A 57,671-nucleotide genomic window follows, 5' to 3' on the forward strand; every position below is an offset into this window, starting at 1 on the left:
GCGCCTCATCAAACAAAATAAAATCGGCAGGAATGCTCGGTTTTGAAAGCGCCCACAGTTTGAGATAAATGTCATGCCCGATACCCGCAGGATGACGCGGGTCAATTGATTGCAGCCAGCGCTTTTCAACCGCAGGATATAGCGTCTCGCGCAGCTGCTCTTGGTCGGCATCCATCATCCAATTGGGAAACTGCAAATGACGCGGCGCAGGGTAACTGGCGTGCGTGCTACAAAAATAACTGATGGCATCACTGACAAAGCGCGCCAGCTTAGCAGGAGTAAGGTTGACGTATTTATACACGCCATCCATCTGCCGCCGTACTTGCACGGTCTGTAAGCCTAAATCGTCGCCCAAGCGCTTGGGGGAAAAGCGCGGCAAAGACAGCTTGGCAGTAATGTCACGCGGTACATGACGATAGGCGAGCGAGTGAAAGGTGCGGCAGTCCACGTGCTCAGGGAATTTGCCTCTTGCTTCGGTAGCGATGGCTTTGTTAAATGCCAAATACAGCCCACGCCCGCGCAGCCGCTCGCCAATCAACTTAAGCGTTGTCGTCTTACCCGCGCCTGCGTATGCCACTACCTTAAACGACTGCCTGTCCATTGCCATATTGAGCGCATTTAGCTGCTCATCTGTGGGATGGCTCATATACGTGGGCATCGATGAAGACATAATAGGCAACCTACAGGGCAAAAGACCACCGGACACCCCGCCGTACTGTCTGAATATGCCTAAGGGCTGACAGTGTAGCGAGGAGTGATGGTAATGATAAAAAAGAAGGTGGGGCAGATAAGTCGCGGCGCGAATGACTTATGTAGACGCGGCGTCACTACCGCGCTGGTCAGTGATGAGTAACGCTGCCAATAGCAACCCCAGCTCAAACAACAGCCACATCGGAATGGCGAGCATCAGCATAGATACCCCATCGGGTGGCGTGACCACTGCCGCGACTGCAAAGCAGCCAACGATAATGTATCGCCGCTTGTCCTTGAGACTCTCAATGGAGACGATACCGACCAATATCAACAGTAACGTAACGACAGGAATCTCAAAGGTTAAGCCAAAGACCATAAACAATTTCATGGCAAAGCTCAGATAACTGTCGATATCGGTCATCGGCATGACGTTTTGCGGCGCAAAGGTGATAAAAAACTTCAGCACCCCTTTTAAGACCACAAAATAGGCGAACGACACGCCGGCATAAAACAGCACAATCGAGGACACCAATACAGGAATGGCAATGCGCTTTTCTTTACGGTACAGCCCTGGCGCAATAAACGACCAAATCTGATACAAGATATACGGCATCGCTATAAACGCCGCCACAAATACGGTCAAGCGAATGGGCGCCATAAAGTTGGAGGTGATGTCTGTGGCAATCATAGTCGCATTGGCAGGCAACTGCGCCACCAGCGGCTCAGACAAAATATCGTACAGCTTGCGCGAAAAGCCCACCAGTCCCAAAAACACTACCAATATCGCCACGCAAATCTTAATCAAATGCGCACGCAGCTCAATCAAATGCTCAGTAATGGGCATCTCAGCCAGCGCATCGGTCACGCCATCTATACTGGGACTGTCGGTGGTAGCGTGCGCATCATTGGCTTTGTCGGCGGGTTTGCGCTTGAGTAGGCTCATGATGCCTCCTGAGGCGCGTTACGGGCAGCGGGCGGCTGGTGAGTGTAGAGCAGGGTATCGGCTTGATAGTTAGGCAGACGCGGGGCAGGCGGCAGGCGGCGCGCCTTGTCATACGCGCCTAGATAAAACCACATATTTTCCCATGGGCGGGTCATGATTGGGACATCGACAGCAGTATTGTCTTTTGCTAAGTTATCTGCTGAGGTGTCGTCATTATCGATATTCATATCAGCAGCGGCGGCACTTGCGGCAGCGGCGCTTACTTGTGACGTGCTTTGGTTGGCAGTAGTCGCGCCAGTGGTGGTATGAGCCGACTGTTTTAGTTCCTGCATATTGCTGCGCATCGCGGCGATTTCTTGCTGCATTTGCGCTTCAGTTTGGCGAATCTTTGCCAGCTCCTCTTGCATTTGCTTACGCGTCTCTGCCAAGTCCAGCTCCGCCTCAATCTCAGATTGCAGCGTGGTGACGGTGCGGCGCAGCTTGGCATACCACTGACCAGCGGTGCGCGCCGCTTGCGGTAATTTTTCTGGACCGAGCACAATCAAGGCAATCACGCCGAACAGCAACAGCTCAGAGAATCCAATATCAAACATAAGCGCTCAATACCGCCCGTAACGATAAAAAAGTATCAGCCATCAAAACCTACCTGCCTTAGCGTCAGCACGGATTATACGTGGTGCTTGTCTTTTTCTGTGCTGATGCTGGCATCATCGATGGCGTGCGCCTTTTCGTGGTCAAGCACACGCTGCTTGTTGGCGTGCTCGGTTTGCTCGTCTTTCACCGCGTCTTTAAAGCCTTTGACCGCACCGCCCAAATCTTTGCCAGCGTTTTTAAGCTTGGAGGTTCCGAACACCACCACAACCACCACCAACAAAATCAGCCAATGCGTAATAGAAAAACTGCCCATACTGGGTATCCTTATGTCTTGAAGAGACGTACTGTCTATTTTAGCACCTTTTGCTCATTCGCCGCATCTTAACCTGCAAATATGAAAGTTTGATGTATTGGCATAAATAAATGCCTGCTACAAAAGGACAGGCACAAAGGTGTCACAGTCAATACGCGCTATTATAACGCGTCTATAGGACAAATAGGAGGGTGTGCGTTGACGCATTTAGTAAAAAATACTGCCAAGTCAATCACTTACTTTGATGGCGTGCGCGCGGCTTTCTCATCGATGCCTGATAGACCAAAACGTCTGCCAAGCTCATCTAAGACCGCATCTGATGAGATATCAAACCACGATAAGGCAACCAAGCTATGAAACCACACGTCCGCCGTTTCATAAATCAGCTCACGGCGCGCCTCGCTGTCGCCTTTATTGGCATCGAGGTCTTTGGCAGCGATGATGCTCTCGACGCTCTCTTCACCGACTTTTTCTAAGATTTTATTTAAGCCTTTGGCATAGAGGCTTGCCACATACGAGCTGTCAGGGTCAGCGGCTTTGCGCTCGGCAAGTACCGCGTCCAGTTGCGCCAGTATTGCGGTCGTATCGCGCGCGTGCGCGTCAGTCTGTGTGTTTGATGTTGATTCAGGTGCAGGTGGGGTGTTTGTTGCTTGATGATAGATGTCTTTGGGGTCTTTTAAGATGGCATCGACACTCTCCCAAGTTGGCGTGTCGCTATCGGTATCTAAGCGGCGATAAAAGCACGATTCGCGCCCTGTATGGCAGGCAATACCGCCGATTTGGGTGATTTTTAGAATAATGACATCGGCATCACAGTCGAGATAGATGTCATGGACTTGCTGGGTGTGCCCTGAGGTCTCCCCTTTGTGCCACAAGCGGTTACGTGAGCGTGAAAAATAAATGGCCTCTTTGCGCTCAGCGGTCAGCGTGAGCGCTTCAGCGTTCATCCACGCCATCATCAAAACACGGCCAGATTGCTTATCTTGAGCAATTGCAGGAATCAGTCCGTCAGCATTAAAGCTGACCTTATCAAGCCAAGCGGGTGTCATCATTATCGGTACGCCATCTTATATCAAGTCAAAGAACCGCACAGTAAAGAAACCACCTGCACGACCAGAAGCGTTAAAGATAGCATAGGATTCTGTTACAGCTCAAACGGTTGCGGCTCAAGCGCCTCTTTTAACAGCTCATTCATAGCCACAGTGCGATTTAAGCGATAATCGTAGTTAATAAAGTGCATGTGCGCCCCTGCGACCAATGAGCCGTCGTACATCCGCGTCACTTTGATGGCAATCTCGCCACCTTGCTCATCCAAAGACTCAACCCCAACCTCAAAGAGCAGCTCTTCACGCGCCCGTACGCGACTGCTTACGGACAGTTGCAGATTGTCGGTCAATAGTCCTTGGTATTCGGCATTCATCTCCTTAATACCTTTAGAGTATAAAAAGCGGGCACGCGCTTCTGAAAGCTGCGCGGTCAGTGCCTCAAGGGTTAAGTACTGAGTGCTGTCTATCTCAGTATTGCGCACACGCATGACTGTCTCAAAGACAAACACCCTGCTATCAAACGTCAGATCTTGGTGTATCAACGTCGTCTCCTGCAATGATATGTGATGGCCTAATAGAATGTGGCAGCATGATGATGCGGGCTTACGCACTGCCAGTAATTAACATTCATCAACGAAAATAAAGCCGAAAATACTTATATTAAGAATAGGTTGCGGCTAAAGCACAAGTGCTAAACTTGATTTTAGCCTCATCCTTACTAAAACATAGCTTGTGTTTGGTTTCAATCAATTTAGGGATAAGCGGTAGAATTCTAAGGCTCATTTTATAATCAATACAGCCGCCTGTTGGCAAGCGCTGCGCGTATAGAGGCTTAAGATGGTACTGGACACGCATTATCGTCACGATTTTGCCCAAAAGTCTGTCACGATTGGCAAAACGGTGCTTGGCAAAACAGGATGCATTCTGCTAAAATACCGCCTCCCACCTCAAGGCAGAGTGTCTGATTTATATCAGATAAGACTCTGACGACAAGGTTCTTACTTTATCTGTCTGGTTTGATACGCCTTGGTGCATCAAACGACAACAAAGACAAAGAGGCAACTCACATGAAAGTGAAGATGAAAACCAAGCGTGGCGCTGCCAAACGCTTCAAAAAAACAGCGACTGGCTTTAAGCACAAGCAAGCGTTCAAAAGCCATATCTTGACCAAGAAATCAGCTAAGCGTATTCGCCAATTGCGCGGTCTTAAGATGGTACACAAGTCTGACGAAGCTGCTATTCGTCGTATGTGCCCATACATCTAATCGACACGCATTATCTGAATCTTAACTAATATCTTGGAGTAAATTATGGCCCGTGTAAAACGTGGTGTACAGGCGAATCGCCGTCACAAAAAAATCCTAAAACGTGCTAAAGGCTATTACGGCGCTCGTTCACGCGTCTATCGCGTAGCGGTACAAGCAGTAACCAAAGCTGGTCAGTACGCTTACCGTGACCGTCGTAACAAGAAACGTACTTTCCGTCGTCTATGGATTGCACGTATCAACGCTGGTGCACGCATCAACGGTCTAAGCTACAGCCGCTTTATCAACGGCCTTAAAAAAGCCAACATCGAAATCGATCGTCGCGTTCTAGCTGACATCGCGATGCACGACGCTGCTGCTTTTGGCGCGTTGGTTGAAAAAGCAAAAGCTCAGCTAGCCTAAGGTATCAACGCTACGGCGTATCTTAGCTACTGATTAAAAAAAGCTACCGCTGGTCGGTGGCTTTTTTTATGTGTATAGGGTCGATTGGTGATAGACTAGCTGTCCATCATTGTCCCTTATTTGCCAGTGGCGCTATTACCGCCATGGTCAAAAGGCGACCCACCGCGGCGCAGGCAATGCCCTGCGGATGGTAAATGGTTTGCAATATCCCATTAAATCTTTACAATAAATAGTCTGTTCAAATCAGGAATACTGCGTCTTATGACTACCCCTGCTGCTACCAACGATTTGTCGGCGTTACCGACCTTATCTGAGACACTAAGCGACATTGGCCAACAGGACTTCAGCACCTTTATTGATGCGGCAATCGCTCACATTGAGCACGCGGATAGTGCTGCTGACTTGCAGCAGCTGCGCGTCACGCTGACGGGTAAAAAAAGCGCCCTGACAGGCTGGTCAAAGCAGCTGGGCAAACTCGATGCCGACGCCAAAAAAAGCTATGGCGGCATGTTGCATGACGTGCGCAGTCGTATTCAAGCGGCATTGAGCGAGCAGCAGCAAGTGCTGGACGCCAAAGCATTAAATGCCAAGCTAGAAGCCGAACGTATTGACATCACCTTGCCAGCACGCGGCGCACAAAAAGGGCATCTGCATCCTGTGACCATGATTACCCAGCGTATGCAGCAGTTTTTTGTGCAGGCGGGTTTTAACGTGGCAACAGGTCCTGAGGTTGAAAGCGACTACTATAACTTTGAAGCGCTTAACATCCCCTCGCACCATCCTGCGCGTGCGATGCATGACACCTTTTATTTTGATGCGCATTATTTGCTGCGTACGCACACCAGTCCTGTACAGATTCGTACCATGGAAGACAAAGCGCCGCCGATTCGCGTGATTTGTCCTGGTCGTGTGTACCGCTGTGACTCTGACCAGACGCATTCACCGATGTTCCATCAGCTAGAGGGCTTGATGGTCACCGAGTCAAGCACCTTTGCTGAGCTTAAAGGCTTAATCAGTGAGTTCTTAGAAGCGTTCTTTGGTAAGACGTTGACCGTGCGTTTTCGTCCGTCTTTCTTCCCATTCACTGAGCCATCAGCAGAAGTCGATATCTTAACCGACAGCGGCAAGTGGCTTGAGGTGATGGGCTGCGGTATGGTACACCCGCAAGTCTTGACCAACTGCGGTATTGATAGCGAAAAATACACAGGCTTTGCCTTTGGTATGGGCATTGAGCGCTTTGCCATGCTGTATTACGGCATTGATGACTTGCGTCTGTTCTTCCAAAATGACGTGCGCTTTTTAAAGCAGTTTGGCTAACCAAACCTCCTTACTTATAGATAAGGTTATCCAACCTTATCGCCCTTATTTTGATATTTTGATTCGAGACAGTTATGAAAATCAGCGAACAGTGGCTACGTCAATGGGTAAATCCTGCTATCAGCAGTGCAGCACTTGCTGAGCAGCTGACGATGGCGGGTCTTGAGATTGACGATCGTTATAGTGTGGCGCGTGCGTTTAGTGGTGTGGTCGTGGGTGAAGTCGTTGAAGTTGCGCCGCATCCTGATGCCGACAAGCTGCGCGTGACCAAGGTCAACATTGGCAATGATGAGCCGCTACAAATCGTCTGCGGTGCGCCCAATGTGCATGTGGGTATGAAAGCCCCTGTGGCGACCATTGGCGCGGTACTGCCAAGCGATGACGCCAAAGGCTTTAAGATTAAAAAAGGCAAGCTACGCGGTGTGGCGTCACACGGTATGCTGTGCGGCGCTTCAGAGATTGACTTGGTCGATGAGATTGACGGTCTGCTTGAGCTGCCTGCGAACGCGCCTGTAGGCGTCGATATCCGTGATTATTTGGGTCTGGACAATCAAATCCTAGACATCTCCATCACGCCAAACCGTGGTGACTGCTTTAGCGTACGTGGTATCGCGCGCGAGCTTGCGGTGATTAACGCGCTCACTGCGCAAACGCCCAGCATTCCTGATGCGCTAGAGGCGCACAGTGATGCCATTCACGCGCCGACTGTACGTTTGAGCGCTGATGAGGCGTGCCCGCGTTATTTATTGCAGCGTATTGATGGCATTGACCGCAGTATCGCCACGCCAAAATGGCTACAAGATGCCTTGCTGCATTCAGGTTTGCGCAGCCATAACTTTTTGGTCGATGTGACCAACTATGTGTTGCTAGAGTTGGGTCAGCCGCTGCATGCCTTTGATGCCGATTGTATTGAAGGCGCGGTTGACGTGCGTCTGGCGCAGGCGGGCGAAACGGTAACCTTGCTTAATGACCAAAGCGTGACGCTAACAGGTGACGAGCTGGTGATTGCCGATAGCCAAGGGATTCTAGCACTGGCGGGCATCATGGGTGCCAAACGTGGCAGCGTCTCAGATGAGACGACCAACATCGTGATTGAAAGTGCGTTTTTTGCGCCGCTTGCCATTGCAGGGCGTGCACGCCGCTTTGGTCTGCATACCGATGCCTCACAGCGCTTTGAGCGCGGGGTCGATTTTGAGTTGCCAGCGATGGCACTTGCGCGCGCAGCCGACATCATCACCAGTGTTGCAGGCGGGCAGGTCAGTAGCCTTGTGGTCACTGAACAAGTCGGCTATCTGCCGACCCGTGCGCCAATCACTCTACCGATTGCCAAAGTTAAAGACGTCTTAGGCATCGAGATTGCTGCCGATGAGATGCAGCGTATCTTAACGCAGCTGGGCTTTGACGTTGAGCTGCAAGCGGACGCATTGGTGTGTACGCCGCCGTCATACCGCTTTGATATGAGTATCAAAGAAGACCTCATCGAAGAGATTGCGCGTATTTACGGCTACGACAATATTCCAAGTGCGCTGCCTGCGCTAAAAGTCAGCATGGATTATGACGATACCGCCGACTTGACCTATTACTTTAAGCGCGCGCTGGTGGATATCGGCTACATGGAAGCCATCAGCTTTAGCTTTAGCGATGCTAAGCTTGAAGCGATTTTAAATGATGATGCGCTGGGTGAAGTGCTGGCACTGGCGAATCCCATCTCAAGTGACTTGGCAGTCATGCGTCGTACCCTGTTATCGAGCTTGCTACCTTGTGTACAATACAACCTAAACCGTCAGCAGTCGCGTATCCGCTTTTTTGAGACAGGGCTTAGCTTTGTCGGTCAGCGAATCAGCGAGCTGGTACAGACCCCAAGCATTGCTTTGGTGTCGGTCGGCGACGTTTGGGACGAGCAGGCATATCAAAACCGCAGCAGCGACTTTTTTGATTTAAAGCACGATGTTGAGCAGCTGTTGCCTGTGGGTATCGATCCTGCACGCGTGCGCTATGAGCGTGCGGACTTGGACTTTTTGCATCCTGGTCAAAGCGCCAAGCTGTATATTGATGAGGTGTATGTTGGCTGGCTTGGACAGCTGCATCCGAACACCGGTAAAGCACTGGACTTGCCCAGTACTTGGGTTGCCCAATTGGCACTTGCGCCGCTGCTTGACTTGGCGCGTGAGATGCACGCCATTGCCACGCCCAGCAAGTTCCCACAAGTGCGCCGCGATATTGCGATTCTTGTCGATGAAGCCATCAGCGTGCAGACCTTACAGACCACCATTCGCCAAACGGCAGGCACACTGCTAAGCGATGTGTTCTTGTTTGATGTTTATCAAGGTGAGCACGTACCAAAAGGTCAGCGTTCACTTGCGTTTGCCCTGATTTGGCAAGACAAAGCGCAAACCTTGTCTGATGACACCGTCAAGCAAGCTACCGATGCTGTGATTGCTGCCCTAACTACCCAGCATCAAGCGCAGTTACGCGACAGTTGATGCTGCTACAAGTATAACCATCATGTTATAATGGCTATAGTCCCATAAATATTGCCAATACCAAGTAGTCCACGCTATCTTGGTATTGGCTGTTTTTGTGGTGTTGTTAGCCAATTATCATACCGCCACATCATGTGACGTGAATTACCCGCCTAGGCTAGGAGATGTACTGTGAGTACTTTGACCAAATCTGATATGATTGAGCATTTGATGAGCCACCTCAACCTGACCCGCCAAGAAGGACGCTGTCTGGTTGAAGGTTTCTTTGATGAGTTATCAGAAAGTCTGATTGAGGGCAAGGAAGTAAAACTCTCAGGTTTTGGCAACTTTGAGCTAAAAGACAAAGACAGTCGTCCTGGTCGTAATCCGAAAACAGGCGAAGCCGTCGCTGTCTCAGCACGCCGCGTGGTCACCTTTAAAACAGGACAAAAATTCCGTCAAAAAGTCGACGAGCACCTGTTAGAGGTTTAACCATCACTACCGCCAGTTTATGACCTTGCGATTGCTTTCATTAACATCAGCAAGGTCATACTGGGCACGCCTTTTATCATCACGTCTTTTTTAGCAATGATACGATGCCGACATACAGGCAATGGCATTGCTGTATCCGCAACTGTCCTTTCTTCATAAAATATCTATTGTTGCACGACTGCAAGTCTCTTTTATACCTATCGGTTTACTCTCCAAATAGCAAATTCAAGCATGCTGCGCATCTGTCTAAATCGCCCTCGTAGATTGATTTTTTAAGCAGCAAGTCTTTGTATAAACCCCATTTATGAGACGATTTTTTGGGCTGCTTATTGTCTTAGGGATGGTAGAGCTGTCAAATACAAGCAACACGGAGATAGAGACTATTGCCAAAGACGATACATCGACTGCGCTTGATCTTTCCGCCTTTAAAACAACGACTGTCTGTTATAAGGACGGTCAACCCAAAATACAGACATAAAAAAAGAGAGCGTAAGCTCTCTTTTTCGTACCACATACGTGTACTGTCAGAATTACTGAGCAGTAGTAGTAGCTGGCTCTTCAGTAACGGTAGCGTCAGCAGGAGCGTCAGCAGCTGCAGCAGCTTCTGCGTCCATAGCGTTAGTGCCGGCATCGATGTCAGCAGTAGCGCCGCCGTCAGCTGGTACTTCAGCGTCGATTTCAGTAGTAGCAGTAGCGTCTTGAGCTTCAGCGATGTTTGCTTCAGCGTCAGCTACAGCAGCGTCAGCGCCTGCAGTTGCTTCGCCTTCAGTAGCAGCTTGGTCAAGCTCTTGCTGTGCGTCTTGCACTTCTTCTTGCGCGTCAGATAGATCTTCAGCAGCGTTTTCTTTGTTGCTGTCACAGGCAGTTAGGCCCATAGTTGCAGTCATGATACCAGCTAGAGCAAGTAATTTAAGTTTCATATCTAAATCTCCAAAAAATGAAATGAGCAGAAGCCGCAAAAAAAAAGAAAACACTTGGAAACTTTAGGTATCCAAATGTGCTAGTCACAGCTCCTCAGCTTTCACGCATTCTATAGTCTTTTTTATGAAATGAAAAGAGGTTGTACAATTGAGTAACAATAAAATTTGTAAATAAATTTACACATCTTCATTTTGGTATTGTTTTTAATACAACATCGATTCTTACTTTTCGTATAATTGATTGTATCAGTCAGATAGGCCTCAATAATTTTCGTATTCTAGCATGCGTTTTCTTTAGGTAAATAAATCTTATGTCACTATTTGTCATAGGGTGCGCCGATTTACTACAGTAAAATAACGAATTGATAACAAAAGGATATTTAAAATATCGCTAATGTCGTATAAAAAGGCGCAGCACAATGCCTATGGGTTCGTTAGGCGGCTTAGTAGATAAATGAGATAAAGAATCATTTTTATTTAAGAGAAAAACAAGCGATAACTGACATTATAATAAAAAGTAAGTAGAGGAGAGAGTTATGAAATGGCAAGGCAGACGTGGCAGCGATAATGTGCGCAGCAGCACAGGGGGTGGCAAGCTTTTAGGGGGTGGTATCGGCGGGATTGTTATCGCAGGTATTCTGTGGCTGGTATTCGGTGTCAATCCGATGACGGCTCTGCAAACGGGTCAAGTGATCGCGGGTGGCGGCGGTAGCAGTGAGACAGAAGTCGCCACGGCAAACGACCGTGATACGCAGTTTGTTAGAGTGGTATTGGCGGACACAGAAGAAGTCTGGCATCAGATTTTTCAGCAAAACAATTTAACGTATGAAGAACCGCAACTGGTGCTGTTTAATAACCGTATCAACTCGGCTTGTGGGTCAGCATCCTCAGCGACAGGGCCTTTTTATTGCCCAGGGGATAAGACCGTCTATTTAGATACCAGCTTTTTTGCTGAAATGCGCCAAAAACTGGGCATCTCAGGCGATCAGCAAGGCTCAGGCGATGCCGAAAACCAAGGTAAGGCAGGCGATTTTGCACAGGCTTATGTCATCGCGCACGAAGTCGGTCACCATGTACAGACATTGCTGGGTATCTCACAGCAGGTCAACCAAGTGCGCCAGACTGCCAGTCGCGCTGAAGGCAACCGCCTGTCGGTATTGCAAGAGCTACAGGCCGACTGTTTTGCTGGCGTTTGGGCAAATCGCAACCAAGAGCGCGTGAACTTTTTGGAATCAGGTGATATTGACGAGGCAATCAATGCTGCCAGTCAAATTGGCGATGACCGTTTGGCACAGGCCAGCGGCGGCGCGGTATCTCCAGACAACTTTACGCACGGCACCAGTCAGCAGCGCGTAGAGTGGTTTACACGTGGTTTACAAAGCGGCGATGTCCAATCGTGCGACACCTTTGGCAATCGCTTGTAATTATCTGTCAGCACGCGGCTTATGGATATGACAATAAAGGTATCTATAAGCTGCGCGCCGATATGGGATAGATAGCATATATAGAAGCTTATAAATGATATATGGTGCAAGTGCAATATATCCCTCTACCAACGCAAAAAAGCCTACAGCATGCTGTAGGCTTTTTTTATAGGTCACGCAATTATGGGATTAAGCGTTATTACATGCTTTGCTTACTCAATAAACGATATAGCGATGATACACAATCATCGCTAATATTAAAGCATTCTATCATCGCTTTGCCCCATAATAGAGCGCTTTATCAGTTGCTGTGGTCAATCACATAGCCGCCAGCACCACCAATCGCTGCACCTGCCAATGCACCGCGTGCGATATCTTTGCTGTCGCCTTTGCTCTTAATCAATGCACCAGCTGCTGCGCCTGCGGCGGCGCCTTTTGTGGTGTTGCTAAGGCCGCTGTTATAGCCTGCAGAGTTACACCCTGTCATTACCAAAGCTGCACTGGTAATGGCCGTCATCGCGATAGTTTTGGCAAATTTCATAGTCTCACCTATATGTGTCATGGATGTTGAAATACACGATGTATAATGACAGATATCTTTGTACCCTAAATGGCGCACATCAAATAAAAAGATACATGACTGTTTTTAAATTTGTCGCAATAAAGTTTGTTTGCAAAAATAGATTTTAAATAAAAGAGTTTTAAAAATATTTTTGCATGAATAAAAAACAAACTTTAAAACCAAAAAGACATTAAAATAACGTCTGAAAAGAGCAAATGATCTAAATAAGCATTATCATCTTGTCCTCATCATAAAGCAGAGCGCATCAGGCAGACGTAGTAAAAACGCTAATCTTTGCAAATGCTATGTAATTGATGTTTCCGCTGTGTATCATAGGTAACGCTTTCTTACGTGATTCTTGGGTTGGCGCGTGATGTCGCTACCTAGCATCCGTGCGCTGTTCTTAGCTATTCGCGCCCAAACGTGCCGTATTTAAACATAGGTACGCAAATAAAAATAGTATAGACAAAAAAAGACCACCCATGAGGCAGTCTTTGATTATCGATAAAATGAACAATGATTGAGTCAATAGATGCGTCGTTTTGCTGTGATTGCCGTAATAAACGGATGATATGCAGAACAATGCAGAGCAGAATAAGACGATATACAAGCGAGGCTTAAAACACCAATAAACGCTGTTTTAAGCCAATAGTGGGCGCTTTAATTCTGTGATTTGCGCTTCATTTGCTCAAAGAAGTCATCATTGGTTTTCGCTTCTTTTAAGCGATCCAGCAAGAACTCGGTGGCTTGTACGCCATCCATCGGCTGCAAGAGTTTGCGCAGAATCCAAACTTTACGCAGGGTGTCTTCATCGAGCAGACGCTCTTCGCGGCGCGTGCCTGATTTTTTGATGTTGATGGCAGGGAAGACGCGCTTTTCTGCCAAATCACGCTCAAGGGTAATCTCTTGGTTACCTGTGCCTTTGAACTCTTCAAAAATCACGCTGTCCATCTTGCTGCCCGTGTCGATAAGCGCGGTCGAGATGATGGTCAAGCTGCCGCCTTCTTCAACGTTACGCGCGGCACCAAAAAAGCGCTTTGGACGCTCAAGCGCATTGGCGTCGAGACCACCCGTCAGTACTTTGCCTGAGGACGGAATGACGGTGTTGTAAGCGCGGGCAAGGCGGGTAATAGAGTCGAGCAAAATCACCACGTCTTGCTTGTGCTCGACCAGACGCTTGGCTTTTTCGATGACCATCTCAGCCACCTGAACGTGGCGCTGTGGCGGCTCATCAAAGGTTGAGGCGACCACTTCACCGCGTACAGTACGCACCATCTCGGTCACTTCTTCAGGACGCTCATCAATCAAAAGGACGATAAGGTAACATTCTGGATTGTTGCGCGTGATGGACTGGGCGATGGTCTGTAGGAGAACGGTTTTACCTGCTTTTGGCGGGGCGACGATGATAGAGCGCTGACCTTTACCGATAGGGGCGATTAAGTCAATCATACGTCCCGTTAAGTCTTCGGTGGTGCCGTTGCCGACTTCCAATTTGAGCTGCTCGGTGGGGAATAGCGGGGTTAAGTTCTCAAAAATCAGCTTGTGACGTGAGCGGTCTGGGGTATCAAAGTTAATCTCACCGACTTTTAGCAGCGCAAAATAACGCTCAGAATCTTTTGGCGGGCGAATCGTACCTGCGATACTGTCGCCCGTTTTTAGATTAAAGCGGCGGATTTGGCTTGGGCTGACATAGATGTCGTCAGGACCTGCCAAATACGAGCCTTCTGAGGAGCGCAGAAAACCAAAACCGTCTGGTAGTACCTCAAGTACCCCATCACCATAGATGGCTTCGCCGTTACGGGCATGGGTTTTTAAGATAGCAAAGATGATGTCCTGCTTACGGCTACGCGCCATGTTATCAAGACCCATTTCTTTGGCGATTGCCAATAGCTCTGCGATTGATTTTTTCTTTAATTCAGTTAAATTCATAGATAAGTCATTAGCGGTTGATCAGGTGAGGACTGCCGTTAGCAGCACAACCTATGCCATGGATAAATGCAGCGATGCTATCGCAATAGGTGTGTGCACAGAGTTGATTGCTATGTAGCACTTGTCACCAGCCGTATGGTCATGCGGCAGGGGAGACAAAATAATGATGAGGGGCTACATAAGAGTTTTTGATAAAAACTCAGTATCAGTAATTGCGTTCAATAAAGTAATTGTGTTTTGTGTTGATAAACACGAGGAGAATGGCGCTCAAACGCCTAAGAACGCAGTTATGCTGTTCTTGTGAGCAGACTATACGGTTTTAGAGCTTCTATTGTCAATTATTTTCACTAAAAAATGCACATAATCGGTGTTTTGCAGGCAAAAAAACAAAATTGGTCATTATTTTGTGCAGATAATGACCAATTCGGCACTACATGGTGGGGATAGTGAGCACAATAGAAGTGCTCAAAACCTTATTTATACATGCTTATCAAGGACTTTCGCCAATTCTGCTTTTGATTGCAGACCGACCACAGAGTCCACTTTTTCGCCATTTTTAAAGACGAATAGGGTTGGGATGTTACGGATACCAAAGCGGCTCGCTGATTGTGGGTGGTTGTCCACGTCAACTTTAACGACTTTAACTTTGCCTTGGTACTCGTCGGCTAGGTCTTCTAGTACAGGGGCGATGGCTTTACATGGGCCGCACCAAGCTGCCCAGAAATCTACCAATACAGGCACATCAGATTGCAATACGTCGGCATCAAAATCGCTGTCTGTGGTGTTTACAATAAGGTCTGACATAATTGTTCTCTCTTGTCGTGCCATTTAAGGTATCACCGAGCCCTATTTGTGGGCTTTATGGCAGTAAAATGACCTTAAACGGATAAAAATGTGCCATCATATTAGCACGTTTCTGCGCGGATGGCAGAGGCTGACGTGTTAAAATACTTAACCATGATTATGAGTAAAACCAATGACCACGCGCTTACCAGCCAAGGCGCCGTTCGCGCGTGGTCATTCTTTGATATAAGTTGCTGTGTTATGCCGATTACTGACGAGGATGTTGCCTTATTAAACGCTGCTGAGGCGCGTTATAGCATCGATTTTTTTAAGGACTTTGCCCAGTCGATTACCGTCTATGAAGACGACGACATTTGGGTGGTGGACAAACCTGCAGGGCTACTGAGCGTCAATGGCAAATCGCTCAAGGTCAGCCTGTTGTCGCGCCTTGAGCGTGCCAATCCTGAGGTCAAGCTGATACATCGGCTGGATATGGACACCTCGGGTCTGATGATTTTTGCCAAAAACCCTGCCGCGCAAACGCATATCAGCAAGCAGTTTATTGAGCGCTTGCCGCAAAAGCAGTACGCCGCGCGTGTGATGGGCAAATGGCTGTCGGTGGGAGATAAGGGCGAGATTAATGTGCCTGTACGCTATGAGCCTGCCACCAAGCCGCGCCATATCGTGGACACCGAATGGAAAAAGCACGCCTTGACCTTGTATGAGGTGCTGGGGCACGAACAGTGCGCGGGCGAGTGGGTGACGCGCGTGGCGCTCAAGCCTGTAACGGGACGTAGCCATCAGCTGCGCGTGCATATGGTGCATGTGGGGCATGTGATGATTGGCGACCCGATTTATGCAACCGATACCGCGCTTGCCATTGCACCGCGTCTCAACCTGCACGCGCACCAGCTGCGCCTCAAGCATCCTGTCTTGGGCGCGTGGATGGATTGGGAAAGCCCTGTACCGTTTTGAACAGCTTTAAACAGTCAGCGCCGTCCCGCGTTTAGGACGTGTGCTAGCGTTTATTAATAAAGTCATTAACCTGCGTACATAAGGTGTCCCATAGGTTCAGCTGCGCCGCCTTGCTGCCCCATGCGTTGTGCGGGCTAAAGATGACGCGTGGGTGCTGCGCGACGCGGTGTAGCGGGTAGTCGCTGGCAATCGGCTCTTGGGCAAAGACATCGCTTGCGTAGCCTAAGATTTTGTCATTATCAATCGCATCGACGATTGCGCCTGCGTCTACCACACCGCCGCGCGCGACATTGACGATAAGCGGGCGCTGTTGCATTTTATTAATGGTATCGGCATCAATCAGCTGTTCGGTGGCATCGGTCAATGGGCAATGCAGACTAATCACGTCCGACTGTGCCAGCACGGTATCAAAGTCGGTATAGTCGCTGCTGCGCGGCTCGCGTCCTGCATGCTCTGCCCACAGCACGGTCATGCCAAAGGCGCGGGCAATCTCGGTGACGCGCTTGCCAATCGTGCCGACACCGATGATGCCGAGCGTGCGGTCTTCTAAATCAAGCAGCGGCACGTCCAATAAGCAAAAATTGCCATCCGCTGCCCAGCTGCCGTCTGCGACTTTATTATGATAATGCAGCGCGCTGCGCATGGCGGCGAGCATCAGCATAAAGGTATGCTCAGGCACGCTTTTGACTGCGTAGCCTGCCACATTATATAGCGCCACGTCATTTGCCGCACATGCATCACTATCGACATTGTTCATCCCTGTTGCGGTCAGCTGAATCAGCTTGAGCGTGGGTAGGCTGTCGATGACGTCTTTGTCTAATTTGACCTTGTTGGTGATGATGATGTCCGCGTCTTTGCAGCGCTCAATGAGGGTATCGGTGTCTTGCGGGGTGTCCTCGAACACTTGGTAATCGGTGACGCCCTCAGGCTGCGGCAAATCGATATCGTCTGAGAACGTGCCTCTATCTAAAAATACAGCGCGCATAGTGTGACCTTTGATGATTATGATGGATAGGGGTGGGTGGCTAAGTGAATCAGTGACTCATAAAAAATAATGTAACACGATTTTTGTGTGCCGCGCACGCCCTGACAAAAAGCAAACAGCTTGCCGCTTTGATTTACCGTCTTACACAGACTTTGCGCAATGACTTGAAAAATGAACTTAGCATACGCATCTAGCCGCTAACGTTATATAATGACGGTTTTGGTGATACACATCGCTCAATCGGTGTTATCGGTCATCAACACGACAATCCTTACGTCGCCGCTGTGACGGTACGTTCTAGCGGGCGCGGTACGTGCACTCTGATGACTGTGCTACCATGACCCTCTTATTTTTCATCTAAGTACAAAAGACATCGCCTTATGACTATCTCTGCCGCTGCATTGCACAGTACCCAATTCGCTGTTGGTCAACGCTACCTCTCTGATACTGAGTCTGAACTCGGCTTGGGCGTGGTCATTGATGTGGATGACCGCTGCGTACATATCTTGTTTCCACAAAGTGAAGAAACCCGCGTCTACGCACAAAACTCCGCGCCGCTATCGCGCGTGGTCTTTAAGGTCGGTGACAGCATCAGCGACCAATCTGGTAACAGCTACACCGTGACAGGGGTTGAAGAGGTCATGGGCGTTTTAAAATACAGCGTCGATGGCAACGATAAGGGCATTATGGAGACGCGCCTTGCGGCGAACATCACCCTTGCCAAGCCCCTTGAGCGCCTGCTGGCAGGTCGCATTGAGCGTGGCGACTGGTACGAGCTGCGCCAAGACTTGCTGCGTATGCAAGCGGCACTGGCAGGTCACCCGCTCAAAGGCTTGATGGGCGCTCGTGTCGACATCATCGAGCATCAGCTGTATATCGCGCATGAGGTAGGCAAGCGTATTGCCCCGCGTGTACTGCTGGCGGACGAAGTGGGACTCGGTAAGACCATTGAGGCAGGTCTGATTATCCATCAGCAGCTGTTGACGGGTAAGGCGACCCGCGTGCTTATCTTGGTGCCAGACAGCTTGCAGTATCAGTGGATGATTGAGCTGCGTCGCCGCTTTAATTTGAACTTTGCGCTCTTTGACTTGGTGCGTACGGCAGCGATTAAAGAGCACGACCCTGAACAAAACGTGTTCTTGACCGAACAGTGCATCATCGCGGGTATGGACCTTTTACTTGACCATCATGACTTGTACGAGCAGGCGATGGATGCAGGCTTTGACTTATTGGTCGTCGATGAGGCGCATCATTTGCATTGGGATGAGGCGCAAGGCGGCAATGATAAGTATGACTTGGTCGCCGATTTTGCTGAAGAGACGCCTGGGGTCATGCTATTGACCGCAACGCCAGAGCAGCTGGGCGCGCAAAGTCACTTTGCCCGTTTGCGCTTATTGGACGCCAACCGCTTTGATGATTTGGACGACTTTATTGCATCGCAAGATGCTTTTGCCGAAACCGCTGCGGTCGCTGGCGTTTTGATTGAAGACAAGCCATTAAGCCAAGGGCAAATCTCGGCGCTGAGCCATTTGCTTGGCATGGATGACAGCGAGCTTGCCAGTATCAATGATGATGACAAGCTGCGCACCTATGCGCTAAACGAGCTGCTTGACCGTCATGGCACAGGTCGCGTGCTGTATCGCAACACCCGCGAGAGCGTGCAGGGCTTTTATGGACGCCGCAGCGAGCCGCATCCGTTGCCTTTGCCTGAATCGTGGGTCGGCAGCTATCAGACCACAGGCAAGTTGCGCGAGCAGCTGTGGGGCGAAGAAAACCAGCCCGATGGTGGCTGGCTCGAGGACGACCCGCGCGTGCCGTGGCTGATCGATACCCTAAAAGGGGCGCTCAAGCATGACAAAGTGCTGCTCATCGCGCGCAGTGGTGCGACGGTTGAGAGCTTAGAGGCCGTACTTCGTCTGCATGCTGGCATCAAAACCGCCATCTTTACCGAGCAGATGAGCCTGCTTGAGCGTGACCAAGCGGCGGCGTTTTTTGCCGATAGAGAGGGGGCGCAGATTCTGCTGTGTTCTGAGATTGGCTCAGAGGGGCGCAACTTTCAGTTTGCCAGCCAGCTGATACTGTGGGACTTGCCTGCCAACCCTGACACGCTAGAGCAGCGCATCGGTCGTCTTGACCGTATCGGACAGACGCAGCAAATCACCTTGCACGTGCCTTATGTTGAAGGGACGGCGCAAGAGCGTTTGTACCTATGGTACGCCGATGCCCTAAATATCTTTAATCAAATTTCGCCCACCGCGCAAACGGTGCAAGAGCAGTTTATTGTGGATTTAAAGCCACTACTCGAAGGCGCGGACACGCCTGACAATCGCATAGCGCTAGAACAGCTGATTGAAGAGGCGCAAGCGACGCGTCTGGGGCTAGAGGCGCAGTTGCAAGCTGGGCGCGACCGTCTGCTTGAGTACAACTCGTGCCGTCCGCGTGTGGCGTCACGTATTGCCGCAGCGATGCATGACTTTGATGACAAAAACCTATTGCCGCAGTTTGTCGAGCGCTTTTTGGCATCCGCCAACATCGACCACAGCGTGCAGCGTGACGGCTCATGGATTCTCGCGCCTATTGATAGCGCCCAAGCCAATGAATATATCGAGGGCTTGCCGCTGGATGAAGAGGGTATGACCTTGACCTTTGACCGTCAGCAGGCATTGATGCGTGAGGACATGGACTTTGTCACCCATGAGCATCCGCTCATGCGCGCCATTTATGAGATGGCGAGTGCCAGCACCTTTGGTAATACGGCGGTGGCGATGCTCAAAAGCGCTGCTGTACCACAAGGCATGGTACTGCTCGAAGTGAATTTTCGCATAGAGGCCATCGCGCCTAAGCTCTTGAACTTGCCAGCCATGCTGCCAAAACAGCATCTGCGCGTGTTTATCAGTGAGCAAGGCGGCGACTTGTCTGAGCGCATCAGCAGTGAGATGATTTTGCCGCACATTGAGCGCTTGGACAAAAACCGTGCGCGCCAAGTCGTCAAAGTGCGCGGTGAAGTGATTGAAAGCCGCTACCACGATGCCGAGCGCATCGCCCAAGCACAACTGGCAGACATCAGCCATACTGCCAAAGAGCGCTTTGGTCAACAGTGGTCGCGTGAGATTAAACGCTTGCAGCACTTGCAAAGCATCAATCCCAACGTACGTCCTGAAGAGATTGAGCGTCTAGAGCAGCTTCAAGCCCAAGGCATGCAAGCACTTGAGCAGCTGTCTTTGGTGCCCGATTCTATCCGTGTGCTGGTCGCTGTCAAGCCATAAGCCTGACATATCAGTTAATCCATTATTATGAGATGCCTGCGGGTGTCTCATTTTTTTGCCTGTAGTTTGTGTGCTGATGTTTGCTTCATATCATGCCGTCATTGTCCATGGGCGCAAGAGTCAGATTAATCTTACACAATTATTGGTGATTGACTGGTCAAGGCGTGGGATATTGGGTAATATAATTTCGCTCTTTTAGAGCGCATTGATGTTTATGTAGTTTAAGTTAACTATTCATTCATAGCACGCATGGGGTACATAGATACGCCATGGCAAACGCGACCCGACGCCCCATGATATGGACGTTGTCAGGCACAGTGGTCACTATAATCACCGAGGAGACTTGCCGTCATGTCTGATAATACCACCCTTATTGACCAATTATTGCAAACGGTCACGCTGACAGAAATCGCCACCGATGTTTTTGAAGGTCAAAGTTATGATTACGTCGGTGCGCGTATCTTTGGCGGGCAGGTGCTGGCGCAAGCTGTGATGGCAGCGGCGCACACGCTAGAGACAGACAAGCCTTGTCATTCGTTGCATGGCTACTTTTTGCGCGGTGGTGATATCCGTCAGCCCGTCATCTATCAAGTACGCCGCCTGCGCGATGGTCGCAGTCTGTCGGCGCGTGAAGTGACGGCTGTACAGTATAAGACAGGCTCTGATGGCGAGGCGGTCGAGCAGGTGATATTCTCGATGATTGCGTCATTTTCTCCAATGGAAGAGGGGCTTGATTACCAAGAGCGCATGCCTGTTTATCCGCCGCCTGAAGATTTACTCAGTGAACAAGAGCTGAAACAAAACTACGTCGAGGGCGTGCCTGACAGCCTAAAAGCGCGCTTTATGCGTCGCCGTCATGTCGAGATTAAGCCTGTGCAGCCGCGCGACCCTATCAGCCCTGAGCCGATGAAGCCCAAGCAAGCCAACTGGATACGCATCCATGAGCTGGGCGCGCAGCCGATTGCCATTCAGCAGGCGCTGCTTGCTTTTGCTTCGGATTTTTATTTGGTGGGTACAGGCTTGATGTCGCACGGCATCAGCTTTATGACCAAAGGGTTGCAGGCGGCGAGTATCGACCACTCGATGCACTTTCACCGCGACTTTGATTTGAACGATTGGTTGCTGTACGACATGTGGAGCGATACCACCTCAAATGCCAAAGGACTGAACCATGGGCAGTTTTGGCAAGCGGGCAAACTTATCGCCACCGTGCAGCAAGAAGGGCTGATGCGTCTGCGTATGCCGCAGCCATCACAGACCACATTGGCGTAATACGCTGTCTTTCTCCCGCTATTCTGCCGCGCCGCTGTCTAAAATCTTGACCATCGCGCGCGGTAGGCTAAGCGCGGTTGCCACGTCCACCGTTTGCCACACAAAGCGCACGTCCGCTGCCTTGAGCATGTCACTCAACGCTTGAGCGTCTTTGCTATCCACGCGCTGTATATGCGGCGTTAAGAACCAATGAAAATGCGTCAAGGAATGCTTAATAGCGGCTGGCGCGTCCATTGGCTGATTTGCATCAACCACCTTATTTTTCTTTAACCACGTATCAATGATTTGCTCGGCGGTCGAGTACTCTGCCTCAAACGCCTTGTCCTCAGTTGCCACGCTTAGCACTTTTTTGCCTTGCGTTTTTTGCTCAAAGGCTAAAGGCAAGCTCCACAACCCACCCCAAATACCATTGTCAGGGCGCTGTAGCCACAGCAGCTCGCCCGCTGGATTTTGCAGCAGTAATGCTTTGCTAAATTTGCTCGGTTTGGCTTGTTTTTTTGCTTTGACAGGGTAGTCGGTCTCGCGTCCTTGCGCGTGCGCGATGCAGTCGGCTTGTAATGGGCAGAGCAGGCAGGCAGGCTTGCGGCGGATACAGAGCGTCGCGCCCATATCCATCATGCCTTGGGCAAAGCGCCCTGAGTGCGCGCGCGGGGTCAGGCGCGTTGCCAATGCCCACAATACCTTGTCGGTGGCACTCTTAGTAATGTCGCCATCAATGCCCGCCCAGCGCGTCAGCACCCGCTTGACGTTACCATCACAGATGACGCCGTAACCGTGCAAGCCCATCGCCACAATCGCGCCTGCGGTTGACGGACCGACACCCGCAATGGCTTGCCAGCCGTCAACCGTCTGCGGAAAGTTGCCTGTCTCATTGATGACTGCTACCAGCTGCTTTGCGCCTTTGTGCAAATTGCGTGCGCGCGCGTAATAGCCCAGCCCCGCCCAATGCTCTGCGACCGCATCCCAGTCCGCCGCCGCCAAATCCTGCACGGTGGGGAAGCTCTCCATAAATCGCGCAAAGTACGGCAAGACGGTCGCTACCTGCGTTTGTTGCAGCATGACCTCAGAGAGCCATACCATATAAGGATTGGGCGTGTCGGTCTGGTGCTGCTGCCACGGCAAGTCGTGACGACCGTGCGTCTCGAACCACTCGAGAATACGCGGCGCGAAGCTGTCAAGCGACTCGGCAGGCTGGGTAAATGCGGTGTTAGGTAGGGCGGTCGGTTGGGTCATAGGCTCTTATACAAATCAGCAATAAATTGAGGTGCGCAGCTTAAAGATTAAACTGCGTTGATAGAAATATATGGTGACGGCGCACACGATTTACTAGCGGTAAATGTCGCTTAGGGTTTGTCCAGCAGCATTTTTCCATACAATCCAGCCATTGTTAGAGCATCCTGCTACCAACTGGCTGCCTTCACTTGGGGTTTTAAACAAATAGGACTCCATTAACTCATAAACATTATCATCCACCTCTCTTAATATTCCGTTCTTAAGTAAATTATCCCTTATCTGAAGAGTGATTTTCGTTATTGAAGGAGTATTTCTTTTTAACACATATGAGCCTGCAAGAACTACAAAACCATCATCGTCATAATATCCTTTAGCAGTAGCCTCTTTGGTTTTAAAGTAAAAAAGCATGGGCTGCGGATCAGCAATTACTGCGGATGCGATTTCTGGCAAAGCGGGCTGCTGTGGATTTTGCGGCGCTCTTGTATCTACTATGGTGCTGGGGGTATGAATGCCAATGGATTCAAAGATAGGTTGTCCAAGCGTAGACAATAAAATGTCTAAGGTATGAAACAGCTCTTCACAGTCCGCTTGCAGTGGCGCAGGCGTATAGGGCTTACTACCAGTATTACCATTTTGCAAGTCATAGCGCGCCACTTCTGTGGCTATGTGAATGGCTTTATGCTCCATATACAGCGCGTGGGTTTGGGTCATGGTGTTGTTGGTGGAGAGCATGACAAAGACCCGTGTCCAAAAATCTTTGTCATTGTTATGGTTCTTTAGGCGCTGCGTTAGATCGCCCGTTTGCCCGATGTAAAGCAAGGGCTTGTCCGTGCTGTCTGTATCACCGATTAAAAAGTATAAGCCTACTTGCTTGGCATCAGGCATATTTAAAAAATCTGCAATATGAATACGCGGTACTTCAATCACGCGCACGGTACGTGTGGTCATTTCAGCGACACGCAGCCCACGAGGATTGCCTGTGGGCAGGTAGATTTGGATGGTTTTTGCCGAGGGAGTAGAGGTGTTCATCATTACCTATAGATTCTAATACGTTATTTCCGATTCTTTCTCGTTTTTAAACGGCGTAAGCGCTTTTCTTCTTCACGCGCCTTTTTCTTTTCTTCAGCGGCGATGCGCTGCTCGGCGACGATGATTTCTTCGGCGTCCATCATTTCAGGGGTTTCAAGCGTGATGCGCCCAAGCGTACCGCTACGCAGCTCGTTGATAAGAATCTCCGACATGCGGTAGGTGTCGACCTGATTGCCCGAGCGCACGCAGCCGCGATTGCGCCCCGCGACTTCAAAAAACTCCCAGTCGGTTTTTGGCAGCGTTTCAATTTTATAGCGGCTTTTGAGCAGCTCAGGGTAGGCGTGTAGCAGGTACTCGGCGGTGTAGCTGGCGACATCGGCAAAATCAAAGGCGGTGTCACGGATGCCGCCCGTTGCCGCAAGGCGGTAGCCTGAGTTTTCGTTTTCAACCTTGGGCCACAGCATTCCTGGGGTGTCATAAAGCATGATGTCGTCATCGAGTTTGATGAGCTGCTGCGACTTGGTGACCGCAGGCTCATCGCCCGTTTTGGCGACCGCGCGCCCTGCTAAGGTGTTGATGAGGGTCGATTTGCCGACGTTGGGAATGCCCATAATCATGGCTTTGATTTGGCGACCTGTGCCGACTTTGTTGGGCACGAGATTTTTGCACAGCTGCAAGATGCGCTGTACGTCCGCCGCTTTATTGGTGTCGCAGGCGATGGCTTTGACTTGGTTTTGCTGCTCAAGATGCGCCATCCAAGTTTGCGTCAGCTCAGGATCGGCAAGGTCGGCTTTGTTAAGGATTTTGATGACGGGTTTTTCACCGCATAGGGCAGCGACCATGGGGTTTTCGCTGCTGTACGGAATGCGCGCGTCAATCACCTCGATGATGACGTCCATCTGTGGCATGATTTCTTTGATTTCGTTGCGGGCTTTGTTCATGTGCCCAGGGAACCATTGAATGCTTGCTCTCTTGTCCATCTGCTTATATCACCTTTTGATTGCTATGGGGCGTAAAAGACGGGCGAGATGCCGTCTTTTATCATAGGGGTCAGTTTACTACAGAACGAAAAAGATAACGGCGCAATTTTGGCGTACACGCATAGCGAGGCGATGGGTCATCGTTTTTCGGTATCGGGTGTGGTCTGCGCAGGCGGCAAGGGCGCAAGATAACCGATTAACAAAATCAGACTGCCCGCGACAATAAAGGATGCCACACGCAGCAAGGTTTGCGTCTGCGACAAGTCAATAAACATCAGCTTGAGCAGCACCACGCCGAGCAGTCCAATACCGCCGAACCACAACAAGCGCTGGCGGTAGCGGTTGGCAATAAAGGTCGCGGCAAGGGCAATCAGCGTCCATAAGATGGTCAGCCCCGTTTGTACTTGTTCGCTTTGCCACACGTTTGGATGTTGCTGCAACCAAAGCGGCGTGCCAATAAAGGCGTGCAGCGTGCGCACAAGGATGCTCGACAACCAGTAAAAGCCAATCACTGCCAATGCCAAAAATGCAAGGCGATGATGCTCAATCAGGCTGGCGTGCGGGGCGCGGATGCGTTTGAGTACGATTAAGAGCAGCAGCGAGCAGCCCATGATTGCCGCCATCGTGATGTCTACAATGCTGAGTACAGGCAGGTAGGGCAAGTCCCACACCTTACCATCCTCAAAAAGGTTGCTAAAAATCACCCACACAAAGCCAAAGGGCAGCAGCGCATTGCCCGCGCCGATGAGCGCGTGTGGCAGACCCATCCAAGCAGGCGCACGCGATATCAGTGAGGGCGTGCGCGCATTCGCAGGCGCGCGCATTTGGCGGTAGTAGCCGTATAGCGGGATGCCATAGAGCAAGGTCACCAGCAGCATCGGCGGCGCGATATGGGCAGTCGCCATGTCGGAGTGCAGTAATAAGCTATAAAAAATCACAGCCAGCACCGTGATGAGTAAGCCTGTCGCGTCCCATGTGCGCTGCTCGCCTACCCGATACCAGCGCTTGAGCCACAGTAGCGCCGTGCCAACTGCCGCCAGCATGCTCACGATAAACAGCAACCAGTTGCTATCCGACCATGGATAATTCAGCGCGATATTGACTGGATGCAAGGTCAATAGCAGGACATATAAAGCAAGGAACAATAAATGCGTAACTTTGCGCGCCGCGTACCACGGGGCTTTGCTGTCCAGCAGCCAATATGCTGCACTGTGCATAATAAGCGCAAGAGCAAATAAGGTCATGTCCTCAACAGACCACCACAAATCAAAGGCGCAATACGTCGCCCACACGCTCCAGCCCGTCGCTATAAGGGTAAAGGCATAGAGCGGCACTTGGTTTGCCCAGTGGGTCAGTGTTGTTTTTTTGCTGCGTGTATTGTCTTTGGGCGCTTGATACTGCGCATGCTCACGTAAGACAAAGGCGCTGATGAGTGGCAACCACGCGGTGATCAGCCACACCAATACCAGCGAGCTGTCGCCTGCATATAGCCGATTGGGAATGTTCCAAAACCACAGCCAAAAGATGCTAAAGACATGCAGTGCCAGACCAAAAGATACCGCCCAGCCACGCTTGCTACGCTCGCCAAGCCAAACGAGCGCCAGCGCTTGAATCGACCAGCCCGCCGTGGTCCAATCGGCGTTTAACGCGAGCGCCAGCATGATTGCCAAAAATCCTGCACCCACGGCGAGCATACTCTCGGTAATCAGCAGATAGCGCGCGCTTTTCTTGGCAAAGACATAGCCGACACCCAAATACATCAGTGCCAATATCCCCGCGGTTATGGTCAAGCCGTCACTGATAGGTTCAAGCAATACCGCAAAGATACCAAAGGCTAAGACAGGCACCGAAAACAGCAAGCTGGTATCGATGGGGAACAGCGAGCGCGTATCTTGTGGATAGGTTTGGGTTTGGCTGTTATAAGCAATGATATGCTGCGCATAGCGCACCGCCACGAACAGATACAGCAATACGTGCAGCGCCGTGAGGAGCACCAACATCCAGCGCTGTTCATTAATTTGCGCGGCGACACTGATAGACTCGGTCAAGCCCAAATAATACGCCACACCAAAGCTCGCCAGCACGCTGACCAAGTTCAGCACTTTCCATGCGCGGTAATGCGCCATGAGTGCGACGGCGGTATTGAGCAGTAAATAATAGCCAAACAATAAGCTTAAACTGCCACTGTCTGTACCCGTCAATAACGGCGCAAAAAAACCGCCCGACAATGCCAATACCGCCAAAGGAAAGGCATTCTGGCGCACTGCAAGCAGCGTCGTCGCAATCGCCAGCAGTGCAAGCAGGGTAAAGCTTGGCGCATTGCCCAGCACTTGATACACCCAATAAGCAAAAAATACCGTCAAATACGTGATGGCAAGCCCCGCGCCTTGCAGCGTGATGCCATAGGTAAAGCGTTTATCCGTCAAGCGATAGCCCAGCCCCGCAAGACCCAGACCCACAAATGCAATCGCGCCAAGCTTGAGGCTAATCGGAATCTCGATATAGTCGCTAATCAAGCGCAGCAGCAGTACCACGCCTACGAGCAGGACGATGACGCCGACGCGCACCACCAGATTGCCACCGAAAAACCAGTTTTTAACTGAAGCGGCTAAAGACGTGACCATCGGTAGCGAGCGTTCATCAGGCTCGCTCGGGCTGCTGGGCGGCGTATTTGTGCTGTCGTATTGCGGAGCAGTATGCGTGCTTTGCTGATTATCAATAGGCGTTTGGGTATTTTTTCTGGGATTAATGTGTCCGTACAGGGTTTGATAAAAGGGGGCTACCGAAACAAACGGCACGGCGACAGTCATGGGCGATATGGGCACAAACTGCGGGTAGCGGCTCGGCGGTGCTTGGGTAGCGGTGTCCTCAGGCAACGGCGGCGGAGTAGGAGACGGCGTTTGCATTTGCGCGTGCGTCTGATACGTCGTCTGTGTTTTGGGGGCGGGCGTAGGCGCTGTTGGCTGTCGTTGCTGCGCTGCCGTTAGGGCGCGGACTTGCTGTTCAAGTACGGTAATACGGCGACTGGCACGCGCGTACAGCACAATCGTCACAATCAGCAAGGCGACGAACACCCACCAGCCAAGTACGTCCAGTAAAAAATGCAGCATAACGACCTTCACCCATTGCCCTTGATTTCAATAGCCGATGATGCCGCGATTTTGACCCAAGTACAAGATAAGATACGTATAAGTGCAAACAATTGATGATAAAAAGGTCAGCGCCGAAAAGACAGACAAAAAAAAGCCGCCAAACGGTGAGGTTTGGCGACTTATCAGGACTTTATTCATTTTTTATTAATAAAGCCACTTGTTCGATGGCTTACGCGAGGTTTTCTTTCATAAAGTCCATCATGTTTTCCCAGCTTTGCTTGGCGGCGTTTTCGTTGTAGCCGAGATCCACGTCATTTTTCGCCGCGCGCTCATCGGCGTTCGGGTTGGTAAAGCCGTGCTTGGCATTGTCATACACATCGATGGTGTAATCAACGTCCGCCGCATCCAGCTCTTTTTTCAAATCTTCAATGGCGTCCATGCTGACCATGGAATCATCACGACCGTGCGCGACCAAGACTTTGGCATGGAAGTTGTCTTTATCAGCAGGTTGTTTTGGTGCTGGGTTGCCATGGAAGGTGGCGACCGCTTTTAGCGGCATGCCTTCGCGTGCCATATCTAGGACGATTTTGCCACCGAAGCAAAAACCAATCGCGCCAAGTTTGTCGCTATTGACCACGAGCTGGTCGCTAAAGTCATTTAAAATCAGCTGACAGCGCGCCATCAGCATATCTTGGTCTTCTAATACTTGCTGCATCCACATATTCGCTTGCGCCGCATCAGTGGTCAGCTTGCCTTCACCATAGATGTCCATCGCCACTGCCGCATAGCCTGCTTCTGCCAAGCGCTCGGTGACGGCTTTTGGATGCTCGACCACGCCCCACCATTCAGGTGCGACCAAAATGCCTGAGGCAGGCTTATCTTCAGAGGCTGTCTCAGGGACAGCGACATAACTGATAAGCTGTACGCCATTTTCTGTGGTGCTGATAAGCTCAAATGTTTTAATTGACATAAATGGTATCCTTTATTTTATCGTTTATAAGTATTTATAGAGAGTTTACTAATGAATTGCGCGCCCCGCTGTGCTTGTCTTTAGGTGTGTATATTCAGTGAAAGCGGCAAACACGCGTATTACCTTAACGCCGCTGGCAAGCGAAAACAGCTATAATACTGTAACGCCCGTTAAAAAATTGCTAATACCGTGTTAGTACGGTTACGAGGTTTACTTTGTCTGATATCTCCCGCACACCTGACGTAAAACAGCATTCGCCTGATGCCGCGCCGCAGCCGATTGCGCACGATGACAGCGCGTTACGCCCGCAGTTTTGGCAGCATTATGCGCTGAATGAACTTAATGATGAGGAGTGGGAAGCGCTGTGCGATGGCTGCGGCACGTGTTGTTTGGTCAAGTTTATGGACGAGGATGATGATATCGTTGAGTACACCGATGTGGCATGCCGCCTGATGGACTGCTCAACAGGACATTGTCAGCATTATGAGACGCGCCAAGATTACGTGCCTGAATGTATCCAGCTGACGATGGACAACTTGCCGCAGATGATGTGGCTGCCTGCGCACTGTGCGTACAAACGCTTATACCAAGGGCAATCACTGCCCGACTGGCATTTGCTCATCACCGAGGATGCGGCAACAACGCATGCGGGGATGAAAGCGGCGAATATCGGTATTGCAGGGCGCTGTATTTCAGAGCGCGGTCTGGATGATGATGCGATTGAGATGCGGCTGGTCAGCTGGGTGGATGTCTGATGGCAGCAGACAGGCAAGTGGTTTAAGGCGTCTGCTGCGCCGCGGCACGGGCGGTCGCCGTCAGCTTCGGCGTTGGCAGCCCTTGACGGATGCGCTCGGAGAATACGGCCGCATCGGTATTCGCCTGATAGGTCAGTGAGGTTACTTTCGGGTTGATGTGCGCGCGCAGATACCAAGTGTCCATCGACCATTTTTGTGATGTAGGGGTTAACAGCTGCTGCTCGTACAGATAATCGGGCAGCCAGCCTGACACCCAAATTCGGTAGTCATAAGGCAAGCGATTGCCACTGACCACCCGCGCCATGTCAAAGACAATGCTGGTGCAGTTGCTGGTCAAGGTGTTGTACCATTCAGGCGTACGGTTCAGGTCATCTGCCTTTTGTAGATACGCCTCGAACAGTCCGCGCACCTCGCTTTGGTGAATCCCACTAAGCGGGAACAGATACACCTGCTCGCCGCGCACATTGCTGCGTGTGTAGATGATGTCGCGCTCTTCTGCGGCAATCAGGCTCAGCTCATACTGCTTAAAAAACCCGCCCAGTGCCGAAAACGACTCGCCCTTTTCTTTGCGAATCTCGAGCGAAAAGGTCAAGGGGCGCGCGTCAGTAAAGCGAAAGCTCACCAGCGTATGCGCAATCTTTGGTCCCATCCAGTACGAATTGACAATATCAATGCCAGAGAGTGTGGACAAATCAACAGTGCGCGTCTGCCAGCGCGTCTCCGCCAGCGACTCGGTGCGCCAGTCAAAATTGCGCACGTTATGCAAGGTCACGATATCAGGATTGTCCGCCGCGCGCGTATAGCTTAAACGCTCGCCCACCTCAGGCTGCCAGTCGCGCGTTTGCATCGGCGCGATAGATAAAAACCAGCCAGCGCCGAGCAGCCACACCGCGCTATAGACCGCCATGAGCTGGCGCATCGACACACGGCGCAAAGGTGTCACGCGCACGCCACATGCCCGCGCGCCCATAACACCTAACAGGGCAGTGGGCACAGCAGCAAGTCCATAGGTCAAAACCTGCCCTGAGCCGAGCTGAAACCACAACAAAAGCAGCAGCCATATCAAAGACAACAGCAGCATCAGAGCCACCACAACTCGCAGCAACAATCGCCGCCATGAGCGTAAGCGTGTGGGCAGTCGGTGCGGCGCAGTGGTCACCGCACGGCGCAAGCGTCGAGCGATGGGGCGTAGGGCAGGTGGCAGCATAAGTCATGACAGCAAAAAGATAGGGCTTGACGATAGCAAAGTTTTTGGCACACTGACAATACAATTTGGCAAAAATTGTCGTTGAATGTCGATAAGGCTTACGCTAAAGTGAGAGCCATGGGCGCCGCGCCGACCGTGACAAATCTGGTGACACGCGCACGCCGTTGCCTGCTTTATTTTTCCTATGGCGACCCCATCTAATGCTGCCGCTCCTTGCAGTAACGAGTGATACTTTTTTTTACCAACCAAAGAGGTTAATGTACATCACCATGTCTGATGACACGCCAAGCCCGAGTAGTTGGTCGATGCGCGGCTTAAAACGCTGGCTATCGACCGCCCCTGAAACCCGAGACGAACTGGTACGTTTGGTGCACGATTCGCGCCAATTCTTAGAGCCTGATACGGTAGATATGCTAGAAGGCGTACTGGATTTGCCCGCCACCCAAGTGCGCGAAATCATGACCCCGCGTCCGCAGGTCATTGGTCTGCACGAAAGTACGGGCATTGACGATGTGATGGACATCATCTTAGATACGACCCATTCGCGCTATCCTGTGTTCGACAGCCAAGACGACGACGCGGTGATTGGTATCTTGCTGGCCAAAGATTTGATTCCGATTTTGGTGCACATGCTGCGCAAAGAAGAGGACAAAATCGACAGCAAGCGTCTGCGTGATTTGGTGCGTCAGCCACTTTATATCAGCGAAACCGCGCGCTCAGACACCTTGCTGCGCTTGCTACAAAACACGCAAGTGCATATGGCGATTGTGGTCGATGAGTTCGGCAACTTTGCAGGCGTGGTGACCATGGAAGACTTGCTGGAGGAGATTGTCGGCGACATCGTCGATGAGCATGACGATTTTGATGAAGACAGTGACATCAATAACATCGTGGTACACCCCACCAAGCCCAATACCTGGCACGTCCAAGCCTCAACCGTGATTGAGGATTGTAACGACGAGCTGGGCAGTCATTTCGACGATACCGATGTCGATACGATGGGCGGTCTCGTCATGCAAGCACTCGGTTACGTCAGCGACTTGGCAGGCGAAAGCGTGCAGATTGATGAGTGGCAGATTACGGTCGTCGATGTCGAAGGGCGCTTTATTCATACCCTTGAGCTGACCAAGACCAGCAGTGAGGTCGGCATCGATAACAGCAGCTATGAATAACTGAGCAGCAATATAGCGATAGACTAATGACCAATAGGTCAACGCTTGATGAATAAAAAAACACGATATCCCATCGTGTTTTTTTTATTACGGTATGCAAATCTGCCCCTTTTGTGGACGAGACTGGTATCATGTGAACGCACAAATGCGGGCAGGTGGCGACAAGGGTCGATGCGTGCGCGGGGTCACAGGTTTTGGTTATTTTGGGTCGTATGATATGCGCATGTCCACAGTTGACGTCACCAAGCGTCTGAACACAAAAAAGTCTAAAAGCATACCGCTTGCGGTCAGTGTATTGCTCGCGTGGTTGGCGGGTGCGCTGTTTGTCTGGGCGCTTGCGCCGTATAAAGTGTGGGGGCTGGCGGTGGTCTCCCCTGCGATACTCTATGCGCTACTGCTGCCGCAAATGAGTGGCAAACGCGCTTTTTTGATTGGTGAAGCGTACGGCATGGGACTGTGGTGCGTGGGTGCGTTTTGGCTCTATACCTCCATTCACACCTATGGCAACACCCCGATGTGGCTTGCGCTGATTTTGATTGCGCTCATGGGACTTGGCATGGGGCTGTTTCATGGCTTTTTGGCAGTGTTGTTTCAGCGCGTGGTGGGCAAGCAGCCATTGTCTTTTGCTGCCCTATGGGTGCTGCAAGAGTGGCTAAAAACATGGCTGTTTACAGGCTTTCCGTGGCTGTTTGTTGGTTATGCCTTTACCGAGCAGCATTGGCTGTCCTCGCTTGCACCTGTGATGGGCGTCTTTGCGGTATCGTTTGTCGCGGTGCTGTTTGCCGCCAGTATCGTCGAGCTTGCGCGCCGCCGTGCAGGGTATGTGTTTGCCTCAGTCGCTTTGATAGTGGTCAGCAGTGTGCTGTGGCTCGTGCAGCCGCAATGGACCAAACCCAAAGGCACGCCTGACGTGTCGGTGTCCTTGATTCAAGGCAACATTCCGCAAGACTTAAAATGGCTGACCGATTATCAGATAGAAACCCTCAAAATCTATGCCGATTTGACGCGCAGCGAGTGGGGGCGTGACATCATCTTGTGGCCTGAGTCATCGATTCCGATGTTCCAGACGGAGGCGTGGGGCTTTATCACCGAAATGGTCAAAGAAGCCAAAGCCACGGGCAGCACATGGATTACGGGCATTCCTTATAAAGACGAAGCCGCCTTTGATGCCAAAACAGACAAGTACCCGCCGTTTTATAACAGTGTGATTGCGCTCGGTACCGATGCCAAAGGCTTGTATAAAAAACAGCGTCTTGTGCCTTTTGGTGAGTACATTCCGTTTGAGGGGATGCTCGACATTTTGCCCGACTTGGCAGGCAGTCAAGACATCATGAGCTATAGCCGCGGCATGGACAACCAAGCGCCATTAGAGGTGCGCGGGCACAAGCTGGGCGCGGCGATTTGTTACGAAGTGGCGTACCCTGACACCACGCGCAAAAACGCCATTGGCACCGACTTTTTATTGACCATCTCAAATGATGCATGGTTTGGCACCTCAGCAGGTCCTTTGCAGCATTTGCAAATGGTACAGATGCGCGCGCTTGAAAACGGTCGCTGGTTTATGCGTGCCACCAACACAGGCGTGACCGCGATTATTGACCACGAAGGACGCATTGTAAAGCGTGCGCCGCAGTTTGCGCGTACCGTACTTCGCGGCGATATTCAGGCACGCACAGGCAGCACCCCTTATATGCAGCTGGGCAATTACCCTATTTTGGCGCTCATCTTAGTGTTATTATTGCTCAGCTATTTTGGTCGTCGCGCGGGTGTGCAGGCGCGTGTTGGGAGATGATACCCATGCGCTGTGCGGGCAAGGCGCATTTTTAGACGAATAATTCCTTTAAATGTTTAAGGGTTTTAACAAATTGGTATAATTTGCGATATAATGGCAAATATTTTAAATATTTTTTGTGCAAGGTGAATTGGATATGTCAGAAGGTATCAGCAACAACAATCCCAAAAAAGAATTTGTGTTTATGCTGGGCGGCATTGCTCTATTCTTGGCTATAGTATTGCTCATCGGCGTGTCAGGCTATCTGCGTCCAGCGGGCGAGCACATTGAGCAGGCGCCAGCTGCGGCAGAAGCGACAGACGCAGAGGCTGATGCCACGGCAGAAGCGCCTGCTGATACCGCGGCTGCCAGCACAGATGCCGCTGAAGCGGGCACTGACGCTGCGCCTACCGAAGTGGGTGCAGGTGAGACGCCAGCGGCAGGCAGCACCACTGCTGATGCCACCACCACACCACCTGCCGAGTCAGGCGATGCTGTGGTCAGCGCGACAGCAGGTACAGCAACTGCAGAAGGCACCGTACGCCAAGCAGCGACAGCCGATGCTGACCTAACCGCAGAGCAAGCGGACGCTGATGCTGACGGTCAAACCCCAGCGGCACAGTAAGCGCTTTATTATTTATTGACTGGGCATATACGCTATAAACCCCACTGCTATATTGGCATGTGGGGTTTTTTTGTTACAGAAGTCTGTCCTTGAGAGTCATTCTCTATACCTTTACTTCACATCTTAGCAGTGGAACAATGTTGAGTATAGATGACTATTGGTCGCAATGAGGCGCCTTTAGTCATTATTTTTTTGCGATATGAAGGAAGAGTACGATGAACAAGGACGCTCAAACGCCTTTGAGTACCGCTGAAGTGGCGGCGCTTGATAATAATTTTATGGGTCACCCAAAACCACTGCGTTCGTTATTTTTTACAGAGATGTGGGAACGATTTTCTTACTATAGCATTCGACCGCTATTGGTCTTATTTATGGTAGCTGCGGTGGGTAGCGGTGGATTTGGTTTTGATGAAACTACGGCGTCTGCCATATACGGTATTTTTGCAGGGTCGCTATATTTAGCAGCAGTGCCTGGGGGTTGGTTGGCAGACAACTGGTTGGGACAAGAACGCGCGCTGTGGTGGGGCAGTATCGTCATTGCGCTCGGTCATTTAAGCATTGCGCTATCAGCCGTGTTTGGCATGAGCCTATTTTTTGTCGGTTTGATGTTTATTGTTGCAGGTTCAGGACTGTTTAAAACCTGTATTTCAGTCATGGTTGGGGCGCTTTATCCTAAAGAAGACAGCCGCCGTGACGCTGGTTTTACCTTGTTTTATATGGGTATTAACATTGGGGCGCTACTCGCTGCGCTTATTGTTGGCGTGTTTAAAGAAAAAGCCATGTGGCATGTTGGTTTTGGTGTGGGCGGTATAGGCATGTTGATTTCGCTGCTGGTGTACCGATTTGCCGCGCGAAAAAACTTACAACGCTACGCAAGTGCCAAAAATATTGACGCAGAATGGGAGCGCTCTAATGAGGGCTACCGTCATGTTGGGCGCTGGGTCACAGGCATTGTGATTGCGGTCGCATTGATGGCGCTTGCGATTGGTTTTGAGATACTGCCATTCAATGCAGTCTTGGTAGCCGAGTATATGACGTATACGATTGCCGCGGTCGTGATTTTGTATTTCTTGATTATGTTTGTCTCACCGCGCTTGAATGCTGCGGACAAAAAACGCTTGCTCGTATGCTTTTTATTAATCATTGGCTCGGTACTTTTTTGGTCCAGCTTTGAGCAGCAGCCCACCTCTTTTAACTTATTTGCTGATGGTTATACCGACCTTGATGTCATGGGCTTTAGCATTCCAAGCATTTGGTTTCAGTCATTAAATCCGCTTTTTATTTTATTGCTCGCGCCGATTGTCAGTATTATTTGGGTTAAGTTGGCAGACCGAAACCTTGAGCCAAACAGTATGGTCAAATTCGCCATTGGGATGTTGCTCGCAGCCGCAGGTTTTGGCTTAATGGTTATGGCGTCAAAAAGTATTTTGGTCACCCCAGGCGCGCTGGCTTCTCCATTATGGTTGGTTGGTAGCTTATTTTTATTAACACTCGGTGAGCTTTCACTCAGTCCAGTCGGTCTGTCTGCGATGACCAAGCTTGCACCAGCAGGTATGCAAGGTCAGATGATGGGGCTGTTTTTTGCATCCATCGCACTTGGTAACTTAGTCGCAGCGTTCTTTGGCGGTCATGTATCCGCAGACAAGATTGAGGGGCTACCAAGCTTATTTACTACAATGATGGTCTTTTTGATTGTGAGTGCGGTGATTTTATTGTTACTGTCAAAGCCTATTAACAATATGCTTCACAAAAGTACCAATGCAGCGCTATAACAGGATGTTTATATCTGAGGTAACAAGCTCTAGATAGTAAATGTATCATTCGCACGACAAGGACACTGTCAGCTGTTTTTGACGGCGTGTTACTATAAAACAAAAGACGCCATCTTATAACTATAAGTGACTGACAGATGGCTACTTATTCTACTTTAGATACAAAAAGAGGTCTTATGACAACACCAAAAACAACAGTACATCAGCGCATAGAAACTGTTCGTGCTGAGATGTCCTCGCAGGATGTGACTGCACTTATCGTGCCCACTGCCGACCCGCATTTATCTGAATACCTACCAGAATATTGGCAAGCGCGTGAATGGCTTACAGGTTTTACAGGCTCGGTGGGAACCTTGGTCATGACCGCTGACTTTGCGGGACTGTGGACAGACAGTCGCTACTGGGTGCAGGCCGCCGATGAGCTGGCTGAAACAGGCATTCATTTACAAAAGCTTGCACCATCCGAGCCTACGCATGTCGATTGGCTGGTGATGCATTTGTCTGCGGGCGATAGTGTGGCGGTAGATGGTCAGGTATTGTCGATTACTGAGCAAGACCGCTTGTTAGAAGCGCTTGATGCCAAAGACATTACCCTCATCACAGAGCGCGATTTGCTCAGTCATGTATGGATGGAGCGTCCCTCTTTGCCAACGGCGGCGCTGTATCCACATGACGGTCAGTTTGTGGCGCAGTCCTGCGCAGACAAGCTCACTGCGGTACGGGCGCAAATGATAGAGGCGGGCGCAACGCATCATCTGTTGTCTAGCCTTGATGACATTGCATGGCTAACCAACCTACGCGGTGCCGATGTGGATTACAATCCTGTTTTCTTAGCGCATGTGCTCATCAGTAGTGATAGCGCGGTACTGTTTGTTGATCAAAATAAAGTCAGTGACGAGATTGCGACCACGTTAGCAGAAAGTTGTATCACGCTGGCAGACTATGCGGAGGTGCAAGCGGCGCTTGGTCAGTTAAGCGCTCATGACATTTTATTGTTAGATCCCAACAAAGTCGCTGTCGGAACACTGGCGCACGTGGTTGATGATTTGGGCTTTATTGAACAAATCGCGCCCAGCACTTATTTAAAGTCAATAAAATCTCCTAGCGAGATTGCTCATATTCGTGAGGCGATGCGCCAAGACGGCGCGGCGCTGTGTGCATTTTTTGCTGAGCTGGAGTCCAAGCTTGAGGCGGGCGAGCAAGTCACCGAGCTGGATGTGGACGCGATGCTGATAGATGTACGTAGCCAGCAGCCGCATTATGTGTCGCCGAGTTTTCCGACCATTGCAGGTTTTGCTGCCAATGGCGCACTGCCGCATTACCGCGCGACCGAAGCGGGCTTTAGCGTCTTATCCGTGCCAGCAGGTGAGGGCAGTTTGTTGTTGATTGACTCAGGTGCGCAGTATCAAAACGGCACCACCGACATCACGCGCGTGGTAGGTATTGGCGAGGTCAGCGCTGACCAGCGCCGCGACTTTACCTATGTATTAAAGGCGCATATTGCTTTGGCCGCTGCTCATTTCCCTGAAGGTATCTCCTCACCACTTATCGATGCCATCTGCCGTGCCCCATTATGGCAAGCGCAAATGGACTACGGGCATGGTACAGGGCATGGGGTCGGTTATTTCTTGAACGTGCATGAAGGGCCGCAGGGCATCTCCTACAGTGGGCAGCCGACCAAGGCGCGCGCCATGCGTGCAGGTATGCTGACCAGTAACGAGCCTGGGCTGTATCGCGAGGGCAAATGGGGCATTCGTATCGAAAACTTGGTGGTCTGCCATGCGCTAGATAACCCGAACGAGACGGAATTTGGTAACTTCTTACATTTTGAGACGGTGACGTATTGTCCGATTGACACACGCCTTATCGACAAGACGCTATTAACCGCGCAAGAAATTGACTGGCTTAACGACTATCACCGCATGGTCTATGACGCGTTACGCACACGCGTTTCAGGCGCGGCGCTTGAGTGGTTAAGTACACGCACCCAATCTATTTAAGCCTTTTTATTGTCCGTCTGCTGCGTCTTTGGGGGTCATGTTGCTTAACTGACGCCCAATCTCATCGCGCAGCCAAGACTTTAAATCTTCAGAGATTTGCGCCATTTGTTCGCTCAGATAATCATCAATATGCGTGCCAAGCTCTTGGATTAATGCTTCGCCAAAGGCACTGTTGATGGCTGCGGCATCGCCTGCATCCGTTGCCGCCTGCTGGGTGTCCGTCACGGATTGCTCATCCGTATCAACGACAGGCATCGCCTCAGACGTGTCTTCATCAGCGATGGGGTCTACAGTCGCCGCTGGTGACGCTACAGGCGCGGCCACTTGTGCCTGCTGTGCTTCTAATCGTGTCTGCTCTTCTTTTTCAAGTCGCGCTTGCTCGGCTTGCGCCTGCGCCACTTGGGTATAATGCTCGTCATAAAGGCTATCAATATGCGCATCCAAGTCAGGCTGCGTAAAGCGAAACTCAGCCAAAGCGGTCTCAGGGTGCAACAGGTCGATAATATCGGATAGCTCGTCAACGATTGCCGCGCGTATACTGCTGGGGGTATCGGTCCAGTGCTGATAAAACTGATGCGAAAAAGAATAGCTTGGCATGATGTTATCCATATTTTATCCATAAAAGTACCCCTTATCATACGAAAGTACGATAAGGGGCTGCAAGGGGACAAACGTAGCGAATCTGAAGCCGACAAAGCGTCATAACAAGGTCAATCGCTGACCTGTCAGCTCGGGCGCGTTACGTCCAACGTGAAAAGACTAGCGTACCATTGGTGCCACCAAAACCAAAGCTGTTTGAGACGGCGTAGTTTAGGTTCTCAACTTTGCGCGACTCGTGCGCCACATAGTCCAGATTACAGTTGTCTTCAATATTGTCTAGGTTAATGGTCGGTGGTACGTGCTGGTTTTGTAGGGCAAGTACGGTAAAGATGGCTTCGATACCACCCGCCGCGCCGAGCAAGTGCCCTGTCATTGATTTTGTTGAGCTGACAAGAATGCTGTCTTTAACGGGTGCAAACACACTTTCAATCGCTAAAGACTCCGCCACGTCGCCTGCGGGCGTACTGGTGCCGTGCGCATTGACGTAGCCGACTTGTTCAGGGCTGATGCCCGCATCATGAAGCGCGTTTTTCATTGCGCGTGCTGCCCCGCGACCGTCTTCTGGTGGCGCGGTAATGTGGCTGGCATCATCACTCATACCAAAGCCTGCCACCTCAGCCAAAATGGTTGCGCCGCGTGCTTTGGCATGCGCCAAACTCTCTAGTACCAAGACACCTGAGCCGTCACCGAGCACAAAGCCGTCACGGTCTTTGTCAAACGGGCGTGAGGCTTTGGTAGGCTCTTCATTGCGCGTTGATAGCGCGTGCATCGCCCCAAAGCCTGACATACCGAGCGGGCTTGAGCCTTTTTCGCTACCACCAGCAATCATCACATCCGCATCGCCATAGGCAATCAGACGCGCTGCCAGACCAATGGCGTGTGTCGCTGTGGTACAGGCAGTAGCGGTGGCAAGGTTAGGGCCTTTTAGGTTGTGCTTAATCGCCACCAAGCCTGCCGCCATGTTCACAATAGAGCCTGGAATAATAAACGGCGATACTTTTTTAGCGCCTTTATCGTTTAAAGTGGCGCAGCTGTCTTCGATGGTCTGAATACCGCCGATACCTGAGCCCAAAATCACGCCAAACCGCTCAGGATCGGTGCCCTGAATCGGCGCGTCATTGGCATCCACAGTCTCAATATAGCCTGCTTGCTGTAGCGCCATGCCTGTTGCGGCAACCGCATAGTGCATGAATGTATCATAGCGGCGCGAGTCTTTGGGGTTCATGTACTGCTTGGCGTCAAAGTCTTTGACCACCCCTGCGATACGCGCACGAAACCCGTCGGTGTCAAAATGATCGATTTCTGAGATGCCGCTTTCGCCATTTAGCAGACGCGTCCAAGTACTCTCAACGTCCAAACCAAGTGGCGTAATGGCACCCATGCCTGTGACCACCACACGCATGTCATCTGGGCGCTGATGATGCGGCATCTTAGAACGCGGCGCACTGCTCGTGCTGGCTTGAGGCGTAGAGGTACTGCTTTGCTGGCTCATTGGATATGTCCTTTATTGACGTCGTAAAGGGGTAAAGATGCGAATAGCTGACAATTTTCTAGGTTATTTATAGCCTTATATGGCTATTATAGCAACCACATTATAAAACACATAAGTGTACGTCTGTAAACTTAAATAGTTATCAAAAACACACCTGTCCAAGCACCACTTTTTTATCCGCGCCTGTGACCGCTGGCAAGTTGCCTGTCTCGCTCATTAATGTCTGGCGCGCAAGCCACGCAAAGGCTGCCGCTTCTACCCATAGCGGGTCAAGTCCCAAATCTTTGGTACTGCTAATCGTCCAATCAGGCAAATGCGCGCGCAATCGGCTCAATAAATGACTGTTCAGTGCACCGCCGCCGCACACATAGACCTGTGAGGCATGTGTGTTTTTAAAACGGGCAATCTGCTCGGCAGCAGCGATGGCGCTCAGCTCTGTCAAGGTCGCTTGCACATCGGCAGGGGTGTGCTCAGTGGCATCGGTGCTGTTAGCAAACTGCTCAAGCGACGCATCGAGCCATGCCAAATGAAAGTCCTCGCGCCCCGTACTCTTTGGGTAGTCTTTGGCAAAGAATGGGTGCGCCAGCAGCTGATTAAGTAATGGCGTAATAACGTGTCCCGAGGCTGCCCATTGCCCATCGGCATCAAAGCTTTGCTGAATATGGCGCATCGCCCACGCATCGAGCAACACATTGGCAGGACCCGTATCGTAACCGACCACCGTTTGCGCATTATTCAGCGCAGGCAGTACGGTGATGTTGGCAATGCCACCCAAGTTCAGCAGCACACGTGCATCGGTTGCGTGCGAAAATAATGCTGCATGAAAGGCGGGAACAAGGGGCGCCCCTTGACCACCGACCGCCATATCCCGACGACGAAAATCATGCACCACGCTGATGCCTGTACGCTCGGCGATGATATTGGCATCAATCAGTTGTAGGCTAAAGCCCCACTCAGGGCGGTGGCGTATCGTCTGCCCATGACAGCCGATTGCCAATATATCATCAGCTGACGTATTTGCCTGTTGCAGCAGGCTGTTTACCACGCTACTAGCAAACTCGCCATAAGCGCGACTTGCCCAGCCGAACCAGTCGATTTCGTTATTCGGCTCATCAGCGGCAGGGTTTAGCGCCTGTACGCCGTTGGGCTGACACAAGGCGAGCAACACCTCACGCAGACGCGGCGGAAATGCTTGGCTGTAGGTGGCGACGATGTGTAATGGCGCAAGGTCATCATCAGTAAATCGGCACAGCACCGCATCCAACCCATCCAAGCTCGTACCCGACATCATGCCGATATACAGACCATCGTCAAAGTGCTCGAAGAACATTTCGGCATCGCGGTCAGTCAGTTGCGACGTCTCAAGGTCGCTACCGAAGTCAGGGCTGGTATGATGATTGGGGTCAAGGGCGGGCTTACTCATGGCAATTTACCTTAAAAAACGCTAGTATATCTGGCAAATTCTAACACTTTTTTGCCCGCCTTCGATGGTCAATGCCGCCATCAGGGCATTATCACCAAGCAATAATCATAAGTTGAGACCCCTATGACTGAGCATGCACTGACTTTAGATGAACAACTGGCGCTGATTGAGCGTGGGACGCAAGAGATTTTGTCACGAGAAGACTTGATTGCTAAACTCAAGCAAAACCGTCCATTACGCATTAAAGCAGGCTTTGACCCCACCGCGCCAGATTTGCATTTGGGTCACACCGTTTTGATCAATAAGCTCAAGCATTTTCAAGATTTGGGGCATGAGATTTATTTCTTGATTGGTGATTACACCGCAAAAATCGGCGACCCAACGGGCAAAAACAGCACCCGACCACCGCTAAACGATGAGCAAATCCGTGAAAACGCGCGCACCTACGCCGAGCAAGTCTTTAAAATCTTGGACAAAGAAAAGACCAAAGTGGTGTTTAACTCCGCGTGGTTTAATGACATGTCCGCAGGCGATATGATTGCCCTTGCCAGTCAGCAGACCGTCTCACGCATGCTTGAGCGCGATGACTTCTCGAAACGCTATGCGTCGCAAACGCCAATCTCTATCCACGAATTTTTGTACCCACTGGTGCAAGGCTATGACTCGGTCGCGCTAGAAGCGGACGTGGAGCTTGGCGGCACCGACCAGACCTTTAACTTATTGATGGGACGCACATTGCAAGGGCGCTACGGTCAAGAAGCGCAAGTATGTATCACCGTGCCGATTTTGGAAGGGTTGGACGGCGTCAATAAAATGTCTAAGTCACTTGGCAACTATGTCGCCATCTATGACGCCCCAGGCACCATGTACCAAAAAATCCTATCGATGCCTGATACCCTGATTCGTCGTTACTTTGAGTTTTTAAGCTTTAAGCCGATGGACGATGTCGAAGCGCTGATGGCAGAGATGGAAGCAGGGCGCAACCCGCAAGAGATTAAGCGCATCTTGGCAGAAGAATTGATTGAGCGTTTCCATGACGCAGACGCGGCGGCGAACGCGCACAAATCGGCGGGCAATGTCTTAGCTGATGGCGAGCTGCCTGTCGATTTGCCAGAAGTCACGCTCGACCTTGATGGTCAAGACGCCTTATTTATTGCGCAAATCCTAAACCAAGCCGAGCTTGCCAAAAATGGCGCAGCAGCAAAAGACATGGTCAAGCGCGGCGCGGTCAAGGTTGATGGCGAAGTGGTCAACGCAGGCTTTAGTCTCACTTCAGGTCAGAGTGTCGTCATTCAAGCGGGCAAAAAAGCGTATGCGAAAGTGACGGTAAAATAAAAATAGTATGTAAGATTACATACTCATATTCAAAATGAAGTTATAATATTTGATTATAGCTTCATGTATGTAATAGTAGGATAGATAAAAAATATGGCAAGTCGTCAACTAGTGACACACTCTCCTAATGCTTTAAAACATTATCGACAACAGATGTCGCTATCTGTAGATTTGCTCGCCAAAAAAACTTCTATTAAGGCAGCTAAAATAGAAGATGCTGAGGCTAATAATAGGGTTTTTACTATTAAACAGTTAAATAAAATAGCTGAGAAATTATTAGTGCCCGTATCTTATTTAACTTTCGACTCAGTTATTCATCGTGATTTACCTGAAGTAGTTGATTTCAGAAATAAAATTGAAGAGGTGTCAGAAGGTGATGAGGAACAACAGTATCAGTTTAACAAAGTAGTTCAAGAAGCATATATTGATAGGGATAATCTTCTAGGCATTTATGAGTCTTTGAACGACGTTCCAAATAATTTCAGCTTGGAACTTTCTGGATGTAATGCAAAGCAGGATGCTAATCTAATTACAGAATTCCTGCAGCTAAAGGATGAAAGTTTGTTAGAGTCAAACTCTGATTACTATAAATCTTGGCGCACTATAGTTGAAAAAAATGATGTCTTAGTCTTAGAAAAGTCCAATCCCCATTTGAGTTCAGAGGGCATGGCTTTATATTACGAGAAACTTCCTATAATTGTAATTCTAACTACAGGACAGCCACCTGCACGACGACTCTTTACCTTGATACATGAGCTGGTTCATTTAGGTCTAAAACAAAGTGTTTTGGATGGTAGCTTGATAAATTCTAGTTATGATGAAGAAATCTACTGTAATAAGGTGGCGGGATATGTGCTAGTTCCTGAATCAGTTGTTCAAAAATGCTACAGCCATAGTGCTACACTGACTGAAAATGTTTTAAATATTAGAAAGATAACGAAAGCTAGTCGGCAGGCAGTCGCTATTCAGCTTAAGCAATTAGATCTTATACAGCAGAATGAACTAGAAGATTACTTAAATAGTCTTCGAGTCGAAATTTCTGGTAATTTCGGTGTCAAGAAAAGATACTCAACGTACAATCACTTTGGAAAAGTATATCTCCAACAAGTATTTTCAGCTATTTGGCAAGAAGAATTAACTATAAATACCGCTATGGATTTATTAAGAATTCCTAATCGTATCGAGGACTTAAAATATTTAGAAGAAAAGGCGTTTTCTTGATGAGAAAAATTTGTTTAGATACGAATGCTATTATTGATATATGTTATCGTTACTATCCTAGTAGTGTATTCAGGACGATATGGGATTATTTATTAAATTCCATATCAGCGGGTATAATAAAATTTATAGTTTCTGAAGAAATATATCAGGAAGTTAATGCTAAAGTTAATTTTTTTGTTAATTATGATATAAAGGTACTCGAAAACTTCTTTACCTCTTTTAATATTGATGTTATACCTAAAGTTAATTATGACTATCAACTTATAGAGCTACAAAAACAAATGGTTGATGATCTTCCATATTTCCAAAATATGAAAGTTGACAAAAGGTTCAAGCAAATCGAAAATATCAGAAACGATCTGTCGAATGTAGCGGTAGCAATTGCTAACAAAGCTTGTGTTTTAACAAGTGAACAGGGTTTGCGTAAAGATATTTCAAAGGATGTGGTTGCAGTTATCAAAATACCTGATACCTGCTCTTACAAAGAAGTAGATTGCTATTCTTGGTTAGAGCTATTTGATTATCTTGGCATTCCAGAAATTTAATAAAATCTTAATTTGAAAAAGTATTTATAAATGATCAACGTCACTCAAGGCATCTATCGCCATTACAAAGGCAGTCTGTACCAAGTGCTGCATACTGCTCAGCATTCAGAAACTGAAGAGGCGCTGGTCATCTATCGTTGTCTGTACGGTGATTACAGCGTATGGGCGCGTCCGCTTACCATATTTACCGAGTCGGTGACCGTTGATGGCGAGACCCAGCCGCGCTTTGCTTTGGTGCAAGCGTTATCTGATTAAATGCCCAGCTAAAAATAGTTCATAATCAAAACACTGCACAAAAAAAGCGACCACTTAGGTCGCTTTTTTATAAGTAAGGTTTTTATTTTATAATAGTGTAGCTGCTTTTATTTTTAGGCTTCGTTTAAAAAGGCAATCAACGCGCGGTTAAATTCATCGGCATGCGTACCATTGATACCGTGTGGACCACCCGCGACCACATGCAATTTGCTGTCGGCAATCATCTCGTGTGAGCGCTGACCACTGGCTTCAAAGGGTACGATTTGGTCAGAGTCACCATGAATCACCAAGGTCGGTACATCAAAAGCTTTTAAATCTTCGCGGAAGTCGGCATAGCTGAACGCTTTGACACAATCATAGGTCGCTTTTGGTGAGGCAAATGCCGCAATGTCACGATGGTACAGACGCATGGGCTTGCTGACCAGCAGTTTGCCTTCTTTTGGCGTAAAGAACTTTTTGGTAAAGTCATTCAAAAAGTTGATGCGGTCATCACGCACCCCATTCAAAAACTCTTGAATGTCCGCTTCTTCTAGACCGCCATCAGGATTGTCATCGGCTTTGAACAGATAGGGCGGTACGGCAGAGGCAAGCACGGCTTTGCTCACGCGCTCCGAGCCATAATTGCCGATATAGCGCGCCACTTCACCACCGCCCATCGAAAAGCCCACGATGGTCGCATCTTGTACATCTAGCGCTTCCATCAATGCCTTTAAGTCGGCAGCCATCGTGTCATAGTCGTAGCCTTCCCACGGTTTTGACGACTGTCCAAAGCCGCGGCGGTCATAGGTGATGACCTGATAGCCTGCGTCCACCAGTGCGGGCACTTGCGCTTCCCACGCACGTCCACTGAGCGGCCAACCATGAATCAAGATGACAGGCTTGCCTGTACCTTGGATTTCATAATAGATGTCGATATCGTTGTTATTTTCTTGTCCCACGGTCACGTACGGCATTGTTATTATCCTTATATGATTATTAATGAATATTTTGAGTAAATAATGCTGGTTTTTAATGTTGTCTAATACAAACGAGTTGTTTGATAAAAACAGACAGACGCATTCATTGAACAATGAGTTTGCGCCTTTTCATTACAACGGCTGCTTAATCACAAACAATCACCAGTATAAGAGAGTAAAAACAGTATTGTGGTACAAGGTTGTACAGTCCGCGTGTCCAGCGTGACTTTTTATACGTTCTTTGTAAATATTCACCGTAATATCATTACCTTAGCTAAGGATTATAAGCGTGCTTTTACTTAATAATTGCTTAAGAATGCTTTAATATGCTGATAAAAAGCGACAGGCGCATCCATAGGAATCGCGTGTCCTGCGTTTGCCAAGGTTTTAGTAGTGACCTGCGGCAGTAGCGCGGCAAGTTTGCGCTGTTCGTTGGCAGGGTAGAGCTTTGAGCGCGCGCCAATCAGCCACGTGACAGGAATATCAACCGTCGGTAGCACTGCCCGATAGTCGTAAGGCAGGGTGGTATAAGCGTGCAAGGCGCGGATTTTGTGTTGCCATGTCAAATGCTTATAAAACGCGCGCCGATAGCTGGGGCGCATACTGGACAACTGCGTCACCCCAAAAGCGGCACGACTGCCCACTGACAATAACGAAAAGTCGCGCTCAGTATCCAAAAGCGCTTTTTTAACACTGTCAGGCACATGGCGAAAGTCAGATAACGCCATATACGGCTGGCTTACGGCAATAAGTGCCCGAAAGCGGTCAAACATCTTTGCTTGTGCATCGCCAAACACCCCGCCTTGAGAATCAGGCTGATGATGAATCATCGGCGCTTGGTCAATGTTTAAAAACCGACTGACCTTATCCGTGCCAAAGCGCCCAAAATACGCCCACATCACCAGCGCCCCCATAGAAATCCCCGCCACAGGCACGCGCTCGGTCTGCGTCGTCGCGGTAATATGATTAAGAACAGTGCGGGTGTCGATGGCATAGTGCTCAATAAAATCAAACTGCGGTAAGCTGACATCGGCTGCCATACCAAACCCACGATAATGCGGTAAATAAAAGCGGTAGCGCGATAGTAAGGGCACAATAAACGGAATAAACTGCCGCGCATCCATCCCAAAGGCATGCAGCAACAATACAGGCTTGCCCGTGCCGATGACCGATACAGGCAAGCACGTACCATCGTCAGCACGCACAAATTCACACGTCAGCCGATAGCGTGCTTTGATACCTTTATACATAAACGCTCCTTATATCCTAAAAGCACACCTGCTATAGTGAGGGCATGTCTTTTTTACCCGCTTTAGTTTTTATTCACTGTAGATTGATTGCCCCGATACAGAGCGCTGCGGCTTGGTATCGCCACGACCACTTGAGGTGCCGATGAGTCACGAGCCACTCGCGCTACTAGATGCCAGTTTTTATCCCCAGTGTTGGGACGAGCGCTGTGCGACCGACGCTTTGGCATTGTTGCATGCCTTGCTGCAAGGGAACGTCACTGCCAGCGCCGAAGACATTGCCGCACGACTATTAGAAGACAGCGCCTACCGTGAGTGGATTTATTTTAGTGTGTTTGGGCGCTACTTGCAGCGCAGCTTTGACGCGTTTTATCGGCAAAGTGAAGACAGCTTTAACAGCGAGATGCCCGATTTATTCCGTGCCGAGCTGATGCGCCACGCGCGTCCGTTAGCGATGCAGCAGCAGCTGTTTATGGCAGGAATGTTGCCCGAGCATACCCGCAGCGAAAAACTACTGACCGCCACCGTCAATCCTGCGACCGCTATCCGCCGCGCAGCATTGAGTAGCCAGCCCGTGATTAACCATATCACCATTACAGGTAAAAATGTGGCGGCGTTTCCGATTCGGCACAATCGGCGCACCTCCGAGCGTATCCGTAACGAAGTGCTGATTTTGGACTTTCACAGTCTGCGTTTGGTCAGTGAAAACATGATGACCCAAGCGCCAGTGACTGTTGACAATAAGCCAGCAAGCGCAGGTTTTTGGCAACGCTGGCTAGCGCCAAAACCAGAAGCCAATGAGCCAAAGACAAGCAGTAGCGCGCTGCCATTACATTACTGCATCCGTCATTACGAACTGCGTTAAATGAAAGCTGGCAAGTACATTGCTAAACAAGCGGTAAATTAGAAAAATTTTAGAGAAACTAAAGGCAAAAAAAATACCCAGCACATTCAGCACTGGGTCTTTTCAATATTAACGGCTTAATTATTGGTAAAACGTACGTCTTTAACGTGACGCGTAGCTACCAAAAATCTTATCGCCCGCATCGCCAAGACCAGGGATAATATAGCCTTGCTCATCCAAGTGGCTATCAAGCGCTGCCGTGAAAATCTGCACATCAGGATGCGCGTCATTGACCAAGCGCACACCTTCAGGCGCGGCAACTAACACCAATGCCTTGATGTTTTTACAGCCGTGCTTTTTCAGCATATCAATGGTCGCGACCATCGAACCGCCTGTCGCCAGCATCGGATCAACGATAAGGGCAGGGCGCTTGTCCATGTGATTGACGAACTTTTCAAAAAACGGCACTGGCTGCAACGTCTCTTCATCACGCTGCAAACCCACGACCGAAATCTTCGCGGTCGGTATCAAATCAAGCACACCGTCAAGCATACCCAGACCCGCGCGCAAAATCGGTACGATTGTCGCCGTCTTACCGACGATTTGCTCGCCTTCAATCTCACCGCACCACCCTTGCATGGGGAACGTCTCAATCTCAAAGTCGCGGCTCGCCTCATACGCCATCAAGCGCGCAAGCTCTTTGGTGAGCGTACGAAATTTATACGTACTGGTGTCTTTTTCACGCATCAAGCTGAGCTTGTGGCGCACCAAAGGATGGTCGATAACCGTGATGTTCAAATCCGTCATAAGCGGGTCTCTTTCAAATAGCTGGATAATTTGCGTGTGCTATTATAACAAAAAACCAACTTTCTGATGGACATTATCATGACTCAATCGCCATCCGCCGCACACGCCGCGAATACATCAGACACACGCCCCATCGAAGACCACCCATTTGCGCCCGTCTTATCGCCTGATGCCGACATTATGATGATGGGTACATTTCCGCCCACCGAAGACAAGTGGGCAATGCCGTTTCATTATCCCAACTTCTATAATGACATGTGGCGCATCTATGGCGCGGTGTTCTTTGACGACCCCGACCACTTTCGTATTGGTCAAGAAAAGCGCTTTGACCATCAGCAAATACGTGACTTTTTCTTCGAGCGCCGCATCGCTTCTTGCCCCACGGTCAAACAAGCCATCCGTGAGACAGGCAACGCCTCAGATAAAAACCTCACCGTCGTCACCCCTGTCAACTTAACCGAAGTGCTTAATCAAGTACCACAAGTCAAAACGCTCTTTACCACAGGCGGCAAAGCGACCGAAGTCTTGTACTCCTTACTTGACCCTATACCACCAAAGTCAAAACAGCCAAAAACCAACCAAATGGTTAGCTACCCATATCCGCACACAGAAGGATATGAGCTTAAGCTATACCGTCTGCCATCGACGTCGCGTGCGTACCCGCTGGCACTGGATAAAAAAGTCGCTGCCTACCGTACGTTTTTTGAAAAAATGGGCAAGCTATAATTAAGTATAGTCAATCAAATATAGAACGAATGCAGTGATGCTGACATGAATTTTGCGAAGCCTCTGGAGCGCCTAGTGCACAGCAAGCGAGTAAAATTTATGTCAGTAGCACGTTATCATGTTGTGTTACTTTTATTTATGATTCACCATGGAGTAGATAGCGTTAGAGGCAAAGCGTTTAATAACAAGTCTCAACACTACAAAATCAACGTCTTACTTACCGTTTTACTGTGCATATCAAAAAAAAGATAAAATAATCCCAACAAAGTGTTGACACGAGAATTAAACTCTCTATAATACGCCCCACTGACGAGGCAAAGCGGTTGTTAAAGAGCTAGTTTGCGGAATTGGTAAAAAAAGGGTTTGACAGTTTGTGATTTTATGATAGACTAGTCAGCTCGCCCATGTAGCGAAGCGTATTAGCTTAGTGAAATTGGGTAATAAATATTTACTGGACGACAGTAATATTACTTTTTAAAAGCATACTAAAGAACAACTTGTGTGGATTTTTGCTGACACAGAATGTTAGTTATTCAGCCAGTAATGGCAAAGAAGATTATCATTCAAGATTAGCAAATAACTCAAGTTAATTCATATACGAACATACGAAAAGTTAAATGCGAGTGATTGAATGAGCCAAGATTAGGGACCATCTTAAAAGGTCTCAAACAAGATTAAAACTGAAGAGTTTGATCATGGCTCAGATTGAACGCTGGCGGCAGGCTTAACACATGCAAGTCGAGTGGTAATGGTAGCTTGCTACCAGATGACGAGCGGCGGACGGGTGAGTAATGCTTAGGAATCTACCCAGTAGTGGGGATAGCACGGGAAACTCGTGGCTAATACTGGATACGTCCTACGGGAGAAAGCTAGGGATCATTAGACCTGCGCTATTAGATGAGCCTAAGTCGGATTAGTCATAGTTGGTGGGGTAAAGGCCTACCAAGGCGACGATCTGTAGCTGGTCTGAGAGGATGACTGCCACACCGGGACCGAGACACGGCCCGGACTCTACGGGAGGCAGCAGTGGGGAATATTGGACAATGGGGAACCCTGCAGATCCAACATGCCGCGTGTGAAGAAGGCCTTTTGGTTGTAAAGCACTTTAAGCAGAAGAAGAAGTTATGGTTAATACCCATAATGGATGACATTAGCTGCAGAATAAGCACTCTATTAACTCTTGCAAGCCAGCAGCCGCGTAATACAGAGGTGCGAGCGTTAACTGAATTACTGGGCGTAAGCGAGCGTAGGTGGTTTAATAAGTCGATGAAACCCATGAACCTGGGAACTGCATTCGAAACCGTTAGGCTAGAGTAGGAGAGGAAGTAGAATTCAGGTAAAAAGGTGAAATGCGTAGAGATCTGGAGGAATACCGATGGCGAAGGCAGCTTCCTGGCATCATACTGACACTGAGGTTCGAAAGCGTGGGTAGCAAACAGGATTAGATACCCTGGTAAACCACGCCGTAAACGATGTCTACTAGTCTGGGTCCCTTGAGGACTTAGTGACGCAGCTAACGCAATAAGTAGACCGCCTGGGGAGTACGGCCGCAAGGTTAAAACTCAAATGAATTGACGGGGCCCGCACAAGCGGTGGTTAATGTTTAATTGATGCAACGCGAAGAACCTTACCTGGTCTTGACATACAGAATTCGCAGAGATACGAGAGTGCCTTCGGGAATTGTGATACAGGTGCTGTATTATTGCCGTCAGCTCGTGTCGAGATGTTGGGTTAAGTCCCGCAACGAGCGCAACCCTTTCCTTAGTTACCAGCGGTTTGGCCGGGAACTCTAAGGATACTGCCAGTGACAAACTGGAGGAAGGCGGGGACGACGTCAAGTCATCATGGCCCTTACGACCAGGGCTACACACGCTACAATGGTAGGTACAGAGGGCAGCTACACAGCGATGTGATGTGCGGAATCTCAAAAAGCCTATCAGTAAACTAGATTGGAGTCTGCAACTCGACTCCATGAAGTAGGAATCGCTAGTACTCCAAAGTGATCAGAATGCCGCGGTGAATTACGTTCCTGGGCCTTGTACACACTGCCCGTCACACCATGGGAGTTGATTGCACCAGAAGTGGATAGCCCAACTTAGTGAGGGCGTTCACCACGGTGTGGTCGATGACTGGGGTGAAGTCGTAACAAGGTAGCCGTAGGGAACCTGCGGCTGGATCACCTCCTTAAATACGACATTCGGTCAGCAAGAATTCACAGCAAGTTGTTCTTTAGTAAAAGCGAGTATTAAGCTTAAGAGGTTTGAGTTTGGAGAAAATCATTTAAAGAATTTTCCTCTGCGCTCGGGTCGCTTGGTGCTTTGACAGTATCCTCGCTCAGGGTCTGTAGCTCAGCTGGCGAGCACCGTGTTGATAACGCGGGGGTCATAAGTTCAAGTCTTATCAGACCCACCATATATGGGGTAAATATAGCTCAGCTGTGAGCGCCTGCCTTGCACGCAGGAGGTCAGGAGTCTGACTCTTGGCTCCACCACATGGCTTAATACGAGAATATAAAATAGAAACAAGTGATTGCAAATGATTATTTGCTTCTGTTTTATACAGATAATGGACTGATGAGAGCGTAGGTATTATTTAAAAACATAGATATGAGTTCAAGTTAGTGATGACATTTCACGTGTCGTCATTAAATAACCTTGGTAATCAACTCCTTAATGACATCAGTTGTTATCCCAGGGTTGATTGCCAAAAGTAAAGAGAACTGAATCAAGCGTAAACATAGGTGATATCGTTATCATTCACATGATGCGCTTTAGTGGTTGAGAGACTGCTTGGGGTTGTATGGTCAAGTAATGAAGCGCAATATGGTGGATGCCTTGGCAGTCAGAGGCGATGAAAGACGACAGCCTGCGATAAGCTTCGGGGAGGCGGCAATATCCTGTGATCCGGAGATTTCTGAATGGGGAACCCACTTTAGCATAAGCTAGGTATCTTATATTTATATAAGAGGCGAACGAGGGGAAGTGAAAACATCTCAGTACCCTTAGGAAAAGACATCAAATGAGATTCCCCAAGTAGCGGCGAGCGAACGGAGAAGCCGATGTTTTTTAGTGTAGAAGAACAGCGGGAGCTGACCGTAGTAGGTGATAGTCCTGTATTTTAAATAATAAAGAGCACATATTAAGTAGAGCGGGACACGAGAAATCCTGTTTGAAGATGGGGGACCATCCTCCAAGGCTAAATACTCCCTGATCAATCGATAGTGAACCAGTACCGTGAGGGAAAGGCGAAAAGAACCCCTGTGAGGGGAGGAACAGAACCTGAAACCGTGTGCGTACAAGCAGTGGGTTTCACTATTAGGGTGACCGCGTACCTTTTGTATAATGGGTCAGCGACTTATATTCTGTAGCGAGGCAACCGCCAGGGAGCCGTAGGGAAACCGAGTCTAATAGGCGAATAGTTGCAGGTATAGACCCGAAACCGAGTGATTCATCCATGAGCAGGTTGAAAGTGCCGTAACAGGCACCGGAGGACCGAACCCACTGTCGTTGAAAAGCCAGGATGACTTGTGGATAGGGTGAAAGGCTAATCAAACTCGGTGATAGCTGGTCTTCCCCGAAAGCTATTTAGGTAGCGCCCGGACGAACACCATTGGGGGTAGAGCACTGTTTCGGCTAGGGTCATACCGACTTACCAAACCGATGCAAACTCCGAATACCGATGAGTGATATCCGGGAGACACGGCGGGTGCTAACGTCCGTCGTGGAGAGGGGAAACAACCCAGACCGCCAAAGCAGGCCCCAAATTCCTAGTTAAGGGGGAAACGAGGTGGGAAGGCATAGACAGCTAGGAGGTTGGCTTAGAAGCAGCCATCCTTTAAAGAAAGCGTAATAGCTCACTAGTCGACGGCCTCGCGCGGAAGATGTAACGGGGCTCAAACTAGGCTGAAGCTGCGGATTTGATAATTGTTTCAAGTGGTAGGGGAGCGTTGTGTGTTTCGTGAAGGTGTGTTGTAAAGCATGCTGGAGGTATCACAAGAGCGAATGCTGACGTGAGTAACGATACGAGTGAAAAGCCCGCACGCCGGAAGACCAAGGGTTCCAGTCCAACGTTAATCGGGGCTGGGTGAGTCGACCTCAAGGCGAGGCCGAAAGGCGTAGTCGATGGGAAATCGGTTAATATTCCGGATACTTGTTTATGATGCGAGATGGAGTGGACGGAGAAGGTTATGCCAGCCTAGTGATGGTTATCTAGGTGGAAGGATGTAGGTAGACAATAGGCAAATCCGGACTGTTATATACCGGAGATCTGATAGCAAGCTGTACTTGTACAGCGAAGTGGCAAATACCATGCTTCCAGGAAAGCTTCTAAGCGATAGTCATAAACGAATCGTACCCGAAACCGACACAGGTGGTCAGGTAGAGAATACCAAGGCGCTTGAGAGAACTCGCTGAAGGAACCAGGCAAAATGGTACCGTAACTCTGGAGAAGGTACGCTGCTGATGGTGAAGGACTTGCTCCGTGTTATTGGCAGTCGCAGATACCAGGCTGCTGCAACTGTTTATTAAAAAACACAGCACTCTGCAAAACACAAAGTGGACGTATAGGGTGTGATGCCTGCCCGGTGCTGGAAGGTTAATTGATGGGCTTAGCGTAAGCGAAGGTCTTGATCGAAGCCCAGTAAACGGCGGCCGTAACTATAACGGTCCTAAGGTAGCGAAATTCCTTGTCGGGTAAGTTCCGGACCCGCACGAATGGCATAATGATGGCAGCGCTGTTCCAGCAGAGACTCAGTGAAATCGAAACTGCAGTGAAGATGCTGTGTACCTGCTGCTAGACGGAAAGACCCGTGAACCTTACTACAGCTTTACATTGAACTTTGACCTGACTTGTGCAGGATAGGTGGGAGGCTTTGAAACCGAGACGCTAGTCTTGGTGGAGCCATCCTTGAAATACCACCCTGGTCATGTTAGTTCTAACTCAGGTGCTAACAATACCGAGGACAATGTATGGTGGGTAGTTTGATCAGCGGTCTCTCCCAAAGAGTAACGGAGGAGTACGAAGGTGCGCTCAGAACGGTCGAAATCGTTCAAAGAGTATAAAGGCAAAGCGCGCTTTCTTAACTGCGAGACCCACAAGTCACAGGTACGAAAGCAGGTCTTAGTGATCCGGTGGTTCTGTATGGAAGGGCCATCGCTCAACGGATAAAAGGTACTCTGGGATAATAGGCTGATACTGCCCAAGAGTTCATATCGGACGGCGGTGTTTGGCAATTTCGGATGTCGGCTCATCTCATCCTAGGCTGAAGCAGGTCCGGCGGTATGGCTGTTCGCCACTTAAAGAGGCACGCGAGCTGGGTTTAGAACGTCGTGCTCGGTCCCGGTCTACCGTGGGCGTTGGAAATTTGAGAGGATCTGCTCCTAGTACGAGAGACCAGAGTGGACGAACCTCTGGCGTGTTCGGGTTGTTACGCCGCATTGCCCGGTAGCTACGTTCGATGGGGATAACCGCTGAGCATCGCCGGGAAGCCCACCAAGATTAGATTTCCCTAAAGAGCTGCTCAAGACTCAGGACGTTGATAGGTCAGGGTGTGGAAGTGCAGCGATGCATGTGAAGCATTGATACTAATTGCTCGTTTTGGCTTCTTGACCATACAACACCCAAGTGGTTTGTATGTCAATCATGAATCTATCTTGTAAGTTAAGATAAAATCGATATCACCATATAGCTTGATTCAACAAGACTCATATCTAACCCCCTTTGCTGACGACAATAGCACGATGGAACCACCTGATCCCTTCCCGAACTCAGAAGTGAAACATCGTAGCGCCAATGGTAGTGTGGTTCGCCCATGTGAGAGTAGGTCATCGTCAGCTCCTTATACTTAAAAAGCCCCCAATCTGCTGATTGGGGGCTTTTTTTTGGTTTGGTTTTAATATCAGTTCATATACCCAATATTTTTTATTCCAATAGTCATATTTTTTACATTAGTGGTACCTGTACTACATATCAGACATGGCACTACTGTCAATACATGACGCAATGCTACATGAGACGACTACTATCCTTATATGTCTGCGTTATACTGAATAAGTGATTCACGAACAAGTTTAGTTATTTTTAATTAGATATATTGATAACGTATAAAAAAGGATACCATTATGAGCATTGCAAAGAATATCGAAATCAGCAGTACCTCAAGTACAAGCTTTGAAGACGCAATCCAAAAAGGCGTTGCCCGTGTCGCTGAGACCGTAAAAAATGTCCAAGGCGCGTGGGTAAAAGAACAAAAAGTCGGCGTGACCGATGGCAAGATTGACAAATATCATGTGATTATGATTGTTAGCTTTGTTATCGATGAGGCTACTGATATCAGCTAATCTCATATTTAAAAAAGGAGACCGCGTTTGCGGTCTTTTTTTCGTTTAGGATTTGGCGCGTCACTTTAAAAAAATCATTTAAAGTTTTTAGTAGCGTTAACCATCAGATACGATGCGCTACTGGTGATAAGGGATAAAAACGGTTTATGATGTTTTTATTTTGATTTGAGTGTTTGACTTATGGCTGTTGATTTTTCTAATACCTTGATTGTGGCCATATCGGCGACGGCGTTGTTTGATTTGTCGGCGTCCGAAAACTACTTGGCGCAATTACTACAAGAGACGCCAGAGACCGCGATCAAGACGTTCCGCGAGTATATGGCAGCACGCGAAGATGAGCCGTTACAGACGGGGGCGGGCTATCCTTTGATTAAGGCGCTGTTGCACCTGAACAGTTACGCGCAAACCGATTACGAAACCGAAGCGCCACTGGTTGAGGTGGTGATTGTCTCAAAGAGCAGCCCAGATACGGGCATTCAGGTGTTAAATGCCATACGTGAGCATGGTTTAAATATCTCTCGTTCCGCGTTTATTTCAGGCAGTTCGGTGGCGCCTTATATCGCTGATTTTAACGTCGATTTATTTTTAACGACCAATCGTGAAGACGCGCAGCAAGTGACCGATGCCGATATTTGCGCTTGTGCTATTTTGGACGCCACACCAGTGAATACCTATCAATTAGACACGCATCAGCTGCGTATAGCCTTTGACGGTGACGCGGTGTTGTTTGATAATTCAGGCGAGCTATTGTACAAACAGCAGGGTCTGCGTGCGTTTCATGAGCGCGAAGATAAGATGCGTGATTTACCCATTGAAAAAGGACCGTATGCTGAGCTGCTGATTAAGCTGTCACATTTGCAGCAAAATTTGCCAGCGCGTATGCAGCACAGTCCGATTAGTATTGCGCTCGTTACTGCGCGTAATGCGCCTGCTGATTTGCGTGCGATTAAGACGCTGCGCGAGTGGGGCGTGAATGTCGACATGGCGTTTTTTTTGGGGGGGCTGGATAAAACCTCGGTACTCAAAACATTCGCCCCGCATATTTTCTTTGATGACTCTATCAAGCATATCGATGCGGCGCGTGATTTTGTGCCCTCGGCTTTGGTACCCTATCATTCAACCTCGCAATTAAACCAGCAAGACTATACGCCCATCGCTGAGGCGTCGCCGTTATTAGCATTTTTGCCCACAGATACGGTAGATGACGCGCCGCAAGTCTAAATCGGCTAAATAAAATCGCCAAAGACAGCCGTCAGACAATTAAAAAGTCGTCTTAAGATAGGAGTATGCATGCAGCTACACCCTTTTTTCACCTTGGTACTGAGCCGATTACAGCAAGTGATTGGGCTGTATGCGTTTGTGCTTGTGCCGATGTGGGCGATGTTTGTGATTAATAAGGTGCTGCTGTTTGGGTTCTGGCATGCATTTGGTATCGCCCCGCGCGTGCTGGATGTGCGTAGCATTGTGGGTATTTTTGCGTCGTGGACGATGCATGGCAACTTTGCGCATTTATTGGGCAATACGCTGGTCTTGTTGCAGATTTTGTTTTTATTTGGCTTGTTTGAAAACAATGCTTACCGCACGGTGGTCAAGCTGATGGTCGCCTCTGGGGTGATGACGTGGCTGATTGGCT

The 57,671-nt window shown here is 49.5% G+C and carries 47 protein-coding genes, 1 tRNA gene and 3 rRNA genes (2 of these 51 only partly in view); 28 read left to right on the forward strand and 23 right to left on the reverse strand.

All coding sequences use genetic code 11. The annotated features are described in order from the left end of the window. The 6 genes from JMW05_RS07320 to JMW05_RS07345 all read right to left on the reverse strand — a co-directional run. Nucleotides 1-670, reverse strand: the 5' portion of a protein-coding gene (locus JMW05_RS07320) for a UvrD-helicase domain-containing protein (RefSeq protein WP_201504665.1). The gene continues 827 nt to the left of window position 1, outside the view; 670 of the gene's 1,497 nt are visible here — the first part of the coding sequence; it begins with the start codon at nt 668-670; the stop codon falls past the left edge of the window. Between the two features lie 138 nt (nt 671-808). Continuing rightward, nucleotides 809-1,636, reverse strand: coding sequence for a twin-arginine translocase subunit TatC (gene tatC / locus JMW05_RS07325; protein ID WP_201504666.1), 828 nt, complete (start codon nt 1,634-1,636; stop codon nt 809-811). Further along, complete coding sequence (gene tatB, locus JMW05_RS07330; protein ID WP_201504667.1) at nt 1,633-2,229, reverse strand: Sec-independent protein translocase protein TatB; 597 nt, start codon at nt 2,227-2,229, stop codon at nt 1,633-1,635. Before tatB ends, tatC begins: the two co-directional genes overlap by 4 nt. 74 nt (nt 2,230-2,303) lie before the next feature. Beyond that, entirely contained in the window at nt 2,304-2,543 is a 240-nt protein-coding gene (gene tatA / locus JMW05_RS07335) for a Sec-independent protein translocase subunit TatA (RefSeq protein WP_201504668.1), read from the reverse strand. A gap of 236 nt (nt 2,544-2,779) precedes the next feature. Then, complete coding sequence (gene hisIE / locus JMW05_RS07340; protein ID WP_201504669.1) at nt 2,780-3,595, reverse strand: bifunctional phosphoribosyl-AMP cyclohydrolase/phosphoribosyl-ATP diphosphatase HisIE; 816 nt, start codon at nt 3,593-3,595, stop codon at nt 2,780-2,782. Nucleotides 3,596-3,687: 92 nt separating this feature from the next. Next, nucleotides 3,688-4,131, reverse strand: a complete 444-nt coding sequence (locus JMW05_RS07345; protein ID WP_227691474.1) for an acyl-CoA thioesterase family protein — start codon at nt 4,129-4,131, stop codon at nt 3,688-3,690. A 525-nt stretch (nt 4,132-4,656) separates the two neighbouring features. On the opposite strand from JMW05_RS07345, the gene rpmI reads away from it, so the two are divergent. From rpmI to JMW05_RS07370, 5 genes are all read left to right on the forward strand, one after another. Then, a complete protein-coding gene (rpmI, locus tag JMW05_RS07350; protein ID WP_199507532.1) occupies nt 4,657-4,854 on the forward strand; it encodes a 50S ribosomal protein L35 in 198 nt (65 codons plus the stop codon). 45 nt (nt 4,855-4,899) lie between these two features. Beyond that, a complete protein-coding gene (gene rplT / locus JMW05_RS07355; protein WP_201504670.1) occupies nt 4,900-5,256 on the forward strand; it encodes a 50S ribosomal protein L20 in 357 nt (118 codons plus the stop codon). Nucleotides 5,257-5,517: 261 nt separating this feature from the next. Continuing rightward, nucleotides 5,518-6,573, forward strand: coding sequence for a phenylalanine--tRNA ligase subunit alpha (gene pheS / locus JMW05_RS07360; RefSeq protein WP_201504671.1), 1,056 nt, complete (start codon nt 5,518-5,520; stop codon nt 6,571-6,573). A 74-nt stretch (nt 6,574-6,647) separates the two neighbouring features. Continuing rightward, a complete protein-coding gene (pheT, locus tag JMW05_RS07365; RefSeq protein ID WP_201504672.1) occupies nt 6,648-9,056 on the forward strand; it encodes a phenylalanine--tRNA ligase subunit beta in 2,409 nt (802 codons plus the stop codon). Nucleotides 9,057-9,227: 171 nt separating this feature from the next. Beyond that, nucleotides 9,228-9,527, forward strand: a complete 300-nt coding sequence (locus JMW05_RS07370; protein ID WP_201504673.1) for an integration host factor subunit alpha — start codon at nt 9,228-9,230, stop codon at nt 9,525-9,527. A 530-nt stretch (nt 9,528-10,057) separates the two neighbouring features. Here JMW05_RS07370 and JMW05_RS07375 read toward each other — a convergent pair. Continuing rightward, the gene (locus JMW05_RS07375; protein WP_201504674.1) at nt 10,058-10,447 is read right to left on the reverse strand and encodes a hypothetical protein; all 390 of its coding nucleotides are present in this window, start codon (nt 10,445-10,447) and stop codon (nt 10,058-10,060) included. A gap of 536 nt (nt 10,448-10,983) precedes the next feature. On the opposite strand from JMW05_RS07375, the gene ypfJ reads away from it, so the two are divergent. Next, nucleotides 10,984-11,871: a KPN_02809 family neutral zinc metallopeptidase gene (gene ypfJ, locus JMW05_RS07380; RefSeq protein ID WP_201504675.1), complete on the forward strand. Its 888-nt coding sequence runs from the start codon at nt 10,984-10,986 to the stop codon at nt 11,869-11,871. A gap of 301 nt (nt 11,872-12,172) precedes the next feature. On the opposite strand, the gene JMW05_RS07385 is transcribed toward ypfJ, so the two are convergent. The 3 genes from JMW05_RS07385 to trxA all read right to left on the reverse strand — a co-directional run bounded on the left by JMW05_RS07385 (nt 12,173) and on the right by trxA (nt 15,166). Then, nucleotides 12,173-12,412, reverse strand: coding sequence for a glycine zipper 2TM domain-containing protein (locus tag JMW05_RS07385; RefSeq protein WP_201504676.1), 240 nt, complete (start codon nt 12,410-12,412; stop codon nt 12,173-12,175). 681 nt (nt 12,413-13,093) lie between these two features. After that, nucleotides 13,094-14,362 carry a transcription termination factor Rho gene (gene rho, locus JMW05_RS07390; RefSeq protein ID WP_201504677.1) on the reverse strand — a complete coding sequence of 423 codons (1,269 nt, stop codon included), beginning with the start codon at nt 14,360-14,362 and terminating at the stop codon, nt 13,094-13,096. A 477-nt stretch (nt 14,363-14,839) separates the two neighbouring features. After that, nucleotides 14,840-15,166, reverse strand: a complete 327-nt coding sequence (gene trxA, locus JMW05_RS07395) for a thioredoxin (RefSeq protein WP_201504678.1) — start codon at nt 15,164-15,166, stop codon at nt 14,840-14,842. A 240-nt stretch (nt 15,167-15,406) separates the two neighbouring features. Between trxA and JMW05_RS07400 the strand changes: the two genes are divergently transcribed. Beyond that, nucleotides 15,407-16,120, forward strand: coding sequence for an RluA family pseudouridine synthase (locus tag JMW05_RS07400; protein ID WP_201504679.1), 714 nt, complete (start codon nt 15,407-15,409; stop codon nt 16,118-16,120). Nucleotides 16,121-16,163: 43 nt separating this feature from the next. Here JMW05_RS07400 and JMW05_RS07405 read toward each other — a convergent pair whose 3' ends face one another. Beyond that, entirely contained in the window at nt 16,164-17,105 is a 942-nt protein-coding gene (locus JMW05_RS07405; RefSeq protein WP_201504680.1) for a D-2-hydroxyacid dehydrogenase, read from the reverse strand. A 380-nt stretch (nt 17,106-17,485) separates the two neighbouring features. Between JMW05_RS07405 and rapA the strand changes: the two genes are divergently transcribed. Together rapA and JMW05_RS07415 are read left to right on the forward strand one after the other, a co-directional pair. Next, nucleotides 17,486-20,371 carry an RNA polymerase-associated protein RapA gene (rapA, locus tag JMW05_RS07410; protein WP_201504681.1) on the forward strand — a complete coding sequence of 962 codons (2,886 nt, stop codon included), beginning with the start codon at nt 17,486-17,488 and terminating at the stop codon, nt 20,369-20,371. 351 nt (nt 20,372-20,722) lie between these two features. Further along, entirely contained in the window at nt 20,723-21,643 is a 921-nt protein-coding gene (locus JMW05_RS07415) for an acyl-CoA thioesterase (RefSeq protein WP_201504682.1), read from the forward strand. 18 nt (nt 21,644-21,661) lie between these two features. Here JMW05_RS07415 and mutY read toward each other — a convergent pair whose 3' ends face one another. The 5 genes from mutY to JMW05_RS07440 all read right to left on the reverse strand — a co-directional run bounded on the left by mutY (nt 21,662) and on the right by JMW05_RS07440 (nt 28,947). Continuing rightward, nucleotides 21,662-22,876 (reverse strand): A/G-specific adenine glycosylase, encoded by a 1,215-nt coding sequence (gene mutY, locus JMW05_RS07420; RefSeq protein WP_201504683.1) that lies wholly within the window; start codon nt 22,874-22,876, stop codon nt 21,662-21,664. 93 nt (nt 22,877-22,969) lie between these two features. Further along, nucleotides 22,970-23,824 (reverse strand): GIY-YIG nuclease family protein, encoded by an 855-nt coding sequence (locus tag JMW05_RS07425; protein ID WP_201504684.1) that lies wholly within the window; start codon nt 23,822-23,824, stop codon nt 22,970-22,972. Between the two features lie 104 nt (nt 23,825-23,928). Continuing rightward, nucleotides 23,929-24,885, reverse strand: a complete 957-nt coding sequence (gene ylqF, locus JMW05_RS07430) for a ribosome biogenesis GTPase YlqF (RefSeq protein WP_201504685.1) — start codon at nt 24,883-24,885, stop codon at nt 23,929-23,931. Between the two features lie 137 nt (nt 24,886-25,022). Beyond that, nucleotides 25,023-27,995 carry a DUF2339 domain-containing protein gene (locus JMW05_RS07435; protein ID WP_201504686.1) on the reverse strand — a complete coding sequence of 991 codons (2,973 nt, stop codon included), beginning with the start codon at nt 27,993-27,995 and terminating at the stop codon, nt 25,023-25,025. 211 nt (nt 27,996-28,206) lie between these two features. Then, complete coding sequence (locus JMW05_RS07440) at nt 28,207-28,947, reverse strand: dienelactone hydrolase family protein (RefSeq protein ID WP_201504687.1); 741 nt, start codon at nt 28,945-28,947, stop codon at nt 28,207-28,209. A gap of 278 nt (nt 28,948-29,225) precedes the next feature. On the opposite strand from JMW05_RS07440, the gene JMW05_RS07445 reads away from it, so the two are divergent. Beyond that, a complete protein-coding gene (locus tag JMW05_RS07445; RefSeq protein WP_201505565.1) occupies nt 29,226-29,702 on the forward strand; it encodes a YcgN family cysteine cluster protein in 477 nt (158 codons plus the stop codon). A 22-nt stretch (nt 29,703-29,724) separates the two neighbouring features. Here JMW05_RS07445 and JMW05_RS07450 read toward each other — a convergent pair whose 3' ends face one another. Continuing rightward, nucleotides 29,725-30,909, reverse strand: a complete 1,185-nt coding sequence (locus JMW05_RS07450; protein ID WP_201504688.1) for an Lnb N-terminal periplasmic domain-containing protein — start codon at nt 30,907-30,909, stop codon at nt 29,725-29,727. A 269-nt stretch (nt 30,910-31,178) separates the two neighbouring features. Here JMW05_RS07450 and JMW05_RS07455 point away from each other — a divergent pair, with 269 nt between their 5' ends. The 5 genes from JMW05_RS07455 to JMW05_RS07475 all read left to right on the forward strand — a co-directional run bounded on the left by JMW05_RS07455 (nt 31,179) and on the right by JMW05_RS07475 (nt 38,249). Further along, nucleotides 31,179-32,081 (forward strand): CBS domain-containing protein, encoded by a 903-nt coding sequence (locus JMW05_RS07455; protein WP_201505566.1) that lies wholly within the window; start codon nt 31,179-31,181, stop codon nt 32,079-32,081. A gap of 217 nt (nt 32,082-32,298) precedes the next feature. Next, nucleotides 32,299-33,873, forward strand: a complete 1,575-nt coding sequence (gene lnt, locus JMW05_RS07460; protein ID WP_201504689.1) for an apolipoprotein N-acyltransferase — start codon at nt 32,299-32,301, stop codon at nt 33,871-33,873. A gap of 136 nt (nt 33,874-34,009) precedes the next feature. Next, entirely contained in the window at nt 34,010-34,477 is a 468-nt protein-coding gene (locus JMW05_RS07465) for a hypothetical protein (protein WP_201504690.1), read from the forward strand. 215 nt (nt 34,478-34,692) lie between these two features. After that, the gene (locus JMW05_RS07470) at nt 34,693-36,249 is read left to right on the forward strand and encodes a peptide MFS transporter (protein WP_201504691.1); all 1,557 of its coding nucleotides are present in this window, start codon (nt 34,693-34,695) and stop codon (nt 36,247-36,249) included. A gap of 176 nt (nt 36,250-36,425) precedes the next feature. After that, the gene (locus tag JMW05_RS07475; protein ID WP_201504692.1) at nt 36,426-38,249 is read left to right on the forward strand and encodes an aminopeptidase P family protein; all 1,824 of its coding nucleotides are present in this window, start codon (nt 36,426-36,428) and stop codon (nt 38,247-38,249) included. Between the two features lie 6 nt (nt 38,250-38,255). On the opposite strand, the gene JMW05_RS07480 is transcribed toward JMW05_RS07475, so the two are convergent. The 3 genes from JMW05_RS07480 to JMW05_RS07490 all read right to left on the reverse strand — a co-directional run bounded on the left by JMW05_RS07480 (nt 38,256) and on the right by JMW05_RS07490 (nt 41,764). Next, nucleotides 38,256-38,858: a hypothetical protein gene (locus tag JMW05_RS07480; protein WP_201504693.1), complete on the reverse strand. Its 603-nt coding sequence runs from the start codon at nt 38,856-38,858 to the stop codon at nt 38,256-38,258. A gap of 130 nt (nt 38,859-38,988) precedes the next feature. After that, the gene (gene fabF, locus JMW05_RS07485; protein WP_201504694.1) at nt 38,989-40,341 is read right to left on the reverse strand and encodes a beta-ketoacyl-ACP synthase II; all 1,353 of its coding nucleotides are present in this window, start codon (nt 40,339-40,341) and stop codon (nt 38,989-38,991) included. A gap of 142 nt (nt 40,342-40,483) precedes the next feature. Next, the gene (locus tag JMW05_RS07490; RefSeq protein WP_201504695.1) at nt 40,484-41,764 is read right to left on the reverse strand and encodes an anhydro-N-acetylmuramic acid kinase; all 1,281 of its coding nucleotides are present in this window, start codon (nt 41,762-41,764) and stop codon (nt 40,484-40,486) included. Between the two features lie 123 nt (nt 41,765-41,887). On the opposite strand from JMW05_RS07490, the gene tyrS reads away from it, so the two are divergent. The 4 genes from tyrS to JMW05_RS07510 all read left to right on the forward strand — a co-directional run bounded on the left by tyrS (nt 41,888) and on the right by JMW05_RS07510 (nt 45,120). Beyond that, on the forward strand, nt 41,888-43,099 hold the full coding sequence (gene tyrS / locus JMW05_RS07495; RefSeq protein WP_201504696.1) for a tyrosine--tRNA ligase: 1,212 nt from the start codon (nt 41,888-41,890) through the stop codon (nt 43,097-43,099). 93 nt (nt 43,100-43,192) lie between these two features. Further along, complete coding sequence (locus tag JMW05_RS07500; RefSeq protein ID WP_201504697.1) at nt 43,193-44,320, forward strand: XRE family transcriptional regulator; 1,128 nt, start codon at nt 43,193-43,195, stop codon at nt 44,318-44,320. Next, nucleotides 44,320-44,865 carry a DUF4411 family protein gene (locus JMW05_RS07505; protein WP_227691555.1) on the forward strand — a complete coding sequence of 182 codons (546 nt, stop codon included), beginning with the start codon at nt 44,320-44,322 and terminating at the stop codon, nt 44,863-44,865. Before JMW05_RS07500 ends, JMW05_RS07505 begins: the two co-directional genes overlap by 1 nt. 30 nt (nt 44,866-44,895) lie before the next feature. Further along, nucleotides 44,896-45,120: a DUF1653 domain-containing protein gene (locus tag JMW05_RS07510; RefSeq protein ID WP_227691475.1), complete on the forward strand. Its 225-nt coding sequence runs from the start codon at nt 44,896-44,898 to the stop codon at nt 45,118-45,120. 113 nt (nt 45,121-45,233) lie between these two features. Here JMW05_RS07510 and JMW05_RS07515 read toward each other — a convergent pair whose 3' ends face one another. After that, entirely contained in the window at nt 45,234-46,073 is an 840-nt protein-coding gene (locus tag JMW05_RS07515) for an alpha/beta fold hydrolase (RefSeq protein ID WP_201504699.1), read from the reverse strand. Between the two features lie 302 nt (nt 46,074-46,375). Further along, a complete protein-coding gene (locus tag JMW05_RS07520) occupies nt 46,376-47,326 on the reverse strand; it encodes an alpha/beta fold hydrolase (RefSeq protein ID WP_201504700.1) in 951 nt (316 codons plus the stop codon). Nucleotides 47,327-47,468: 142 nt separating this feature from the next. On the opposite strand from JMW05_RS07520, the gene JMW05_RS07525 reads away from it, so the two are divergent. After that, nucleotides 47,469-48,188: a hypothetical protein gene (locus tag JMW05_RS07525; RefSeq protein WP_201504701.1), complete on the forward strand. Its 720-nt coding sequence runs from the start codon at nt 47,469-47,471 to the stop codon at nt 48,186-48,188. 141 nt (nt 48,189-48,329) lie between these two features. On the opposite strand, the gene upp is transcribed toward JMW05_RS07525, so the two are convergent. Further along, nucleotides 48,330-48,974: a uracil phosphoribosyltransferase gene (gene upp, locus JMW05_RS07530; protein ID WP_265090599.1), complete on the reverse strand. Its 645-nt coding sequence runs from the start codon at nt 48,972-48,974 to the stop codon at nt 48,330-48,332. A gap of 78 nt (nt 48,975-49,052) precedes the next feature. On the opposite strand from upp, the gene JMW05_RS07535 reads away from it, so the two are divergent. From JMW05_RS07535 to JMW05_RS07570, 8 genes are all read left to right on the forward strand, one after another. Then, complete coding sequence (locus JMW05_RS07535; RefSeq protein WP_201504702.1) at nt 49,053-49,700, forward strand: DNA glycosylase; 648 nt, start codon at nt 49,053-49,055, stop codon at nt 49,698-49,700. A 677-nt stretch (nt 49,701-50,377) separates the two neighbouring features. Then, nucleotides 50,378-51,887, forward strand: a 16S ribosomal RNA gene (locus JMW05_RS07540). Between the two features lie 150 nt (nt 51,888-52,037). Further along, nucleotides 52,038-52,112 (forward strand) — tRNA-Ile (locus JMW05_RS07545). A gap of 389 nt (nt 52,113-52,501) precedes the next feature. Then, nucleotides 52,502-55,311: ribosomal RNA gene (locus JMW05_RS07550) — 23S ribosomal RNA — on the forward strand. Nucleotides 55,312-55,420: 109 nt separating this feature from the next. Beyond that, nucleotides 55,421-55,534: ribosomal RNA gene (gene rrf / locus JMW05_RS07555) — 5S ribosomal RNA — on the forward strand. The 16S, 23S and 5S rRNA genes sit together here with 1 tRNA gene alongside, the layout of an rRNA operon. A gap of 285 nt (nt 55,535-55,819) precedes the next feature. Then, the gene (locus JMW05_RS07560) at nt 55,820-56,038 is read left to right on the forward strand and encodes a dodecin family protein (protein WP_201504703.1); all 219 of its coding nucleotides are present in this window, start codon (nt 55,820-55,822) and stop codon (nt 56,036-56,038) included. A gap of 180 nt (nt 56,039-56,218) precedes the next feature. Beyond that, nucleotides 56,219-57,259 (forward strand): 5'-nucleotidase, encoded by a 1,041-nt coding sequence (locus tag JMW05_RS07565; RefSeq protein WP_201504704.1) that lies wholly within the window; start codon nt 56,219-56,221, stop codon nt 57,257-57,259. Nucleotides 57,260-57,328: 69 nt separating this feature from the next. After that, nucleotides 57,329-57,671: the 5' portion of a rhomboid family intramembrane serine protease gene (locus JMW05_RS07570; protein WP_201504705.1), read on the forward strand. It continues 260 nt past the right edge of the window; the window shows 343 of its 603 coding nt (coding positions 1-343); it begins with the start codon at nt 57,329-57,331; its stop codon lies off the right edge, out of view.

Source organism: Psychrobacter aestuarii, assembly GCF_904846035.1.
In the GTDB taxonomy this organism is placed as follows: domain Bacteria; phylum Pseudomonadota; class Gammaproteobacteria; order Pseudomonadales; family Moraxellaceae; genus Psychrobacter; species Psychrobacter aestuarii.

Coding starts and splice junctions, on each gene's coding strand:
- tatC (WP_201504666.1), bottom strand. CDS start 1,636: ATGAGCCTACTCAAGCGCAAACCCGCCGACAAAGCCAATGATGCGCAC.
- tatB (WP_201504667.1), bottom strand. CDS start 2,229: ATGTTTGATATTGGATTCTCTGAGCTGTTGCTGTTCGGCGTGATTGCC.
- tatA (WP_201504668.1), bottom strand. CDS start 2,543: ATGGGCAGTTTTTCTATTACGCATTGGCTGATTTTGTTGGTGGTGGTT.
- hisIE (WP_201504669.1), bottom strand. CDS start 3,595: ATGATGACACCCGCTTGGCTTGATAAGGTCAGCTTTAATGCTGACGGA.
- rpmI (WP_199507532.1), top strand. CDS start 4,657: ATGAAAGTGAAGATGAAAACCAAGCGTGGCGCTGCCAAACGCTTCAAA.
- rplT (WP_201504670.1), top strand. CDS start 4,900: ATGGCCCGTGTAAAACGTGGTGTACAGGCGAATCGCCGTCACAAAAAA.
- pheS (WP_201504671.1), top strand. CDS start 5,518: ATGACTACCCCTGCTGCTACCAACGATTTGTCGGCGTTACCGACCTTA.
- pheT (WP_201504672.1), top strand. CDS start 6,648: ATGAAAATCAGCGAACAGTGGCTACGTCAATGGGTAAATCCTGCTATC.
- JMW05_RS07375 (WP_201504674.1), bottom strand. CDS start 10,447: ATGAAACTTAAATTACTTGCTCTAGCTGGTATCATGACTGCAACTATG.
- ypfJ (WP_201504675.1), top strand. CDS start 10,984: ATGAAATGGCAAGGCAGACGTGGCAGCGATAATGTGCGCAGCAGCACA.
- JMW05_RS07385 (WP_201504676.1), bottom strand. CDS start 12,412: ATGAAATTTGCCAAAACTATCGCGATGACGGCCATTACCAGTGCAGCT.
- rho (WP_201504677.1), bottom strand. CDS start 14,362: ATGAATTTAACTGAATTAAAGAAAAAATCAATCGCAGAGCTATTGGCA.
- trxA (WP_201504678.1), bottom strand. CDS start 15,166: ATGTCAGACCTTATTGTAAACACCACAGACAGCGATTTTGATGCCGAC.
- JMW05_RS07400 (WP_201504679.1), top strand. CDS start 15,407: ATGCCGATTACTGACGAGGATGTTGCCTTATTAAACGCTGCTGAGGCG.
- JMW05_RS07405 (WP_201504680.1), bottom strand. CDS start 17,105: ATGCGCGCTGTATTTTTAGATAGAGGCACGTTCTCAGACGATATCGAT.
- rapA (WP_201504681.1), top strand. CDS start 17,486: ATGACTATCTCTGCCGCTGCATTGCACAGTACCCAATTCGCTGTTGGT.
- JMW05_RS07415 (WP_201504682.1), top strand. CDS start 20,723: ATGTCTGATAATACCACCCTTATTGACCAATTATTGCAAACGGTCACG.
- mutY (WP_201504683.1), bottom strand. CDS start 22,876: ATGACCCAACCGACCGCCCTACCTAACACCGCATTTACCCAGCCTGCC.
- JMW05_RS07425 (WP_201504684.1), bottom strand. CDS start 23,824: ATGACCACACGTACCGTGCGCGTGATTGAAGTACCGCGTATTCATATT.
- ylqF (WP_201504685.1), bottom strand. CDS start 24,885: ATGGACAAGAGAGCAAGCATTCAATGGTTCCCTGGGCACATGAACAAA.
- JMW05_RS07435 (WP_201504686.1), bottom strand. CDS start 27,995: ATGCTGCATTTTTTACTGGACGTACTTGGCTGGTGGGTGTTCGTCGCC.
- JMW05_RS07440 (WP_201504687.1), bottom strand. CDS start 28,947: ATGTCAATTAAAACATTTGAGCTTATCAGCACCACAGAAAATGGCGTA.
- JMW05_RS07450 (WP_201504688.1), bottom strand. CDS start 30,909: ATGCTGCCACCTGCCCTACGCCCCATCGCTCGACGCTTGCGCCGTGCG.
- JMW05_RS07455 (WP_201505566.1), top strand. CDS start 31,179: ATGTCTGATGACACGCCAAGCCCGAGTAGTTGGTCGATGCGCGGCTTA.
- lnt (WP_201504689.1), top strand. CDS start 32,299: ATGCGCATGTCCACAGTTGACGTCACCAAGCGTCTGAACACAAAAAAG.
- JMW05_RS07465 (WP_201504690.1), top strand. CDS start 34,010: ATGTCAGAAGGTATCAGCAACAACAATCCCAAAAAAGAATTTGTGTTT.
- JMW05_RS07470 (WP_201504691.1), top strand. CDS start 34,693: ATGAACAAGGACGCTCAAACGCCTTTGAGTACCGCTGAAGTGGCGGCG.
- JMW05_RS07475 (WP_201504692.1), top strand. CDS start 36,426: ATGACAACACCAAAAACAACAGTACATCAGCGCATAGAAACTGTTCGT.
- JMW05_RS07480 (WP_201504693.1), bottom strand. CDS start 38,858: ATGGATAACATCATGCCAAGCTATTCTTTTTCGCATCAGTTTTATCAG.
- fabF (WP_201504694.1), bottom strand. CDS start 40,341: ATGAGCCAGCAAAGCAGTACCTCTACGCCTCAAGCCAGCACGAGCAGT.
- JMW05_RS07490 (WP_201504695.1), bottom strand. CDS start 41,764: ATGAGTAAGCCCGCCCTTGACCCCAATCATCATACCAGCCCTGACTTC.
- tyrS (WP_201504696.1), top strand. CDS start 41,888: ATGACTGAGCATGCACTGACTTTAGATGAACAACTGGCGCTGATTGAG.
- JMW05_RS07500 (WP_201504697.1), top strand. CDS start 43,193: ATGGCAAGTCGTCAACTAGTGACACACTCTCCTAATGCTTTAAAACAT.
- JMW05_RS07505 (WP_227691555.1), top strand. CDS start 44,320: ATGAGAAAAATTTGTTTAGATACGAATGCTATTATTGATATATGTTAT.
- JMW05_RS07510 (WP_227691475.1), top strand. CDS start 44,896: ATGATCAACGTCACTCAAGGCATCTATCGCCATTACAAAGGCAGTCTG.
- JMW05_RS07515 (WP_201504699.1), bottom strand. CDS start 46,073: ATGCCGTACGTGACCGTGGGACAAGAAAATAACAACGATATCGACATC.
- JMW05_RS07520 (WP_201504700.1), bottom strand. CDS start 47,326: ATGTATAAAGGTATCAAAGCACGCTATCGGCTGACGTGTGAATTTGTG.
- JMW05_RS07525 (WP_201504701.1), top strand. CDS start 47,469: ATGAGTCACGAGCCACTCGCGCTACTAGATGCCAGTTTTTATCCCCAG.
- upp (WP_265090599.1), bottom strand. CDS start 48,974: ATGACGGATTTGAACATCACGGTTATCGACCATCCTTTGGTGCGCCAC.
- JMW05_RS07535 (WP_201504702.1), top strand. CDS start 49,053: ATGACTCAATCGCCATCCGCCGCACACGCCGCGAATACATCAGACACA.
- JMW05_RS07560 (WP_201504703.1), top strand. CDS start 55,820: ATGAGCATTGCAAAGAATATCGAAATCAGCAGTACCTCAAGTACAAGC.
- JMW05_RS07565 (WP_201504704.1), top strand. CDS start 56,219: ATGGCTGTTGATTTTTCTAATACCTTGATTGTGGCCATATCGGCGACG.